The following is a 57,671-nucleotide window of genomic DNA, read 5'->3' as shown; positions in this document are numbered from 1 at the left end:
TAAATCGGTTGGTGGATCGCCAACTGCATGCTGGTAATCTTCAGGATCGTGCCCACCATAAAAGGTAAACTGTCCTTTTCCTATCTCTCCGTGTAGATAACGCACTTCAGAAGCACCTTTATTCTCGCCCAAAACAGTAACGCTGGTTTTTACCAAACTCTTTTTAAACGCAGTGGTTTGGCCCATAAAACCTTTAATCACTTTGTCGTGATTTTGGGTGAGCATGGTTGGCACAAGATCCCATTTCGCAGAAAAATCGAACAGGGTAAAATAATCATTGTTTTGATTGAGTGTTCTGTAAGTGGTTACATCAATGTCTGAAAACTCATAATTCATGGGGTTATTATCGAGTTTGAAATTTTGAAAGGCAAGCGTTTTATTAAAGTCCAATTTAGATTGTGCATTAGGGTCGGAGCCATCGCCATCAAACATGCTAGCGCAAATATCTACCCCATCGGCAGCAAGGGCAATGTCAAAACTGTCCGTTCCAGAGCACATGGCAAAGAGAAAACCGCCACCTGCACAATATTCTTTAATGTGTTTGGCTACGGCAAGTTTCATTTCAGAAACTTTTTTATAACCCATTTTTTTAGCCAAAGCTTCTTGATTTCTAACATCTTCCTGATACCAGGTGGCATATCGAAAAGCGGACCAAAACCGCCCGTATTGTCCGGTAAAATCTTCATGGTGCAGGTGCAGCCAGTCGTATTTACTCAACTTATCCTGTAAAATATCATCATCATAAATCACTTCATAGGGAATTTCGGCATAAGTTAACACCAAGGTAACCGCGTCATCCCAAGGTAATTTGCTCTTTGGCGAGTAAACCGCAATTTTTGGAGTTTTTTCAAGTTTCACCATCTCCATGTTTACAGATGGATCGCTGATTTCATTCAATAAATTGGTTACTTTTCCATCAGCCAGCACCTCGTAAGAAACGCCGCGTATCTTACACTCATCCTCCACAGTTTTATTGTATTTGATTAAAAAACTTCCTCCCCTGTAGTTTAAAAGCCAATCTACCTCAACCTGTTTACTAATTGTCCAATAGGCTATTCCGTAAGCTTTTAAGTGATTTTTTTGATCTTCATCCATGTAAATCAGGAGCGAAGATGCTTTAGCGCCTATGCTAAATAGGAGGCAGATTAGTAAGATGTAATATTTCTTTTTCAAAACTCGAATGCTTAAAACACTAAAATACCGCATTTAAACTGGTTAGAAAAATTTTATGGTGTTATAAGTTACACAATTTTGTTATTTTTGCCCTCTACTTAAAAAATGCTTTGTTTTTTAAGCTCGATAGAAACGATAATTAGTACCAAAAATTGATATGAGTAAAGCAATAATAAAAACCGAAAAAGGCGAAATGACTGTTGAATTTTATGACAACGATGCGCCAAAAGCAGTTGCAAACTTCAAAAAATTAGCTTCAGAAGGCTTTTACGATGGGGTAACTTTTCACCGCGTAATTCCTAACTTTATGGTTCAAGGCGGATGCCCGAATTCAAAAGACCCAGCTAAAGCACATTTAGCAGGTACTGGTGGTCCAGGTTATAAAATTGATTGTGAATTAGATGGCGAAAACCAATACCATGATCGTGGCGTGTTGTCGATGGCACACGCAGGTCGTAACACAGGTGGATCGCAATTTTTCATTTGCCACAGCAGAACCAACACTGCACATTTAGATCGTAACCATACTTGTTTTGGTAAAGTAATTGAAAATGTAGATTTAGTTGACGATATTCGTCAAGGCGATAAAATTGTTGGGATTGAAGTTTTAGAAGATTAATTAGACACCAGATTTGAGACGGTAGTTTGAGACGATAAATTTGAGGCGCAGGATTTGAGACGGTAGGTTTGAGACACAAGATTTGAGAGAGTAGATTTGAGACAATAGATTGAGAAGGTAGTTTGAGACAATAGATTTGAGACAATAGATTTGAGACAATAGATTTGAGAGGTAATCCCTCACATCTCATATCTCAAATCTCATACCTCACATCTCGTATCTCACATCTAATCCTTCACATATCACACCTCACATTGCAAACCCCACATCTCATCTCTCACACCGAATCTCTTCCATCTCACACCTCATATCAAATATCTCACATCAAACATCTCAGATCTCACATCTCAAAAAATATATGAATTTAAGAGGAATTGTTGCCGTTTCTGGCAGACCCGGTTTATTTAAACTGGTAGGACAAAATAAAGTTGGGTACATATTAGAAAGCCTTGATGCGCAAAAACTTAAGGTTGTTGCAAATATCACCAACACTAAACTGGCTTCGTTAGAAGACATTACAGTTTATGGCGAAGATGAAGAAATTAAATTGGTTGATATTTTCGGCAAAATTTCTGCTAAAGGAAGTACGCCAGATTTAAAGAGCGATTTGCGTCCGTATTTTTTGGAAGTTGCTCCAAACCACGATCAAGAGAAAGTGTATGCTTCTGATATGAAGAAAATCATCACGTGGTATAACATCCTGAAAGATTTACCATTGTTTACGGAAGAAACTCCTGAAACTCCAGGTACAGCAGCAGAAGTAAAATTGTCAGAAGAAAAAGCAGCTTCAGATAAAAAACAAAAAGCTACTGCATCTAAAGGATCAGCGAGTTCAAAAGCATCTACTAAAACATCAGCACCTGCTAAAAAAGCAAGCATGACTAGCAAGAAAGGCGTTTAAGCTGATTATAAAAAATGTATTACGAAGCACCTGCAATTTGCATGGTGCTTTTTTTATGGCTTAATCTAAAAAATACCAGAGTAAGGCTACGATAACCAGCGAAACAATGATGCTGATCCATAAGTATTTGTTGTTGCCGCTTTGATTGCTTTTGTAACGGTATTCTCTTTTATATTTATCTAATAACATATCTTGTTTTATTGTATGATGATTTTAAATCGCTGTTTCCATATCCATGATTAAGCATGATGATAAGGTTCTCCCTTTAAAATGCTAAAGCCCCTGTACAACTGTTCAACAAAAAATAGCCTAATCATCTGATGAGAAAAAGTCATGTCGGATAATGATATTAAACCTTTTGCTCTTTTGTAAATGGTTTCATCAAAACCATAAGGTCCACCAATTATAAAAATTAAATGTTGCACGCTCCCAACCATTTGCTTGTTTAGATAGTTAGAAAACTCAACGGATGAATATTTTTTACCCTTTTCATCCAATAAAATAACAACATCGCCATTATTAATTTGTTTGTGCAACAATTCAGCCTCTTTGCCTTTTTGCTGGGCTTCACTTAGGTTTTTAACATTCTTAACATCAGGAATGGCTAAAAAACTAAAGTTTATGTAGTGCTTTAAGCGGTTGATGTATTTTTCAATGCCTTCGATCAAATATTTATCTTCCGTTTTACCAATGGCGATCAAAGTAATCTTCATTTAATATTTCCCTATCTTTATGGTTTTAGAGAATCAAATATAATGTTAAAAACACAAGCACAAATACTAATAGAATACAATCAGAAAATTAATGCCGTTACGGAGCAGATTGCCAAAACCAAAAAGCGGATCGATCAACTATCTTTTTTGAGGATTGGATTGTTTTTAGTTGAGATTGTATTCTTTGTGTTGCTTGTTAGCTCAGCAAATGACGGTTGGCGCGTGCTGATCCAGTTTTTATTGGTGGTACCTGTGCTCGTTTTTATATTCATTGTGCACAAGCAAAGCAATTTAGATCGTGAGGTAGAGTATCAAAAACAATTGCTGTGGGTTTACCAAAACGAATCGAACATCTTAAATGGCCTAGAGAATGGATACGAGAATGGACATGAATTTGAATCTGAATTGCACCCATACACAGCAGACTTAGATATTTTTGGCAAATCTTCGCTTTTTGCGCTTTTAAATCGAAGCAGCACCAAAAATGGTAATGAGGCATTGTCTAAAGCGCTGGCAGAAAAGCGACCAAAATCCGATATTTTATCCAAACAAGAAGCAGTAAGAGAAATCGAATCTAAAATTGAAGAAACCTTCCAGTTTAGGGCGCATTTGAAAGGGGGAAACATCAGTAAAATTGAATTAATTAAAGAACAACTGAAAAGCTTACTGGGCAAGCAATTGGAATTTACACGCCAAAAATTTTTCAGAGTTTATGTAGCCATAGTCCCTTATTTATCTACTGCTTTAATCTTAGGTTCCTTAATTTTTGGAGGCATTTTCGTTAACCTTTTGATTTTAATGGCTATTGCGCATACCGCTTGGAATGTGTTGCTTAATTCAAAAGTTAATCAAGTTTTTTATTCTTTTAGTGGCGGTTCTAGCTTGCTCAACAATTATGCTTCAGCTATACGGTGGACGGAAAACCAAAGTTGGGAAAGCCATTATGTTTTAGCTTTGTTGGATTCTGAAATTCCAGTAAGTCAAGAAATAAAAAATCTGTCAAAAATCATCCAAAGCTTTGATGCCCGTTTAAATTTGCTCGTAGGTGGTGTATTAAATGGCCTTTTGCTTTGGGATTTTAAGTGCTGCATCCGTTTAGATCGTTGGCATCAAGCCTCATCAAAAGATGTAATTTCGGCGCTCAATCATTTAGGTGATTTTGAAGAATTAATTTCGTTGGCAACGCTGGTACACAATCAGCCGAGCTGGGTTTTTCCAAAGGTTGAATCTACGTTTACTTTACAGGCAAGAGAAATTGGTCATCCCCTCATTGCAAATGCGCTAAGGGTAAGCAACGATTTCTCAACCGAACACAATTCGAGAGTGGATATCATCACCGGCTCAAATATGGCGGGCAAAAGCACGTTTTTAAGAACATTGGGCATTAACATGGTTTTGGCTTATGCAGGTGCTCCAGTTTGTGCTGCAGAAATGTCGCTACCGGTTTTTTCGATCAATACCTATATGAGAATCAAAGACTCACTAAATGAAAGCACATCCACTTTTAAGGCAGAGTTGAATCGATTGAAAATGATTTTGGATAACGTAATGCAGGATAAAGATACTTTTGTGTTTATTGATGAGATGTTGCGTGGTACTAATAGCAGAGACAAATATTTGGGCTCGAAGGTTTTTTTAGAAAAGTTAATTGCCGAAAAAACACCTACGCTTTTTGCCACACACGATTTACAACTTGCAGATTTAAAGGCAGATTACCCTGAGTCGGTTCGGAACTTTCACTTTGATATTCAGATTACAGATGGGGAAATGCGATTCGATTATAAACTTAAGCAAGGGCCATGCTCTACGTTTAACGCTGCTATTTTACTCAAAGAGATTGGATTGAGCTTAGATTAGTGCTTAGCGAAGTAAGGTGACTGAGCCAGACTGTTTAACACTTTCATTTTTTAAATTAGTGCCCAAAATAAGGTAATAGTAAACGCCTGTAGGTAAATCGTTGCCTTTGAAAGTTCCTTTCCAATTGTCGAAAATGCTGTTTGCGAAGAAAACCTGATCGCCATAACGGTTATAAATTTGAATACGATATTTTTTGAGGTTGGTTATTCCAATCACAAATTCATCGTTTACGCCATCGCCATTAGGTGAAAAGGCATTTGGTGCAAATGCAGAGGCACTTCCTTTGATAATCAAATCGCCTTTTGTAACTGAAGTAGAGCAACCATTGTTGGAAGAAGCCGTTAGCGTAATTTTAAACGTTCCTTCGCTTTCATAAGTATGGATTGCATTCACATCTGTTGATGTAGAGCCGTCACCAAAATCCCATAGATAGTAATCTGCATATAAAGAAGTATTGTTGAAAACCATTGGTACAGGTGCTGAGAATTTGATGTCGAAGAGGGGCTCGGGATTAAATCCTGCAACAGGGATTTTCGCAATTGCTGGAATAATCAGCGTGGCCGGATCGCTTGCGCAAGTACCAGATGTGAGGGTTACTTGATACGTGCCGCCCTTGTTTAAGTTATTCACTGGAATCTCTACGGCACTTGTTGTGGCTGTAAAATTATCTGGTCCAGTCCAAAGGTAGCTTGTATTGGCTTGTTGTGGAACAGATAGTTTGATAACGTCGTTGAGGCAGAATGCAGGTTGATTGGTTGTAATTTCCGGCGTAGCAGGTTTCAATTCTACCAATAAAGTTTGGCTAAGGGTTGAGGTACATCCATTGTTGGTTTCTACTGTAAGTGTAATGGTTTTTAACCCCGCTGTGGTGAAAGTGAGTTCTTTGCTGTCGTTGGAAAGGGAAGTTGTTGTTTTCACATCCGTGCCGAAATCCCAGTTTAGTTTGGTGTAATTTTTTGAATTGTTGATAAATGAGAAGCTCTGATTGCTTTCACATTTATTGTTGGTTTGGATAGAAAATAGGGCTTCTGGTCTTGCTACAACTGATACCACATCAACCGAAGCCTCTGGACTGATACAATCGCCCACTTGAACAAATAGTTTGTAAGTTCCAATATTTTCTGGCCCAGTGATGGGAATAACTGGATTCTGTAACGTTGAGGTAAAGCCATTTGGCCCCGACCAGTGGTAACTGGCCAAATTGAGAAAATCGGTAGAGAGATTTAAGACGTCATCAATACAAAGGTTAACTTTTGAAGCGGTAACATTTGGTTGTGCAGGTGTTTTGGCTACAATAAAGTTTTGGGTGGTTACCACATTACAACCATTTGTTGCTTTAGCTTCGAGTACTACAACTTTTTCGCCGGGAGTGCTGTAGGTGATCGTAAATGGGCCTTCGGTAGTTGCCGAAGCAATATTGGCCCCTTCACCAAACGACCATTTTAAGGAAGCATAATTGGTAGAATTACTTTCGAAAACATAGGCTTGACTATCTGTACAAGGGTTTAGTTTATCTACTTTGATGCTAGCCGTCGGTCCCGCAAAGTCGGCTGTACCACCAAATTCTAAAGTAAAGCCATTGTTTCCGCTAGAGAAATTGTCGATTAACAGGGCATAGGTATGACCAGCAATCATATCAACATACTTTACAAAGCCATTTTGCCCCGGTACGCATCCACTTGCTTCGTTTAAATCCGTTTCGGTTAAACTCAGTCCTGTTTTGTAATAAACAGGGTTACAGGTTACACCACTTCCGCTGGCGCATCGAATAGCTGTGGTGCTGTTTACGTTGCCGCAATTTCCTCCAATGCCTAAGTCGTAAAAAACCCAATCAATATCATTTGTAGTTACGGTTGGCGTAATCACGAAGGTAAAATCGCCACTTTTTGAAGCCGTAAACATATACCAAGCAGAGTTGGATTCGGTACCTAGGCAAGTGCCTGCCGATTCGTTTCTATTTGTGCCCGTGCCGGTAACGTTAAGTTGTGTAAAGGTTTCTTTGGTGCACAATACCGAAACCGTTCCGCAGTCTTGTCCTGGCTGTATAATAGGGAAGTAATTATCTACGCACAACTTGAAGGTTCCCGTGTTGTTGTTTGTTGCGCTCACGCGTATATAATAAACCTCTCCAAGGATAAGTGCTCCCTTGTAGAAAGAGGTAACATTGTTTGATGATGTTGAAGAACCAACCATTTCACCAACGTTTCTGGTGATGGGATCATACGTGTATAGCGAAACTAAAGGAGCCACTAAGGTGTTTGTACTTGCGGCATTTACGTTCCCACTAACCGAAATGTTTACATCGTATTTTGTTGCGGTAAATTTAAACCACACATCTTTCCCCACGGCAGGCCAACCTGTTGCAGCACCATACGTGCTGGCTGTGGCCTCTAAATTGTTATAAGCAGCATCATCACTGCAATATGCACTTGTATTGGCAATGTTAATCGCATTTATCAGCTCATCGTTTATTGGTGGGGCGAAACCAGCTCGAGAAATGAAGCAGGTAAAAACAAAAATGAAAAGTGTAAAGGAGAAACGCATACATCAAAACTATAAAAATAGTTTCGATTTTTAATCGTTAAATTGTTAATGATGAGTTAATATTAAACTTGCAAATTGGGCAAAGCAATAATATGATTAAATCTACTGACTTCGGGCCAGATTTTTTATGGGGGATAGCTACTGCTGCCGCTCAAATTGAAGGGGCATCCAACCAATACGGTAAAGGCTTATCCATTTGGGACAGTTTTTCGGCCAGATCGGGCAAGATAAAAAAGGGAAGTACGCTCCATGTGGCCTGCGATTTTTATCATAAGTATAAAGAAGATATTGCTTTAGTAAAACTGCTCGGGTTTAAGGTTTTTAGATTCTCCATCGCATGGTCTAGAATATTGCCTAATGGAACAGGCGAAATCAACCCACAAGGCCTTCGGTTTTACCATGAGGTAATTGATGAATGCCTAAAAAACGACATCATTCCATACATTACACTCTATCACTGGGATTTGCCTCAAGCTTTGGAAAATGATGGGGGCTGGACGAGTTTCAGCATTAACTTCGCCTTCAACTCTTTTGTAAGAATTTGCGCCAACGAATATGGCGACAAAGTAAAAAACTGGATTGTTTTAAATGAGCCCTTTGGATTTACTTCTCTTGGGTATATGTTGGGCATCCATGCCCCTGGAAAAACTGGGCTAAGCAATTTCTTTTCGGCAGTGTTGCATACCGCATTGGCCCAAGCGGATGGAGCAAATATTTTAAGGGCTGAGGTGAGCCATGCAAATATTGGTACCACTTATTCCTGTTCGGAAATTATACCTTTTACGCAGAGCGATAACGATATTTTAGCGGCTAAACGGGTTGATTGTTTAATGAACAGACTTTTTATAGAACCTGCACAAGGTTTAGGTTTTCCCACAGCAGATTGGGACGTATTAGAGAAATTTCAAATTGAATATGGTACTTGGCGACACAAAGAGCGCTTAAAGTTCGATTTCGATTTTATCGGTTTACAAAATTACTTCCCTTTAACCATAAAATATAATGCCTTTATTCCTGTGATTCAGGCTTGGGAAGTTAAAGCAAAAAGCAGAAAAAAACCGCATACCGCCATGGGTTGGGAAATTAATGAAAACAGTTTTTATAACATCATAAAGCAATTTGCAAGCTATCCAAATGTTAAAAACATCATCATTACAGAGAATGGTGCTGCTTACCATGATAAAATTGTTGATGGAAAGATTGAAGATGTAGAGCGGATAGAATACTTTAAACTCTATTTGACGGCCTTGCTTCGAGCCAAAAATGAGGGCGTGAATATAACAGGTTATATGGCCTGGACCTTAATGGATAATTTTGAATGGGCTGAAGGTTTTACAACCCGCTTCGGTTTGGTTTATAATGATTTTAAAACTCAGCACCGCACCATTAAAGATTCTGGTTATTGGTGGCAACAATTCTTGATTAAATAATGTTGTTTATAATACATAAGTTTGAGCATGAACGACAGAACAATAGTTTATAGTACCTTTTATAACCCAATTGAGGCCAACATTATCAAAGCTAGATTAGAAGATAGCGGTTTTGCTTGCTTTCTGGCAGATGAAAATGTGTCAACTATCCAACCACTTTACAATCAGGCAATTGGTGGGGTTAAGCTAATTGTGTTTGAACGTGATATAGATCAGATTAATCGACTCTTGGCAGAAGATAATAGCAATTTGATCGATCAAAATGAAGCTACGGACAATCCTGCTGAGGAAAAAATGCTCTGCGAAGCATGTGGGTCTGACAATGTAGGTTACGGAATGGCCACTAAAAAGAAGTTTAGCTGGTGGGTTATTCTAACTTCCGTTTTGGTTGGTGTATTTATGCCTTTTAAAGGAAACAAATGTTACCATTGCTATACCTGCGGACACGAATTTAAGTAGCTAATTTTTAAACTTTATGTTCGCAATTAAAAAAGCTTTAATTGTATCGAAACAACTTGGACTATAAAAAAAATCTCGTCTTGAATTAACAAAACGAGATCTTAATGAAATATTTTAGTTTAGAAACCAAAGCCGAGTGCAATACCCGTGCGGATGCCAAAGCCTTCTATGCCACCCTTAATATCGGGTTCATTGTTTCCCTGAGTTGCTTTATATGTGCCGCTGTTATAACTTGGGCCAAAAAACAAATCAAGTACAAAGCCACTTCCATAAACCCATTGACGACCGATTAATGCGCCACCACCAAAAGAATTGTATTTGCCTTTATCTGTCCCATCTGTAACGGTATAATTTTGATACCTTAAAAACGGAGCCGCATATAAGCCACTAATTGCTTTCTGCTTTAGATAGAAACGAACTTCTGGTGTAATTGCAACTCCTGTAAACTTAACATCCTCAAGTTTAATACCTGTGTAGGCAAGCCCAAGCTGTGCTGAAATACCATCGTTGATTTTTCTTTCGTAAAAAACAGAACCAGTACTCAACAAGGCACTTAAGGGGTTAATTTTAATGGTGTTTTGAGCATCCTGAGCCTTGGCTCCAAGGAATGCCAGTGCAGTTAATGCACAAAGAAAGAGCTTTTTCATGATTAGAGCGTATTTTAATGAATGGCAAAAATAGATTTTAATTTCAATTCCACAACAAAAAAATCCCATTCTGATTTTACTCAAAATGGGATTTTATAATTATGTGCTTCAGTCAACTAGCTTTCAGCTTTAGTCTTTAAGCTCTAGTCTATTAGCTTTAGTCTTTCAACTTTGGTCTTTCCGCTTTGGTCTATTAGCTTTCAGCTTTAGTCTTTCCGCTTTAGTCATTCAGCTTTGGTCTTTCAGCTTTAGTCTCTCTAGCCTTGTGCCTTAAGCGCAGCTTCTCTTCTGATGATATTTAACGCACCACCTGCAACAAACCACTCAATTTGTTGAGCATTGTAGCTGTGGTTAACTGGGAATTGCTCTTCAGTTCCATCAGGATGGTGTAAAACTAATGTTAAAGGTTTATTTGGAGCAAACTCTGTTAAACCAATAATATCAATTACATCATTTTCTTGGATTTTATCGTAATCATCTTTATCTGCAAACGTTAATCCCAACATTCCTTGTTTTTTAAGGTTTGTTTCGTGGATACGCGCAAAAGATTTTACCAATACCGCACGTACGCCTAAATGACGAGGTTCCATAGCGGCATGTTCACGAGAAGAACCTTCACCATAGTTCTCATCACCTACAACGATAGAGCCAATTCCTTGTGCTTTGTAAGCACGTTGCGTTGCAGGAACCGGACCATATTCGCCAGTTAATTGATTTTTAACATTATCGGTTTTATCGTTGAAGTAATTGACTGCACCGATAAGCATGTTGTTTGAAATGTTATCTAAGTGACCACGGAATTTTAACCATGGACCCGCCATAGAAATATGATCTGTTGTACACTTGCCTTTAGCTTTGATTAAAAGTTTTAAACCTTTTAAATCTGTGCCTTCCCAAGGGGTAAATGGATCTAATAATTGTAAGCGGTGAGAAGTAGGGGAAACCAAAACCTCAACTGATGAACCATCAGCTGCTGGTGCTTGGAAACCTGCATCTTCAACAGCGTAACCATTTACAGGCAATTCATCGCCCACAGGTGGATCCAATTTTACTTGCTCGCCTTTATCGTTGGTTAATGTATCTGTTAATGGGTTGAAACCTAAATCACCAGCAATGGCAATTGCTGCAACCATTTCTGGCGAAGCTACAAATGCGAAGGTATTTGGATTACCATCTGCACGTTTTGCAAAGTTTCTGTTAAATGAGTGTACGATTGTATTTTTCTCTGCTTTTTCTGCACCTGTACGATCCCACATTCCAATGCAAGGGCCGCAAGCATTGGTAAAGATGGTCGCATCCAAATCTTCGAAGGTTTTTAAATAGCCATCGCGATTTGCTGTATAACGCACTTGTTCAGAACCTGGGTTAATACCAAATGCAGATTTTGTTGTTAAACCTTTTGCAATCGCTTGGTTTGCAATTGATGCTGCTCTAGATAAATCTTCATAAGAAGAGTTTGTACATGAACCAATTAAGCCCCATTCAACTTTTAAAGGCCAGCCGTTTTTCTCTGCTTCTGTTTTCATTTGAGAAACTGGAGTAGCTAAATCTGGCGTAAAAGGACCGTTTAAATATGGTTCTAACTCATCAAGATTAATTTCAATTACCTGATCGAAATAACTTTCTGGATTTGCATAAACCTCATCATCACCGGTTAAGTAAGCAGCAATTTTATTGGCTTCATCAGCAACTTCATCTCTTCCTGTAGCACGTAAATAACGTTCCATGCTTGCATCGTAACCGAAAGTAGAAGTTGTTGCCCCTATTTCAGCACCCATATTACAAATGGTACCTTTACCCGTACAGCTTAAGTTAATGGCGCCATCGCCAAAATATTCTACAATTGCACCTGTACCACCTTTTACGGTTAAAATACCAGCAACTTTTAAAATCACATCTTTAGCAGAAGTCCAACCGCTTAATTTGCCTGTTAATTTAACGCCAATTAACTTAGGGAATTTAAGTTCCCAAGGTAATCCAGCCATCACATCACAAGCATCAGCACCACCAACACCAATTGCAACCATACCTAAACCACCCGCATTTACGGTATGAGAATCGGTACCAATCATCATTCCACCTGGGAATGCATAATTTTCTAAAACAACTTGGTGAATAATGCCGGCCCCTGGTTTCCAGAAACCAATGCCATATTTATTTGATACAGAAGATAAGAAGTCAAAAACTTCAGCACTTTCTGTTTTTGCATGAGGAAGATCTATTGCAGCACCTTCTTTAGCAGTAATTAAGTGATCGCAGTGAACGGTTGAAGGTACTGCCACTTGAGGGCGACCAGCTTGCATAAACTGCAAAAGCGCCATTTGAGCAGTTGCATCTTGCATTGCTACACGATCTGGTGCGAAATCTACATAATCCGTTCCGCGAGAAAATGCTTTTTTTGGATCTCCATCCCAAAGGTGAGCATACAATATTTTTTCAGATAATGTTAAAGGTCTGCCAACTATCTTGCGAGCAGCATCTACACGGCTCCCGAAGTTTGCATAAACCTTTTTAATCATGTCTATATCAAAGGCCATCGATTTTATTGGTTAAAAGGTAATACTTCTATTCTACTAGCTGCGAATTTACAAAAAAAAAGCACCTCGGAGGGTCATCCTTAGATCATTGTATTATTTAGGATAATTCTAAATAAGTGGACTGGCGGGCGAAATTCGCATGTCGCCTAAAGCGAAGAAAACCGATACCCCTTCTTTGCAAAATATTCTAAAACACGTGGGAGCGCATATTCCAATCGATCAAATGCTTTTAAACTATCATGGAAAACGATAATTGATCCATTTTGGGTATTTCTAACCACATTACGATAACATTTTTCTGGAGCCAAATGGATGTCGAAATCGCCACTCAGAACATCCCACATTATAATTTCTAAATTTGGGATTTCAGATTTGAGGTTTGAGATTTGGGATTTTTTAATTCTGCCGTAAGGTGGTCTAAAAAGTTTTGAATGGGTAAATTGTTGACACTTAATTGTATTTTGCAGATAAGTTTCATCGTCGGTTACCCAGCCCTTTAAATGGTTGAAAGTGTGATTACCGATAGCATGACCCCCATTTTTTACGCGCTCGAAAACTTCGGGATGTTTTTGAATATTATCGCCAATGCAAAAAAAAGTGGCTTTTGCGTTAAAGGCTTCCAAAGTTTTTAACACAAAGTCTGTAACATTGGGTATAGGTCCATCGTCAAAGGTCAAATAAATAACTTTTTCGGTTCGGGATTTATTCCAAAGTAAGGATGGGTAATACCATTTAAGCAGAAGTGGCGATTTGACCAAGTACATTAAACCAAAGTTAGTAATTGCTTGTACAGATTGAAATAAATTAAAGTTGTTTGTATAGATTTGAAACAAATTATGAAAATGTTTACCAAGAATAAGTTTTTAGCCGGTTTTGCTTTAGTTGTAGGTTTTAGCGTCTCTCAAAATGCTCATGCTCAAGAAGTCATCACCATCCAACAAGCTGTTGATAATACTTTAAAGAACAACTTAACCATTAAGCAGGCCCAATTTAGCGCCGCTTTGAGTGAAGAAAACCTCAGTCAATCAAAATATGCGCTCTATCCAACTTTAAATGGAAGCATAAGTCCGAACTTAACATTTGGACGTGGTTTGGATCAAACTACTTTTCAGGTAACCAACCAAACTTCCTTATACACCAGTGGAAGTTTAAGCACTAACGTTGATGTTTTTCAGGGTTTTGCCAAGATTAATCAGATTAGACAGAACAAAACTTTGCTAGAAGCAGAGAAAAGTAATGTAGAGAAGGTTAAAAACGATTTGATTCTCCAAGTGGTAACCGCTTACTTACAAGTTTTATACAATACAGATTTGGCAAGGGCTTCAAAAGATCAACTTGATATTTCGAATAAAACGCTTGTCAGAGAGAATGCCTTGTTGGATGCTGGTAATAAAACTTTGGCTGATATTTCTCAAGCCAAATCGCAAGTGGCAACCGCTGAGTTAAACTTAACCAATGCACAAAACCAATTATCAGTTTCGTACTTAACGCTGGGCCAATTAATGGAATTGCCACCCAATCAGAAATTTGTGGTACAGGCACCAATTATCGACAACATTCAAGTTACGCCCACTACAAACAATCCGGATGAAATTTTTGATAACGCGATGAAAATTTTCCCGGATATTAAGTTAGCCAATTTACGTTCATTGGCTGCAAAACAAGCTATTGATGTGGCAAGAGGTGCCTATTCACCTAGAATAAGTTTTGGGGCTGGCTTATCCAGCTCATATTCTTATCAGTTTAATTATGCAGGTTTGTTTGCGCAACAATCTTTTATCGATCAAGTTAACCAACGTTTTGGTCAAAGCATCGGGATGAGCATACAGATTCCAATTTTTAATGGCTTTGCAGCACGCTCGGGTGTGCGCAGGGCAAAAATTACCTATAACAACACTTTAACCCAAGAGCAATTGGCAAAAAATAATTTGAATAAGGTTATTTTTCAGGCAACAACCGATTTGAAGGCGGCACAAAGTAGATATGTTTCCACTCAAAATGCCTTTAATGCACAAAAAGATGCATTCTATGTGGTTGAGCAACGCTATAATGTTGGTTTGGTAAACTCTTTAGATTATAGCACTGCCCAAACCAATAGAAACAAGGCAGAAATTGATTTTATTCAAGCTAAATACGATCTTTTGTTTAGAGCAAAAGTGATTGATTATTATTTAGGCAAACAGATTAATTTTTAAATTCAGTAATTGAAAAATTAGCTCACCCAGCAACATTACAACGCTCTAACTTTTTAAAACATTCCAACCCTAATACAAACAAACGCAATACAAAATATTATGAAACTGAAGCACATATTAATTACCATTGGAGTTATTCTGGCAATCCTAATTGGATTAAAACTAGCTGGAGTTATTGGTGGTAGTAAAACAGAAAAAGTAACTACAGAAAAAGCATCAGATAAAACTGTTGTAGAAACCGTTACTGCGAGTGGTAAAATTCAGCCAGAAACTGAAGTGAAATTAAGTTCAGAAGTATCTGGAGAGGTTGTAGAATTAAAAGTTAAAGAAGGCGATATTGTAAAAGCTGGTCAGTTACTGTGTAAAGTTAGACCAGATGTTTTGCAATCTGGATATGAAAGAACTGTGGCTACCTATAATGCTCAAAAAGCGAGTGTTGCAGGCGCACAACAACAATTGATTCAGAGTCAGGCTAATTTTGTAAATGCAGAGGCCACCTATAAAAGAAACGTAGAGCTCTTTAACAAAAAAGTAATCTCAGCTTCTGAGTTTGATGCTGCCAAAGCAGCTTACTTAACGGCTAAAGCTACATTAGCGAGCGCAAAAGAAAGCGTAACGGGTGCTAAATTTACTTTAGAGCAAACAGGTGCAAATGTTAAAGAAGCAGGTGCTAATCTAGCCAAAACAACCATTTATGCGCCGGTTGATGGTGTGGTTTCAAAATTATCTATCGAATTGGGCGATCGTATTTTAGGTACCTCGCAAATGGCAGGTACAGAAATTATGAGGATTTCAAATTTATCATCAATGGAAGTAAATGTTGATGTGAATGAAAACGACATTACACGTGTTAAAGTTGGCGATAAGGCCTCTATAGAAGTTGACGCATTTTCAGATAAGAAATTTAGAGGTACGGTAACCGAGATTGCAAGCTCATCAACAGCGGTGGGTACAACCACTTCTACTTCAGTAGATCAAGTAACCAATTTCTCGGTTAAAATTAGAATTGTAGAAGAATTAGCCGGAAAGCAACAATCTATTTTCCGTCCGGGTATGTCTGCAACCGTAGATATTGAGAGCGAATCGTTAACAGGCTTAGCCATTCCAATTCAAGCTGTATTTACAGATAACGGTGCTAAAACTGGTGATGATGCAAAAAATCAAGGCAACCAAGACAATACCGATAAACAAAAATCGAAACTGAATGATAAGTCCATTAAGCAATACGTTTACGTTTACGAAGCTGCAACCAAAAAAGTTAAAAAAGCAGAAGTAACTACAGGTATTCAGAATGATCAATTTATTATTGTAAAATCAGGTATCAAAGCTGGTCAGGAAATTGTAACCGGACCGTACTCTGCCATCCAAAACAAATTGAAAGATGGACTTGTTGTAGAGAAAACCACTAAAGACCAACTGTTTAGCAAAGACGCTAAAAAGTAGTATATAATTAATCGCAAGAAATAGTAACTTGCAAGTGTTCGAGGTGTAAGATTTAGGGTTAAGGCAAAATTGTCAAATCCCTAAACCTTACACCTTTTACCTTAAAATCCTTTTTTAAAAATGATACCTAAAATTGCAATGATTGGGGGTGGGAGCTGGGCGACTGCCATTGTGAAAATGTTATCCGATAATCTTTCTGAAAAGGAAATTTACTGGTGGATGCGCAATGAAAAGGCTATTGAGCACATTAAAAAGTTTAAACACAACCCGAATTATATCAGTTCAGTTGAGCTCAAACTCAATGAGCAGAATATATCATCAAATATTACTCATATTGTTGATACAGCAGATTACATTATCTTAAATGTACCTGCTGCCTTTTTAAAGGATACACTAGCAAATATCAACCCAGCGCATTTAAAAGGTAAAAAAATCATCTCGGCTATAAAAGGAATTGTGCCAGAAGATAATTTGATTATCGGCGAATTCCTGCATGAAACCTATGGCATCCCTTATCAAGATATTTTAGTAGTGAGCGGCCCCTGCCATGCTGAAGAAGTTGCTTTAGAAAAGCTTTCTTATTTAACCATTGCCTGTACCGATGTAGAAAAAGCGACAACATTCGCCTCTTTTTTAAATACGAGATATATCAAAACCAATGTTTCGGACGATATTTTCGGAACAGAATATGCCGCGGTTTTAAAAAATATTTATGCAATAGCCAGCGGAATTTGCCACGGAATTGGATATGGAGATAATTTCCAAGCTGTTCTAATTAGTAATGCCATCCGCGAAATTGAAGGCTTTGTAGATGCTGTTCACCCCATCAACCGTGATATTAAAGAATCAGCCTATTTGGGCGATTTGCTCGTTACAGCCTATTCTCAATTTAGCCGAAACCGTACTTTTGGCAACATGGTAGGGAAGGGTTATACTGTAAAATCGGCACAGTTAGAAATGAGTATGATTGCCGAAGGGTATTATGCAGTGAAGTGTATGCACATTAAAAATCAGGCCTATAACGTAGATATGCCGATTTGTAAAGCGGTACATAACATTTTATACGAAGGACGATCGCCATACATCGAAATGAAACTGCTAGCAGAAAAACTCAACTAATCATTGTCAAGATACAGTCTATTTTGAAAGCACTGCTCAAACAAATTCTCTTGCTATATGTTATTCCAATAAATAAAAGTATAACTCTTATGAAAAAGAAATTTGTAATTGGCTTGTTAACACTAGCATTGTTTGGTGGTTTAACTTTAAGCGTTAACGCACAAGAAAAAAAGAAAACAGAAGTTGGTAAAGCATTAGATCATACAGGCAAAGCAATTGGTAAAGGCGCTAAGTCTGTTGGTAATAAAACTGCAGAAGTTGCTGTTAAAGGTGGCTCTAAAGTGGCAGATAAAACTTGGAAAGGCAAAATGGCACCAGATGGTTCTGATGTGTACATCAATGCAAAAAACGAAAAGTATTATGTAAACTCAAAAGGCGCTAAAATTTGGTTAAAGCCTAGCCAAATCAAAACTAGAGTAGAAACAAAAAACTAATCGTTTTTAAATGATAAGAAAGCCCGATTTGATTTCGTCAAATCGGGCTTTTATATTTTTAACGTGGGTTTGCTGTGGGTCCTAAGGCAGAAACTAAAGCAAATTAAAATCCATCGATATGCTGAAATAAATTCGGCACTATTAACGGGATTTTAAAGATATTTCGGTATTCCGAGTTTACTTTATTTAACAATTTGACCATACAGGTCGAAATCTTCAGCCCTGTCAATCTTAACATGAACAAAACTGCCGTTTGCCGCATAGCCTGTTGTGGCATCAATTAAAACTTCATTGTCCACTTCTGGAGAATCGAACTCTGTACGCCCCACAAAGAAATCGCCTTCTTTTTTGTCAACCAGCACTTTAAATGTTTTGCCTACTTTTTCCTGATTAATATCAAAAGAAATTCCTTGCTGAATTTCCATGATCTCATCTACACGTTGTTGCTTCACCTCATCTGGAATGTCATCAACTAAAGTGTGCGCATGGGTTTTTTCTTCGTGAGAATAAGTAAAACAACCCAAACGATCGAATTTGGTATCCGCAACCCAAGCTTTCATTTCTTCAAAATCATGCTCAGTTTCGCCGGGATAGCCACAAATTAGTGTGGTGCGCATGGCGATGTTTGGAACCTTATCTCTGATTTGGTTTACCAGATCAATCGTTTTTTGTTTTGTAGTTCCTCTACGCATCGATTTCAACATATTGTCGGTAATGTGCTGAAGTGGCATATCTAAATACTTACAGATATTTTCACGCTCATTCATGGCATCTAAAATTTCCATTGGGAAACCAGAAGGGTATGCATACTGCAAACGAATCCATTCAATACCTGGAACGTCTGATAAACGACGCATCAATTCATCTAGCTTGCGTACACCGTAAAGATCAAGTCCGTAATAGGTTAAATCTTGTGCAATGAGGATGAGTTCTTTTGTGCCGTTTTTAGCAAGAATTTTCGCTTCGTTAACCAATTCTTCCATTGGTTTACTTAAGTGTTTTCCACGCATCAGCGGGATGGCGCAAAACGAGCAGGGGCGATTACATCCTTCGGCAATTTTAAAATAGGCAAAATGTGATGGAGTGGTAAGTAAACGTTCGCCAATAAGCTCATGCTTGTAGTTTGCACCCAACTCATGTAAAATATTGTGTAAATCGTTGGTACCAAAAAAAGCATCAACATTGGTGATTTCTGATTCTAACTCTGGCTTGTAACGTTCTGATAGGCAGCCTGTAACCACAACTTTCCCAATTTTACCCGCCTCTTTAAGTTCGCTGAACTGTAAAATGGTATCAATCGATTCTTGTTTGGCATTATCAATAAAACCGCAGGTATTAATCACCACGATATCATCCTTTCCCATCTTGTCAGACTCGTGCACAACATTTAAGTTATTGCCACGCAGCTGGCCCATAAGCACTTCAGAATCGTATATATTTTTTGAACAACCTAATGTAATTACATTAATTTTAGGTTGTTTAATTGCGCTTTTACTTTTTACTATTTTGGTATTCATATTCTAATTTTGAATGCACCGATTGGGAGATTGAATTATTCGGTGCCTGCATCAACTCGTGTTAAATGACCATCATTTACTTCCCAACGCGTATCTACGAAACGATTTTCAATCGCTTTGCGTCTATTTAAACAAACTATTCACAAATTCTTTTTTATCAAAAAGCTGTAAATCGTTTATTTTTTCTCCAACTCCAATGTATTTAACAGGAATTTTGAACTGATCTGAAATGCCAATTACCACGCCACCTTTTGCTGTACCATCAAGTTTGGTAATGGCGAGTGCATTTACATCGGTGGCTTCAGTAAACTGTTTGCATTGTTCGAAGGCATTTTGCCCAGTTGATGCATCCAAAACCAGTAAAATTTCATGTGGTGCATTAGGTACAACCTTTTGCATCACCTGTTTAATTTTACCCAATTCGTTCATTAAACCAATTTTGTTATGCAAACGTCCGGCGGTGTCAATAATCACTACGTCTTCGCCATTTGCAACGGCAGATTGTAAGGTATCGAAGGCTACGGATGCAGGGTCTGATCCCATCGGCTGTGCCACTACACGAACGCCAACACGTTCGCCCCAGAGTTTAAGTTGATCTACTGCAGCAGCCCTAAAGGTATCAGCAGCACCCAAAACCACTTTTAAATTGGCTTCTTTTAACTTATGGGCAAGTTTACCAATGGTTGTAGTTTTGCCAACCCCGTTAACACCAACAACCATGATAACGTATGGCTTATGTTCGCCATATTCAAACTGGCGGAAATCGTTGCTGTTGTTTTCAGAAAGCAATAACTGAATTTCATCACGCAGTAAGAAGTTCAGTTCGGAAGTAGAAAGATATTTGTCTTTTGCAACCCGTTCTTCAATGCGTTTAATAATTTTTAGAGTGGTGCTTACACCAACATCAGAGGTAACTAAAACTTCTTCTAAATTATCGAGAACTTCATCATCAACAGATGATTTACCAGCAACGGCTTTGGTAATCTTATTAAAGAAGCCATCTTTGGTTTTCTCTAAACCCTTATCTAAAGCCTCTTGAGCTTCGGGTGCAGTTTCTTTTTTTTTGAAAAAATCGAATAAACCCATATCTAAATTTTATATAACAAAAAAAGCCCTTCCGGATAATACGGAACGGCCTTTAATATTTTTATCAATATTAAAAAATATTAACCTTATTTAGATGCGATTGCATCTTTTACGTGGTCGTTGTGCACGATAAGCTCTTTAAATGAGTAAGCACCAGTTTTAGGTGATTTTACCATTGTAATTACTTTCGAATATTCTTTACCTGTACCTGTTTTAAGGGTTGCAACTACTTTCTTTGCCATGTTTTCTAAAAATTTTAATGATTGAATTGGTGGATGTTAGAATGAGTGAATCTGAAATTCAATCCTTCAATCAATCTATCATTCAACTATTTTATCTCTTTGTGTACGGTTACTTTTCTCAATACTGGGTTGAATTTTTTCAATTCTAAACGCTCAGTAGTGTTTTTACGGTTTTTAGTAGAAATATATCTAGACATACCTGGCATGCCACTTTCTTTGTGCTCAGTACATTCTAAAATAACCTGAACTCTGTTACCTTTTTTTGCCATTTTATTATAAATTGTAAACTGTTAATCTCAACAGTTAATGTTTTTTACAAAAATCCTTTTTTTACGAAACGGTTGATTGCTTCGCTGATACCCACTTTGTTGATGGTTTTAATCGCTGAAGTCGAAACTTTCAACGTAATCCAACGGTCTTCTTCAGGGATATAAAATTTCTGAAGTTTCAAATTAGGATAAAATTTGCGTTTGGTTTTAACGTTTGAGTGAGAAACGTTATTACCTACCATTGCCTTTTTTCCTGTTAAATCACAAACTCTTGACATGACTTGTAAATATAGTTGTTAAAATATCGTCGCTTAATTTTTTTAAGAGTGTGCAAATATCTGAATAATAATTGTAAACAGCAAGAGCGCAGCCAATTATTTTCACTTATTTTAAAAAAGCAATCTGCGTATTCATTTTGATACGATTTCAATATTTCTGCTCACTATTATTTAATTAAATTAGCCGCCACTAATCCAATATATAGAGCCCCATGCAAATTACATCTTTTAAGCAATACGAAGAAGATTATAAAAAAAGTGTAGAGAACCCTGAGCAGTTTTGGGGAGAAGTTGCCCAAAATTTCCAATGGAGAAAACCTTGGTTTAAAGTATTATCGTGGAATTTTAGCGAACCGAATATCAAATGGTTTGAAGGTGCTAAATTAAATATTACCGAAAATTGTTTAGATCGCCATTTGGCTGCCAATGGCGATAAACCCGCCATCATTTGGGAACCCAACAACCCTGAAGAAGAGAGCGTTACGCTCACGTATAAAATGTTGCACGAGCGCGTTTGCCGGTTTGCCAATATCCTAAAACGAAATGGCGCGAAGAAAGGTGATCGCATTTGTATTTACATGCCAATGGTGCCAGAACTGGCCATTGCTGTTTTGGCCTGCGCCCGAATTGGTGCCGTGCATTCTGTAGTATTTGGTGGTTTCTCGGCAAAATCCATCGCCGATCGGATTAACGACGCCCAGTGCAAGTTGGTGATTACTGCTGATGGCGCTTACCGTGGCAATAAACAGATTCCTTTAAAAGAGGTGATTGATGATGCTCTAATTGGTTGCCCAACTGTAGAAAAATGTATTGTGCTTACCCATATACGCACCCCAGTTTCGATGTTAAAAGGTCGCGATGTTTGGTGGGAAGATGAAGTTAAACACGTAAACGATATTTGCGAAGCTGAAGAAATGGATGCAGAAGACATGCTGTTCATTTTATACACATCAGGTTCTACTGGCAAACCCAAAGGAGTTGTTCATACCTGCGGTGGGTACATGGTGTATGCTGGCTATACTTTTTCAAATGTTTTCAATTATCAACCTGGCGAAGTTTATTTCTGCACAGCAGATATTGGCTGGATTACCGGTCACTCCTATATTGTTTATGGACCACTTTCTCAGGGCGCAACTTCTGTATTGTTTGAAGGGATTCCAACCTACCCAACGCCTTCGCGTTTTTGGGATATTGTAGAAAAACATAAAGTAAACACATTATATACCGCGCCAACAGCCATCCGCTCGTTAATGAGTTTTGGTGATGAGCCTTTAAATGGAAAAAATTTAAGTTCAATTCGAGTACTGGGCTCTGTTGGCGAGCCGATTAATGAGGAGGCTTGGCATTGGTTTGATGAAAAGATAGGTCATGGCAAGGCGCCGATTGTAGATACTTGGTGGCAAACGGAAACGGGTGGAATTATGATTTCCCCGATTGCCGCCGTTACCCCAACGAAACCGAGCTTTGCAACTTTGCCTTTACCAGGAATTCAGCCTATTTTGGTTGATGAGAATGGGAAAGAGATAGAGGGCAATGGCGTAATGGGTAATCTTTGTATCAAATTTCCATGGCCTGGCATGTTGCGCACCACTTATGGCGACCATGAACGCTGCAAGCAAACTTATTTTTCTACATACGAGGATTTATATTTTACTGGCGACGGTTGCTTACGCGATGAAGATGGTTATTACAGAATTACTGGGCGGGTTGATGATGTTTTAAATGTTTCGGGACATAGAATTGGAACTGCCGAGGTAGAAAATGCCATAAACATGCATGCTGGTGTTGTAGAAAGTGCTGTAGTGGGTTATCCGCATGATGTTAAAGGGCAAGGGATTTATGCTTTCGTAATTTATCCAGAAATGCATGGTGAGGCTGAATTATCTAAGAAAGATATTTTACAAACCGTAACCCGAGTGATTGGTGCGATTGCGAAGCCAGATAAAATCTTGTTTGTTTCGGGCCTACCTAAAACAAGATCGGGAAAGATTATGCGTCGCATTTTGCGTAAGATAGCGGAAGGAGAAACTTCAAATTTAGGCGACACTTCTACGTTACTAGATCCAGGTGTAGTTGAAGAAATTATAGAAGCATCTAAAAATCTGTAGTTTACAAATTAGAATTGTCTTGATGGTATGTAAGAAACCATTTTAAACAAAAAATGCCTCCCGAATTAGGAAGGCATTTTTTGTTGGTATTTACTTTTAATAACCTGGGTTTTGGACTAGGTTTTTGTTGGCATCCATTTCTCTTTGAGGAATAGGGAAAACCAAGGCATTAGCGTTCCATGCTAAAGAACCAATATTGGTTTGTGTTCTCTTGGCATCGTGTAAAGAGAAGCCTTCAAAAGCGAGCTCCAGTTTCCGCTCATTCAAAATATCTGCTAGAGTGGCAGTTGTAGTTGTTAAGCCAGCACGCGATCTAACTACTGATAAATCTTGAAGCGGAGTTTGCCCTCCAATAGGTGCAGCTGGAGCTAAGCGGGCATTGCATTCTGCTCTGATTAAATACATTTCAGCCAAACGAATGATGGATACGTTTCCATAAGGATTTGCAAATTTCGAAGTGAAAATATCACCATCATCGTAAAAAGCATTAATTCGATCATCTGTTGTGCTGTAGTTATTGTCTATCCAATCTTGAGAAATAACAGCATCACCACGTCCACCATAAGTTGATGATCCATAAAATTCGTTAAAGCCATTAAAACCAGTGAGGGTTCTAACTTGGATAGAAAATACATCTTCCGTTGTGTTTGTGCCTGGCGATGATCCCATTACTGGAAATGCATCAATAAAAGCTGATGTAAGACTATAGTTGCCTGATGTGATTACTCTGTTGGCTGCATTTGCTGCGGCAGCATAGTTGCCCTGTTGTAAATACAATCTTGCCAACATTCCAGCTGCGGCATATTTGGTTGCAAAAAAACCATTCGTGGCTGGCAGTTTGGCTTCCGCATCGGTCAAATCTGCAATTGCTTGTGTATAAACTGCTGCAACAGTAGCGCGGCTTACATAAGTTGCATCTGTAATAGCCGTTGTTGGAACCAAAATAATCGGCACACCTAAATTTGTACTGGGGCTTCCATCATTGTAAGCCTTGCCAAAAAGTCTAACCAAATCAAAATATGCAGACCCTCTGATAAATTTAGCCTCTCCTTCAACTCTGTTTTTCTTTGCTGCATCTACCTTGCTAATGGCAGCAATTACATTATTTGCATCGTTAATTGCGGTATATCCATCAGCCCAAACGTTATCAACAAAGGTGTTCGTTTTTAAAAGGGATTTGTTTATCGTTTGTGTTAATTCCTCATAAGTTCCAAACCATTCTATTGCATCTGTATTCGCTAAAAAATCGGCCATTAAGAAGGGCCTGCCTCCGTAAAAATTTCTGCTTCCTAGTGCTGAGTATGAACCCACAAGTGCAACCTCAACATCTTTCGATGTTTGTAGTGCTTTACTTTGCTCGATGGTATCAACCGGAGCAAGATCTAGGGCTTTTTTGCAGGATTGAGTTGTTGATAACAACGTCGCTGCAAGTATTAAATTATATATATATGTCTTTTTCATGATGAATCTTATTTTGGATTATAGGCCAACGTTTATACCAAATGAAATCACTCTTGGTTGCGGAGCAGAATAAAAATCTACACCTTGATTTATGTTAGTTGATTGATAATCAGCATTAACCTCTGGGTCCCAACCTTTGTAACCCGTAATGGTTGCCAAATTTTGCGCTGTTGCAAACAACCTAAGTTTACTAAGTTTAATTTTGGTTAGGATTGATGTTGGAAAGTTATATCCAAGTGTTAAGGTCTTTACACGAACATATGAACCATCAGATAGGTATCTTGTTGAATTTCCTACACCGTTAGCATAAAATAAGCGAGGTTCAGGAATTAAGGTAACATCTCCTGGTTTGTTCCAATAGCCCATCTGATCTACAGTTTGATTGTCGTAACCATTTGAAGCACTTGCGCTCATGTATTGTCCGCCCGCATTAAAAATTTTGTTTCCTTGTACACCCTGTAAGAAAATACTCAGATCAAAATTCTTGTATGAAAAGCTGTTGTTAAGCCCAAAGGTATATTTTGGGTTAGGGTTGCCAGCAAAAATCCGTTGCGCTTGGTTAATGTCGTTTGTTGTTGAACGATCCACATTTCCAGATGCATCAGTTGTGTTGCGGTAATAAATTGCATCTCCGTTTGCTGGGTTAACTCCGGCATACTCTGGCAAATAAAATACTCCAATAGGTTGATTTGAAATGGCGGCATTAATTTCGTTCGTGTTTAACACCTGCCCGCCTAAGTTTGTGATTTTATTGTTGTTGATTGCAGCCGTAATTGCGGTTGACCACTTAAATGCGCCTACAAGATTTTCTGAATTGATGCCCAGTTCGAAACCTGTATTTTTTAATGCGCCTAAATTTTGGGTGATGGTTGAGAAACCTGTAGTTTGCGGAATTGGAACATCTAGCAGAAGTTCAGTAGTATTCTTTTGGTAAAAATCAAAAACCCCTGTAATTCTATTTTTTAGGATTCCAAAATCTAAACCAATGTCTAACTGTTTCGTTTTTTCCCATGTTAAATCGGGATTTGCAATTCTTGTCGGGATTTGCCCTGCACTACCACCATAAGCGCCCGTACCACTAAATAAACCACGAGCGGAGTAGTTACCAATTTCGGCATTACCTGTTAAACCATAACTTACTCTAAACTTTAATAAACTAATGGTCTCATTTGAACTTAGGAAATCTTCTTCTGAAACAATCCATCCTAATGATCCAGCAGGGAAGTAACCATATTTCTGATTTTCTCCAAAACGAGACGAGCCATCCGCTCTAATGCTGAAGCTTGCTAAATACCGTTCGTTGTATTTATAGTTTGCTCTAAAGAAATAAGAAAGAAAGCTAAAAGCACTTTCGTTGCTTGTTGCAATTACTTTTGTTGCTGCACTACCCAGTTTGATATAGGCATCACTTGGAAAATCCTGACCTTCTATTGTACTGTATTTTGTGGTTGATTTTTGATAACTTGTACCTAAAATAGCATCGAAAGTACTTTTGCCTACGGATTTGTTGTAACTAAAGAAGTTATTTGTATTGGCATTGATTACAAATGTAGAGATGTTTTGGCCATCGCCATTTGCTGTTCCTGTATTTCTAAAAGTTAATGATCCATAATAACTCTCTTCATTTTGATTGAGGTTATCAATTGAGAAATCTGAACTAAATTTAAAGCCTTTTGCAATGTTTATATTAGCGAATGCTTTACCTATTGTACGGTAAACGGTGGCTTTGTAAAAAGCATTTTCCACGCCAATTAATGGGTTGTAATAAACCGGAAAATTAGAGGCTGCACCTGGCAATGTTCCGCTCACTAAACCTGATCTTGGATCGATAAATGGCGTAATTGGAGATAATGCAACAGCTTGTAATGGACTAGAAAATGCATTGTCATTTGATAATCTGTTATTTATACTATTCGAGAAGTTTAAATTTACCCCCACTTCTAAGAAGTCAGTTACCTTGTTTGTTAGATTTAATCTGCCGCTATATCTTTTATAGCTATTTCCAATAACAATACCTTGCTGATCTAGCGCTTGCCCACCGATATAAAATTTGGTTTTTTCATTGCCGCCATTTAAACTTAAATCATATTGTTGGGTAATTGGATTATCTTGAAAAGCCGCTTTTTCCCAATTGGAATTAACCTTATACGTTTTGTAATCGTCGTTTCCTGCTGAATATCTGTTTAAACGACTTTCTACACTTGCTGCATAATCGGCTTTAGCATCCGCTAATGTTGCATAATCTCCATTGAGGAAATCTTGATTTGCCGCGCCCTCTCCAGCTCTTCGGATGATTTGAACATATTGCTCTGCGTTTAAAAATTCCCTATGGTTTGATGGCGTACTTACCCCGCCCAAAGCATTAAACTGAATAAGTGTTTTGCCAACTTTACCCTGTTTGGTTGTGATGAGCACAACACCATTAGAAGCTCTTGCGCCATAAATTGCAGATGCAGAAGCATCTTTCAAAACTTCAATCGATTCAATATCGTTGGTGTTGATATCTGCCAAAGCACTTGTTGGCGCTGTAGTGCTCGATAAATCTGCTGTGGTAATTGGAATTCCGTCTACCACATAAAGCGGTTCGCTACCTGCTGTTACCGATGATGCACCCCTTACCCTCACGGTAATGCCTTGACCTAGTTTACCATTTTGTGCAGCAATTTGTACCCCAGCTGCTTTTCCTTGCAGGGCTTGTTCAAAGCTGGTTACAGGCAGGTTTTCTAAATCCTTAGATTTTACCGAGGCAACCGATCCGGTTACATCCTTTTTAATTTGCGTACCATAGCCTACCACAACGATGTCGCTAAGTGTGGTGTTTTCTTCTTCTAAATTTACGTTAATGTTGTTGCCCGTAATGGCAACTTCTTTTGTTTTGTATCCAAGGAAACTAAAAACAAGTGTTTTTGCATCATCTGGAACACTTAACCTATAACCTCCGGTAGCATCTGTTTGCGTGCCGTTGGTTGGAGCGCCTTTTACAAATACACTTACCCCTGGAATTGGGCCTGAAGTGCCAGAGCTTACCTTGCCGCTAATTGTTTTGCTTTGTGAGAAAGCAAACGAAATTAAACCGAAAGATAAAATGAAGCTTAGTAGTAGTCTTTTCATCTAATTTTTGTTTAGTTAATAATGAATTCATCTTTTTAGGAATGATAATTCCAATATAATAAAAAGAAAGGATATAGCTTAACGGAATGTAGGAAATTTCATTTTTTTTGATTGATTATTGTGTTAAACCAAACAAAGCCACATCTATCTTTGTTAAATAGTGGTAAAATCAATATAAAATATTAAATAACGATTGCTATGGATAAGTTAGAATTAAAAGGAAAGTGGAATGAGATAAAAGGAAAGGTTAAGCAAGCATACGCAGAATTAACCGATGATGATTTGAAGCATGAAGAAGGTCAGGATGATGAATTGTTGGGTAAGCTTCAGCAAAAAACAGGCAAAGGTAGAGACGAGCTTGTTAAATGGATCAACTCTTTATAATCTCTGTCAATAAATTAGCAAAAACAGGTAGTCAATTTTGGCCGCCTGTTTTTGTTTATGCCTATTTTTAGTGCATTTATACCAATATTTTTTTTAAATTTATACCTCCTCAAAAGTTCTATCCAAATTACCTTAATCGTTGCCCTATCCCTGAAATGTGTAAAACCTATTTTCTTTATGCCTTATTAATTGGGTTGGTTTTTTCGCAAAGCCTTTTTGCCGACGATGTTAAGCCTGGCGTATCTTTTTATTACCGTCAGTTGGATAATCGGAATGGCTTATCGAACAGTTCTATAAATGCTATTTTACAGGATAAAGACCAATTGTTATGGATAGGTACTTGGGATGGCTTAAACCGATATGATGGTGCACATTTTAACGTGTACAACCACAACATCGATAAAGCTGAGAACAGCATCGGCAGCAATGTAATTCAAAGCATTAAGGAAGATAATAGCAGTAACATTTGGATCAATACCATTGGTGGCATTTCCAGATACAATAAAATCACCGGAAACTTTAGTCGCTACTTTTATAAAAATACCTCCGCTCAAAAAATTAGAGAAAATGAATATGAGCTGGTCATCAACACCAGAGGCGATGTGTTCTGCTTTTCAGCGAATGGCGTTTTGAGCAAGTATAATTCTAGTACCGATAAGTTTAACGATTATCAGAAGTTTAAAGTGGGGGAAGGAATTACAAAAATGAGCTTCTTACGTGATCGGCTTTGGTATCTTGATGCAAAGGGGGCGTTAGTGGTTGCCCAAATCACCGATAAAGGATTGAAAACCATTAAAACTTTCAACCATCCAAAGGGTATTTCAAATTTCTTCAGTATAAATGGGCAAATTATTTATACGTTGAATAATGATAGTCATTTTAAAATTGATGGCGATTTGAATGTGCAAGCGCTAAATATTGCCGAAAAGCGAATTAAAGCGATTACTTTTTATCAATCTAACTACATAGTTGCCTGGGAAAATCAAGGGGTTTCTGTATATGATGCCCAGTTTAAACCAACTCAATTTTTAAAAAATGAAACCAAGCCACTAGAAAATTTAAAGGTTACAGCTTTAAATGTAGGTCAAGACAAGGTGCTCTGGTTAGGCACTGATGGTAATGGCCTAATTCAAATTTATCCGAAGGAGAATTACTTTGGACTCCTGACTAAAATTAATGGAACCACTATAAACAAACCAATTAGAGCCTTTGCAGAAGATAGTGGGAATTTATGGGTGGGCACTAAAGGAAATGGTGTTCTAATCTTTAATAATTTCTGGAAAGTAGGGAGCGAGACTACAAAACCTCAAAAAATCGATGTTGGTTCTGGTTTGGATAATAATTCTGTATTTGCCATAAAACGAGGATTTGACCAATTTATTTACATCGGCACGGATGGGAAGGGAATTTCAATTTACGACCAAAAATCGGCAAAAACCCTCTCCTGGAATAAAATTAAGGGGACTGAACAGGTGCCTGAATTTAGATCGGTGTACAGCATTGTACAAGATCAAGATAGTTCTGTTTGGATTGGCACCAGCGGCTATGGCTTAATTCATTTAAAGTTAAAGCGCAATATTGATCAATCCGTATCTGTTAAAAGTTTTAAGCAATATAATTCTTCATCCATCGAAAAAAATGGACCGGGCAACGATATCATTTATGCCTTAGCTAAAGGCAAAGACCACAAACTCTGGATTGCCTGTAGGTATGGCGGTTTAAGTGTGTTGAATCAAAAAACTGGAATATTTAAAACCTACAAAGCGCTTGGTTACGAAGGCAGTTTATCGCACAGTGATGTGCTTTCTTTGTTTTACGATAGCAAAAACAGGCTTTGGGTAGGCACCAGCTATGGTTTAAACTATTTGTCTTATGCCGAATCGCTTAAATCAAAGCCAAAGTTCAGTAAAATTACGATGGATAATGGCTTGCCGAACAACACCATCCATGCCATACAAGAAGATGGTTCGGGGAGCATTTGGCTCAGCACCAATAAGGGCTTGGCAAAATTGAATCCAGAAAACAATAGCATTGCAAACTATCAGGAAAGTGATGGCTTACAGAGTAATGAATTTAGTGATGGGGCTGCGCTGAAAGCTTCGAACAATAATTTGTTATTCGGGGGGATTTATGGTTTCAACTATTTTGTGCCCAAATACATTACCGAAAATACGAAGCAGCCCAATTTGCTCATTTCTGATTTACAATTGGGCGGCAAACAGTTCGAAAACAATCAATATTTAATTGTAAAGGCGCAGCAACAGCCAATACAGGCATTTGTGTTGGAAAGGAAAAGCAACTTCTTCCAGTTCTCTTTTAACGCCTTAAATTATTTTAACGCCTCTAAAAACGAATTTGCTTATAAGCTAAAGGGCTTAGATCAAAATTGGCGTTATACAGGTACTGATGGTAAAATCGCTTATTACAACATCCCACCCGGAAAATACGAGTTATTGGTGAGGTGGAGTAATGGAGAAGGCATTTGGACGAAAGATGTGGTTGCGTTAAAACTCGATGTGAAACAATATTTTTGGCTTACCTATCCAGCTTATGCGTTCTACTTTTTGCTTTTGGTTATTGGAGGTTATGCTTTCCATTTATACCGAAAAAATAAGCTCGAAATGAAATTTAAGTTGGAGCGGGAATATTTGTTCAGACAAAAGGATGAGGAAGTACATCGCCAAAGAATTAATTTCTTTACCAACATTGCCCATGAAATTCAAACGCCGCTCACCTTAATTTTAGGTTCGGTTGAACATTTTATGCAGAGAAAGGACATGCTCGATAAACCGATTGATAAAAATTACTTCTTATCGCTCGTTCATCAACATACGGCTCGTTTAACCTATTTGGTGCAGCAACTACTGGAATTTAGAAGGGCAGAGGCAGGCTACCTAACACGCAATGACGATTATTTTGACATTTCTAAACTGCTAAACAGCTTAACGCAACTGTTTATACCTGTAGCAGAAAAGAACGAACAGCATTTCGAGCGGAACATCCAAAACGGCATAGCGGGTTTTATTGACAAGGATAAGTTTGAAAAGGTACTTTTCAATTTACTATCAAATGCTTTCAAACATGCAGGAGAAAGGCAGGATATTGCATTTTCAGTAAGTTTTAATGCCGAAAATCAGGATTTGGAAATTATTGTGGCCAATTCGGGTTGTAAGCTGCGCGAAGAAGATTTAGAAAGTCTTTTCAAAGAGTTTCATATTGGAGCGGAAAACCAATTCGAAAAGTTTAGCACGGGTATTGGCTTGGCTTTTACCAAACAGCTCATCGCCATTATGAATGGTTCTATTCAAGTTTCTTTAAAAGATGAATGGATTTATTTCACCTTTAAATTGAAACTTAAACAAGCCGTAGAGGGTAAACAAGATGAGGTGATTGCCTCCGCACCATCTTATTTATTTGAATCGATTTTAAAACCTTACCAAGATGAGGTTGCAGAAACGGTAGGAGAAAACAACAAACTTGCCTTGATTGATGACTTACAGGGGGTTGCAGAATCCAGTATTTTAATTGTTGAGGATGATGCCGCCTTGCGTTTTTTAATTAAGAATATTCTTAAAGATCAGTACAATATTTATGAAGCGGAAAATGGGGTATCGGCTTTAGAATTTCTGAAAAACAATACGCCGGATATTATCATTAGCGATGTAATGATGCCGGATATGGATGGACTTGAGCTTTGCAAGTATGTTAAAACCGCTCCGGCTACTTGCCACATTCCTTTTATCATGCTTTCAGCTAAAGGTACAGAAGAAAGCAAAACCGAAGGTTATGAAACAGGGGCAGATGCCTACATACCTAAACCCTTTCACATTAACTATTTGCAAATGCGTGTGCGTAAATTGTTGGATTATCGCAATCGCATGAATCATTTGATTAAGGATCGGAATATCAACAATCAGTTTGTTGATGTGGATTTGGAACAAGGTGATAAGGAATTTTTAAATGCTTTGGTTAAAGCGGTAGAAGACAACCTCGCCGAACCCGATTTAGATGCATCGAAACTTGAAGATGCCTTATGCATTAGTAAAATGCAATTGTATCGAAAACTGAAAACGCTTGCAGGGATGACGCCTTCAGAATTTATTAAAAGGATAAGACTAAAACACGCTGCGGTTTTACTTCAAAACTCCAAGCTTACCGTTTCAGAGATTTTCTATTTAACGGGCTTTAACAATAAGTCTTATTTCTTTAGAGAGTTTAAAAAAATATACCATTTGGCACCTAATGAGTATCGGCAAAAGCAACATGAAGGTACTACAGCAGAAAGTATTTAAAAATTTATCTGAACTGAAAAAAATAGATATGCATTGCGAAAAATGTGCTTTTAGGCTGGTTTTGCAACAATAGTGAACTAAAATGTTATTATAGTGCACTCTGTTAGGTCAGCGTTTGATCGATATTTGCCTATAATCAAATATAAATCAAATGAAAAAAAACAGACGTATTTATGCATTGTTGGTTTTCTTGTTTTTAGCCGTTTCGGGTTTTACAAGTTATGCACAAACAAAGATAACGGGTAAGGTTACTGATGAAACAAATCAGCCTTTGCCAGGTGTGGTGGTTATGCAGGCCAACACACAAAACAAAACTTCTACCGATGGCAACGGAGTGTATGTACTAACGCTTCAAGCTGGCGCATCACAATCCTTAACTTTTACTTACATCGGTTATACCCCAGTAACATTAACTGCTACAGGAGGCAATTTAAATGTTGCTTTAAAGCCCAGTTCACAATCGTTAGATGAGGTAGTGGTTTTGGGTTACACCTCTCAAAAGAAAGCCTCCATTACAGGCGCCGTTGGTTCTGTAAATATGGAAGATGCTGAGAAACGTAGGGTTCCAGATGTAGCACAGGTGCTTCAAGGTCAGGTTGCGGGTGTTGCCGTAACACAAAGCACGGGTGCGCCAGGCGACCCTATTACGATTAGGATACGTGGGGAAGGTACAATTGGTAACAATAGCCCTTTATTTATTGTTGATGGTGTTCCATCTCGCGATATTTCTTTCTTAAATACGAATGATATTAAATCATTAACGGTTTTAAAGGATGCATCTGCGGCAGCAATTTATGGTTCAAGAGCATCAGCCGGTGTAATTGTAATTACCACCAAGCAAGGTTCTGCCAATAAAACCAATATCGAGGTAAATTATTTCAATGGTATTCAGCAAGTAACTAATTTGCCAACCATGCTCAATACAACCCAGTATTTAGATAAGTTGCAAGAAGCTTGGAACAATGCAGGTTACACAGGTACCAATCCGTATAACGCAGAAAAAACCAGAACCGATTTGGCCAATACAGACTGGTTGGACGAATTATTTGAAACCGGTCATTCGCAAAGTGCTCAAGTAAGTGCAAATGGCGGAAGTGAGAAGGTTCAATATTTATTATCGGGTGGTTTTTACAAACAAGATGGTATTGTAATCTTTAACAACGATCAATACAAGCGCGTAAATTTTAGGGCTAATATTAATGCCAATTTAACTGATCGTTTTAAAATCGGAACCAACCTACAAATTTCTAATGAAGCGCAAGATGCCCTATCTTCAAAAGGTGATGCACCTGGTGTTATTCGTCACGCATTTTTAAGGCCACCAGTTATTCCGGTTTATAAATCGCCAAACGATCCTACTTATTCACCAAGCAATCCATTTACAGATTTACCATTTTACAAAAACAATAATCAATCTACCGGATGGGATCAAAACTTTGAAAGATCGCAAAATCCTGTAGCATTAGCTTTTTATAGTAACGATAAGCGAAATACGTTCAGAACTTTTGGTAATGCTTATGGAGAATATTCTTTCTTGAAAGATAAGGAACTAACGTTTAGAACAAACCTCGGGGTAGATTTATTATTTAGACACAACAAAGCCTTTTTGCAAAACTTTGGCGATGATGATGGTGGCGGCTCGGCTCTTGATGCTGGCCAAGGTAGAATTAATCGCCCAAATGGCTTAAATGAAGAACGTGGCCAAGAAACCAATTTTACTTGGAACAATACCTTGAATTATGTTAAAACTTTTAATAAGCATTCGCTAAGCGCATTAATTGGCTCAGAGTACATCAGCAATAAGGCCGATGCGATTTCTGCATCAAGAAGAAGATACGATTATACTTCTGGCACTTTTCAATACATCGACTTTGGCGGAACAGCAAACGATCTCTTTAACGGTGGTTCTGGTGCAGAATGGAGCTTATTCTCGCTATTTGGTTCGGTAAATTACAATTACGATAACAAGTATTTCTTAACCGGAAACTTAAGGGGCGATGCTTCCTCTCGTTTTGCAGAAAACAACCGTTGGGGTTACTTCCCATCTGTTTCGGCAGGTTGGAAAATCTCTTCGGAAGATTTTATGAAAAACGTTACCGCAATTTCAGACTTAAAACTTAGAGCAAGTTATGGTAAACTGGGTAATCAAGAAATTGATAATTACGCCTACTTAACCTTAATTCGTAAAGATGGAGATAAATACGTAACAGATCGTTACGGCAATCCGGATTTGAAATGGGAAACCACCACACAAACCAACATTGGTTTGGATTTGGGCATGTTCAAGAACAGCTTGTATTTATCGGTAGATTATTTTATCAAAAATACATCAGGCATACTATTGCCAATTTCGCTTCCAAAATTTGTTGGAGATGTAAAACCAACTTATGTTAATGCAGGCGAGGTTCAAAATAAAGGATTAGAGGTTGCTTTAACTTACACCAATAACAACCATGCCTTTAAATACTCCATCAATGGAAACATAGCCACACTAACCAATGAGGTTAAAAAGCTTCACCCTAATTTACCAAGTATTATTGGTCAGGTTAGTCGTACGGAAGTTGGCCATTCTTTAAACGAGTTTTATGGCTATCAAATGGTTGGCATTTACCAAAACACTTCAGAAATTAATAGCTACCTGTTTGGAAGCGCCACACATGATGAAAAACCTGGCGACATTAAGTTTGCTGATTTGAATGGTGACGGTATTATTAACGATAACGACAGAACCTATATTGGGAGCAATATTCCGAAACTTACCTATGGCTTAAACCTGAATGGTTCTTACAAAGGCTTCGATTTATCTGTTTTGGTACAAGGTGTACAAGGCATAGATCGATACAATCAGCTGAAACAAATCATTGATTACGATACCCGTCCTTTCAACTACACCGATGCCGTTTTGGGCAGCTGGCATGGAGAGGGTACCTCTAATACCATTCCCCGTGTAAGTTTTACGGATAATGGAAGTAGTAAGGTATCAAGTGTTTTTATTGAAGATGCATCTTATTTGAGAATTAAAAATGTGGAGTTGGGTTACTCTTTTGGTACCATGCTTAAAAAATTAAATTTAGGTGTGCAAAATGTACGTTTCTATGTATCTGGACAAAACTTATGGACCAAAACCAAATACACTGGTTTGGATCCAGAAACAGTTGATGCGATAGATTATGGAACGTATCCTCAATCGAGAGCCTTTTTATTTGGTGTGAATGTTAAATTTTAATTAAAGATAAACTATGAAAATTATATATACATCCGCAATTGCAGCAGTGCTGATTATGGCTGCTGGTTGTAAAAAAGAATTGTATAAAGATCCTATCGGATTAATTACACCCGCTCAGGTTAATCTTGATCCAACAGCGAATACCCTAACCTCATCGGTAACTTCCTCCTATCAAATGCTTGCTAGCACCTTAAACTTATTGGGGCAGTGGGATTGGAATGCAGGTACGGTATTTAGAAATGATTTTATTGTGCAGGATATTGCTTCTGATGATATGCAGAAAAAATGGAATCCGGATGGCGATCAAGCTTGGATGGATCAGGTAGATAATTTCAGTTTCATTGCTACCAATCAGGCTTTTAATGGAATTTGGAGTTACGATTATGAAGGTGTTTCCAGAACAAATCAAGCCATTGCTTATTTATCTGATGATGCCATCGTAGCCAAAGTAGGTATTAATGCCGATTTAAGAAACCGTTCTTTAGGCGAAGCGTACTTTTTAAGAGCCTATTATTATTTTGATTTGGTAACCAATTTTGGAGATGTACCTGTAGTTTTGGCACCATTAAAAACCTTCAATGAGGCTTACGATGTAGCCAAACGTGTTCCTAAAGCACAAGTTTGGGATCAAATCAATGCAGATTTAGCTAAAGCAAAAGCAGCCTTGCCATCAGCCAAGTTTTCCAATTCAACAGAAAAATGGAGGATTTCTAAAGGTGCTGTAATTGCACTGCAAGCAAAATCTGCTTTGTACAATGAGAAATGGGCTGAGGTAATTACGCTCGTAAATGAATTGCAAACGTTAAACTTTTATGGCCTGAACGCGAACTATTTCGATAGTTTTGATCAAACCAAAGAGTTTGCAGATAGCGAAGTAATTTTTGCTTACGATCATCAATCGGGTAAAACACCACGCAATGGTAACGGTATTTGTGCACCATTAGGCTGGGGATTTTTTGCGCCAACCACTAATTTTATTTCTGCCTTTGAGGCTAATGATCCGCGTTTAGATTATACCGTAAACGTGAGTACGCAAAACATTTATAAACTTCTAGGCGATAAAACAGGCGCAAATAAAGGGAATGACGATGCCGGAAACAACCGTATTTTTATTCGCTATGCTGATGTTTTGTTGTGGAAAGCCGAAGCTTTAAATGAAACAGGTGATTATACCAACGCGATTTCGTTGATTAACCAAATTAGAAGAAGAGCCAGAACAACACCTACAATAGCAGGCGGAACCGCCCCAGCGGGTACTTTGCCAGATCGTCCGGCTTCTACCGATAAAGCACAAATTAAAGCTTGGTTGGTTCAAGAAAGACGTGTAGAGCTAGGCTTTGAGAGCCAACGCTTTAACGATTTAAAAAGATGGAAATTGGCCAAAACGGTATTAACTGCAGCAGGTAAAAACTTCCAAGATAAAAACTACTTATACCCAATACCACAAGGTGATGTAGATAAATCAGCCGGATCAATTACTCAAAATGCTGGTTACTAAACCATAAAAACCGGATGGAATAAATCCGGTTTTTATTTCAATTTCTCACTTAATAAACTGAAGCCGTTTTACAGATGGTAAAAGGATTTCTATTCCCAAATAATTATGACAGATCGCGCAAAAAGATTTTCTCAGAACCCCATTTTATCGCCAAAAGATTTAATTCCAAGTGTGCCAGGATTAGAAATAGCCTGTTTATTAAATCCAGGTGTTTTCACTTTCCAAGGTAAAACTTGGCTGCTTATCCGCGTTGCCGAAAGACCACAACAAAAAGAAGGCGTAATTTCTTTCCCAATATTAAAAGGAGATGGAATACAAATCATCGAAATAGCGGAAAATGATCCAGATTTAGTTGCGACAGATCCAAGAGTAATCAGTTACAAAGGAGCAGATTATTTAACTACCCTATCGCATTTGCGCTTGGTGTGTAGTGATGATGGCGTTAATTTTTATCAGCCAGAAGGTTATCCACTGTTGCAAGGAGAGGGGCCAGATGAGGCCTTTGGTATTGAAGATTGTCGGGTGGCATTGATTGATGGGACCTATTACCTCACTTTTACGGCGGTATCTGCACATGGTGTTGGCGTTGGTATGCGCAGTACAAAAGATTGGAAAACCTTTGAAAAACATGGAATGATTATTCCACCTCACAATAAGGATTGCGCCATTTTCGAAGAGAAAATAAACGGAAAATTTTACACGCTACACCGCCCAAGTAGTGTTGATTTGGGTGGTAATTACATTTGGTTGGCAGAATCTCCTGATGGGATTCACTGGGGAAATCACAAATGCATCATCAAAACCCGTAAAAATAGTTGGGATAGCAAACGCGTAGGAGCGGGGGCAGCACCCATCAAAACCGATAAAGGTTGGTTGGAGATTTACCATGGCGCAAACGCCGAGCATCAATACTGTTTAGGCGCTTTTTTAATGGACTTGAACGACCCATCTCAAGTAATTGCCCAAAGTGAAGAACCCATTATGAAACCAATTGCCGAGTATGAGCTTTGCGGATTTTTTGGGCAAGTTGTTTTTACCAATGGCCATACCGTAAATGGTGATGAGCTGACCATTTATTATGGAGCGGCAGACGAATTTGTTTGCGGTGCCAAATTTTCAATTCAAGATATTTTATCCACTTTAAAATATAATCATGCTGAATAAACTTAAGGCAGAAATTGCCCATTTTAAAAGTCAGTCGTATAACTTTAGGGTACTTACGTTAACCAATTTAATTTATAGCATTGTACTTCCCGTTATCGATATTTTTGTAGCCGCTTACGTGATGCGCAGCTCTAACGATCCGGTTAAAGTGGTTATTTATCAATTAACCATTTACACGGGCATCCCAATTACCTTTTTCTTGAACGGTTATCTGCTCAGCAAATTTTCAATCAAAACCCTCTATTCATTAGGCATGATGTTGAGTGGCGTTTCCATGATGGTGATGATGTCGTTAACCACACTAGACAATACCGGAATTGGTATTGCAGGTTTAATCATGGGCATGTCTTTCGGTTTTTATTGGGCCAACAGAGATTTTCTGGCACTGGCCATAACCAATGATGAGAACAGAAATTATTACTACGGATTGGAAACCTTCTTCTATACCATTATCGCTGTGGTTATTCCTTTTCTAATCGGTTGGTTTATCGAACTTTATTCAGGTACTGGCGATGCACATTTGGCCTATAAAATTGTAACCGGTTTGGTGTTTGTTGTTACCATATTGGCCTCTATTATGTGTTATAGAGGTAAATTTGAAAACCCAACCAATAAAAAATTCGTGTACTTCAAATTCGATCCCTATTGGTATAAATTATTGAGATTAGCGACTTTAAAAGGGCTTGTTCAGGGCTTTTTGGTTACAGCGCCAGCCATGCTCATTATGCTTTTGGTGGGTAAAGAAGGTGCTTTAGGTACAGCCCAATCGGTAGGTGCCATTATTGCCGCCGTAGCCATGTACATTATTGGCAGGAATACATCTCCTAAACACCGTTTATATGTGTTTGGAGCCGGACTCGCACTTTTTGCAATAGCTGCCATCATTAACGGTATTTTGTACAGTAGTTTAGGGGTAATCCTATTTATGCTTTTCCTTTTATTGGCAAAGCCGCTTTTAGATCTGGCTTATTTCCCGATACAATTTAGCGTAATCGATATTTTAACCAAAAAAGAAAAAAGAAGTGAGTTCGCTTACATCTTAAATCACGAAGCGGGTTTGTATATTGGCCGTTTAACAGGAGCAGGAACGTTTTTAATACTGGCCTATTGTTTCTCTGTTGAAGTTGCTTTGCGTTATGCAATTGTAACCGTAGCCATCCTTCAATTGGCCTCTTATTGGGTAGCAAAAGACATTATAAAGCAGGGGAAAATTGAAAACATAGAGGCTGCTCCAATTTTAAGCACTGAAGAACCTGGTGTAGTTGCGCCAATGTTAAATTAATTTTAGTAAAACATTCAATCCGTTCCTTATGAGACTTACTTTTAAAATCATTTTATCTTCTCTTTTTACCCTTGTAGCAGGTTTTTCGCAAGCTCAGATAAAGCAATTAAAACTTGATCGGGTAGAAGAAATGGCCAACTTACCTCAACCGCTCCAAATTATCGATTGGAAACTGATGGCTCAAAACTTCGACAAAACCATTTATGATTTTAATGCCAAAGGCGATTATTGGCCAATGGTGTGGATAGACAGTACAAAGAAAAATTTTGATCAGAACGTAATGGGCATTTACACCGCAGTTGGCGATGTTAGGCAAGGTAAAATGAACAATAAAGGTATGTTTCATGAAGCCTTAGCCAATATGGGTGCCGTTATGGGCGCCAGTTTAATTGGGATTGATAAGAGCAAACAGAATGGCATGAACTACACAGGCATGCTTAAAAATTATTTTAACAGTGATACCAAATGGAACATTATGATGAACAATACCGCTCCAGAAGTAGCTCTTTTGGGCGGTGGTTATGGTAGAGATTGGTGGTACGATGTATATCCAAATGTGCTGTTTTACGCCATTTGCGAACAATATCCAAACGAGAAAGATTTTGATTGGATAGCCAAAAGCATAGCGGAAAAATTCTATAAAGCAGATTCTATTTTAAATGGAGACTACAACTATTCTTATTTTGACTATGGAAAAATGAAACCCATGAAGAATCAAATCTGTGCACAGCAAGATGCTGCCGCCGGACATGCTTGGGTATTATACGCTGCTTATAAAAAATTTGGCGACAAACGCTATTTAAGAGGTGCAATCAGTGCCATGACTGCTCTGGAGGCCAACAAAATAAACCCAACTTACGAATTGTTGATGCCTTTTGGTGCCTACCTCGCCGCTCGGATGAATGTAGAACAAGGAACTAAGTTTGATGTTCAAAAGCTTTTAGGCTGGACATTCGATGGAACGGCAGTTTGCAGGGCAGGCTGGGGCGTTTTAACTGGCAAATGGAACAACTATGATATTTCTGGTGTGGTAGGCAGTACGGTAGATCATGGCGGCTATGGCTTTTTAATGAATACTTTTGATGCAGCATGGCCCTTGGTTCCTTTGGTTCGTTACGATCCAGCTTATGCAGATGCAATTGGTAAATGGATGTTGAATGCCGTTAATGCCTCGAGATTATTTTACCCACAATATGTTCCAAATGAGCATCAAACCATTATGAAATCGGCCAACGTAACAAAAGGTGTAATTGCTTACGAAGGGATTGCCAAGGCATCTACTTTTGATACGCTTTACATGGATAAAATAGCACCAGTTGCGCAAGGCGATGGTCCGAAGTGGGTGCCTGGCAAAAATCCTGATGTTTCTCAGTTTAGTGTTTACGGAAGCGGACACGTGGGAATCTTTGGAAGCATTGTAGAGAAAACCAATATCGATGGGGTTTTGAAATTGGACGTGCTGGCGACAGATTTCTATAAATCGAAAGCCTATCCAAGTTATTTGGTTTACAATCCATATAACAGAAATAAAACCATCACTTATAAAGTTAAAGGAACAAAAAAAGTAGATTTATACGATGCCATAGCACAAAAATTCGTCGCTAAAAATATTTCTTCAAAAGCAAATATTGCAGTAATGCCTACAAAATCAGTGCTGATAGTTGAGGTACCTGCATCCAGCAAAATCACCACCGGCAACCACAAACTTATGGCAAACGGCGTAGTTATCGATTACAAAAAGTAAAACTCGCCTATAATTGGTTGGTAATTGCCAACCAATTTATACACAATAAAATAAATATTTGAAGAGCAATAGCAGTAATGCTTCGGTTCGGTTCCGTCCCGCTTTACCTCCAAGCGCTATGAAAAATAGCGGCTTTCCGTCCAATCGGGTCTAGCTGGCAATTGCAGTAAAAACAACTAATGTTAAAGCATCCATTTAAGGATAGGGAAATGTAATTATAAGCCATTTTGCACCTAAGCGTACGATTACAAGTTATCTTTTCTGTGTATTCCGTGCTTCCGTGGCAAATTTTCAAGCCAGATTCGTTTTCAAATGATAGGCGTTCGTAAATACAAAAGTACCTAAGCGTACGATTACAAGTTATCTTTTCTGTGTATTCCGTGCTTCCGTGGCAAATTTTCAAGCCAAATTCGTTTTCAAATGATAGGCGTTCGTAAATACAAGAGCACCTAAGCGTACGATTACAAGTTATCTTTTCTGTGTATTCCGTGCTTCCGTGGCAAATTTTCAAGCCAGATTCGTTTTCAAATGATAGGCGTTCGTAAATACAAAAGTACCTAAGCGTACGATTACAAGTTATCTTTTCTGTGTATTCCGTGCTTCCGTGGCAAATTTTCAAGCCAAATTCGTTTTCAAATGATAGGCGTTCGTAAATACAAGAGCGCATAATCTCACTATTTCACATTTATCTTCCCTGGTGGTTAAGGCCCTCAATAGAGGAGACTAACTACCATCATTGTCCCCACCTTGGAATAGTTTTTGCCACCTGTATGCAAATCCCGAAGTCATGAAAAATGAAAGTTTGAAAAATATAGCGCGAATTACCTTAGGCGCTGGACTACTATTTGCAGGCATCAGTCATTTAACATTTGCCAGAACAGACTTTAAAGCACAGGTGCCAGATTGGGTGCCTTTAAAGAAAGATGATACGGTAGTATTATCAGGTATAGGTGAAATTGCTTTGGGTGCCGCACTTGTTATAGCGCCCAAAAGGCATGAGAAACTCGTCGGAATTGTTGCAGCAAGTTTTTTCGTTGCCGTATTTCCGGGTAACATTTCACAATATATCAATAAGAGAAGCGCTTTTGGTTTAGATACCGATTCAAAAAGATTGATGCGCTTATTTTTTCAACCCGTTTTGGTTTATTGGGCCCTAAAAAGCACAGGCAATAACCTTAAGAAAATTGGAAAGTAAAATAAAAAGCAATAAAAAAAGCGATTCCCATTTCTGAGAATCGCTTTTTCTTAAAAATTAAGTCTGCCTAATATCCGAAAATCTGCTCTAAACTTAATTTAGTAACCGGGCCGAATTTTTCTAAGTCCGCCATGTTGATTTTCTTTTCCGAAGCAACAATACAGTAATCGTATGGTTTTCCAGCCAAATTACTTTGGTGGAAAGATTTAATATCTGCAAAAGTTAAAGGTTTTAAATTCGCGTATTCATCAATTCTCGAATCGTGATCGAAACCTAATTTCTTATCTGCCAGGTAAGCATAAATAATTCCATCCTTCGTAATTCTAGCCGTTTCTAAACCATTTAATGCATTATTTTTTGATAAGTCGTAAGATTTATCCGATTCAGGCAAAGTAGTTAACAGTTCATTCATTCCAGCCACTGCCTCATTCATTTTATCGGCCTGTGTGCCCACATAAGCCACAATGGTGTTTTCTTTTTCTTTGCTGTTAGGCGAAGAATAAACTGCAAAAGTTGAATAAGCTAATGCCTTAGATTCGCGAATGGTTTGGAACACTACGGAGCCCATACCACCACCAAAGTAGTTGTTAAATAAACTAATTTTAGCAGCATTTGCAGGATCATATAAGCCACCGTTACGTACCCAACGAATTTCTGCTTGAACCATATCATAATCGGCAAAATATACTTTGTTAGCATTTGTAGCCGTGTAAGTAAACTTCTTCATTGGTTCTGCCGCTGTAAACGAGGCAGGCAAAGTATGCACCTTGGTAATATCGGCAGTAAAAGCAGGTAAAGCTTTTGGACCAAAATAGGTAATGGTATGTTTATAGCTGGTTAACGAATGCAAGATGTAAATCAAATCAGAAGATTTCATGTTTTTAATCTCATCATTGCTTAAGCCATAATTAAATGGGTTATCTGCACCAAATTGAGCATAACTCATTAAACCACCAAGAATTGAGCTTTTGTTCAATTTGGCATTGTCTCTCGATTTCAACAAACGCCCTTTCAAATCTTCTAAGGCCTTTTCGTTTGGTTTACAATTCGCCAAAACATCTTCAACAAGCGCTACCGCTTTATCGAAGTTCTCTTGTAATCCGCTAATAGAAACCGTGGTTACATCTGTACCCACATTTACATTGTAGTTACAAGCAATGTTGTAGAAAGCCTTGCTGATGTCTTCAGCAGAATATTTGTCCGTACTTAAAAAGGTAAGATACTGAGCCGCATAAGGCAACAATTTAGAGTTATAAGAGCCCATATCGAAACGGTAGCTCATACGGAAGATACTGTTTTCTGTGTTTTGTACATAAATCACATCTGCAATGCCTGCTTTACCCAAAGTTAAATCTTTGGTATAATCTAAAAATTTAGGCGTAATTGGCTTTACTGGCGATGCAATAACTTCTTTTGTAAAAGGCGAAACCTCATTAACATTGGTTTTAACAGCGGTAATGCTTGGTTTTTCTACCTTGATAATGCTCTTATCTTCACCTTTGTGTTTAAGCACAGAAACATAATTGTTGATGAAAAACTTATTCGCAAAATCTACAATTTCTTTTTTGGTAACTTTCCCCATCGCATCGGTTGATGATAAGGTTTTATCCCATTCTGTACCTCTGTTTTGGATAAAAGCATTCATGGTTGCTTCCGCACGCGCATCATTATTGTCATAAGCCTGGAGCTCGCCTAATTTTGTATTCGCAACCGTAGCCTTAATTAAGCTTTCATCAAATTCGCCCTTTTTCAATAGGTCGATCTGCTCCAATAATAATTTTTGGGCATCTTCTAAACTTTGGCCCGCTTTAGGAGAAGCAGATAAAATGAACATTCCATAATCTTTCATTTGGTTGTAACCTGCGCCCGCTCTTAAAACTTTTTGCTGTTTATTTAAGTTAATGTCAAGCAATCCTGCTTTACCATTTGATAAGATGCTTCCAATTAAATCTAACAATAAGCTTTGTTGTGTATTTTGAGCAAAACCACGATAAGCCACATACAAACTTTCAGCACTCGGGCCATTAATGTCCACTTTCTGAATGGTAGTTAAAGGTTTCTCTGGAGCCGGATTGTACAGCGCAAATGGTTTTGGCACCATGTAAGCAAAATCCTTATCAATTTTTTTAATTAAATCATCGTAATTAATATCACCAGACATAATTAGCGCCATGTTATTTGGCACATAATACTTGTTGTAATATTTTCTGATTTCCACCAAAGATGGATTTTTCAAATGTTCGATGGTACCGATGGTTGTTTGCTGGCCATAATTATGGGTTGGAAACAAAGCATAAAGCATTTTCTCATACATTTTGCGTTGATCGTTGTCCATACCGATGTTTTTTTCTTCATACACGGCCTCAAGCTCTGTATGGAAAATGCGGAAAACAGGAGCACGGAAACGTTCAGCTTGAACGGCCAAAAATTTATCGATGGCATTTGAAGGTAAATTTTCTTCGTAAACGGTTTCTTCAACTGATGTGTGTGCATTGGTTTGATCGCTACCAATCGCCTTCATCATTTTATCGTATTCATTTGCGATAGAATAGTTAGAAGCTTCGCCAGAGGTTTTATCAATCTCTTTGTAAATTTCTTTACGTTTTGCCGGATCGGTCGTTTTATTGTAGGTTTCGTAAAGCGCTTCAATTTTATCTAAAAGCGGTTTTTCTTTCGCATAGTTTAAGGTACCAAACTTATCGGTTCCTTTAAATAACAAATGTTCCAGATAGTGGGCTAAACCCGTGTTGGTTCTTGGATCGGTATTGCTACCCGCTCTAACCGCCATTTTATACACAATATTTGGTTCCTTATTGTTTTGCGATAAAATTACAGTAAGGCCGTTTTTTAGGGTGTAAAAACGGGTTTTGGTTGGGTCGTTGGTTACATACTTAAAGGTATAACCACCAGATGTTCCTGTTTTCCACTGATAACTGGTTTGCGCTTGGGCAAATGAGCCAGTGATTAGAAAGCAAGCTAAAGTAAATAGTTTTAACTTCATTTGTTTGGATTTGGTTTTATGAGCATGAATTCTATTTGGCGGGATAATGACCAACTAGAAGCTTCATTTTGAATAAGTTATTTACCCAAATATAGATGGTTTATTTTATGGAATGAAATCGATTTTAAAATTAATAACTAAATTATTAGTCGTTTAGCAATTGTAGATTTAAAATTAAGGTTTATTGTGCCTTAAATTTTATAATCTGTATTTTTACTGCCATGACAAAGCAAAGCACAAAACCCAATATTTTAGTTGTAAACGATGATGGAATTACCGCCACAGGGATTAAAAATTTGATGGAGGTAATGCAAGAAATCGGCAATGTTGTGGTGGTAGCACCAGATAGTCCGCAGAGTGGGATGGGACATGCCATTACGATTGGTAAGCCCATTCGTTTTGATCGGGTAGATCTTTATCCAGGGGTAGAAATGTACAAATGCAGTGGCACGCCAGTAGATTGTGTTAAGATTGCAGTCAACAAAATTTTTAAAGGCAAAAAGCCAGATTTATGCGTATCAGGAATTAACCACGGATTGAACAATTCCATTAATGTAATCTATTCAGGAACCATGTCTGCTGCTGTAGAAGGGGCAATAGAAAAAATTCCATCTATTGGTTTTTCCTTAGATGATTTTGCTGCTGATGCCGATTTTAGTTTCACCAAAAAATATATAAAATCCATTTGCGAGCAGGTTTTAGAACACGGCTTACCCGAAGGCACTTTGTTAAATGTAAATTTCCCGAAAGGCGATCATTTAAAAGGAATTAAAATCTGCCGACAAGCAAATGCCAAATGGGCAGAAGATTTTGAAGAAAGAATTGACCCTTACAAACGTCCATATTACTGGTTGACAGGGGTTTTCCAAAATTTTGATAAAGGCGAAGATACTGATGTGTGGGCATTGGAAAACAACTATGTTTCAATTGTGCCTGTACAGTTCGATTTAACTGCGCACCACGCCATCCAAACCTTAAACAGTTGGGATTTTGGGTCAAATGATCATACAAAGGGTGCAGAACCCAAGCACAAAATCTCGAGTCCCGATGGCTTAAACTTAGGTTAATTGAGTTATATAATGAACGAAAAACTTAGAAACATCAATAACTCTGTTTGGGTAGGCTTAGCAATTGGTTTGATAACACCTGCTATTTTATGCGCTGTAGCCTACTACATCATTACCCACGTAGCCTATTTAGCAAAGGCAGATTTATTATATATTGGTGCTATTGCAGTAAATGCTTACACCATGCAATATTTTTTTAAATACAATAAGGAAAACATTGGCAGAGGAATTTTAGCAGCCACTTTTTTATGTGCATTTGCCTTTTTCTTTTACAAAGTTTTATAAAAATAACCGCTCAACCAAAAACCCATCTCCCAACCTAATACTTAATGCTTGCTACTTTAGAACTTGATACTTTATACCTGATACTTGTTACTTTATACTTAATACTTCTTACTTGATACTTTATACCTGATACTTGTTACTTTATACCTGATACTTGTTACTTTATATCTGATACTTCTTACTTGCTACTTCATACTTGATACTTGTTACTTTATACTCTATACTTAAAACTCCATAACCCACAAAAATGAAATACTATCTCGTAGCCGGCGAAGCATCAGGCGATTTACACGGAGCCAACTTAATGAAAGCCTTAAAGGCAGAAGATGGCGATGCCGTGTTTAGATATTTCGGTGGAGATAAGATGCAGGCAGAGGGGGGCGAATTGGTAAAACATTATGCAGATATGGCGTTTATGGGTTTTACCGAAGTGGTGTTAAATCTGCGTACCATTTTTAAAAACCTGAAAGCCTGTAAAGAAGATATTTTAAGGTGGAAGCCAGATGTATTAGTATTGATTGATTTTCCTGGTTTTAACCTAAAAATAGCCGAGTTTGGCAAAAAAAATGGAATTAAAGTTTGCTATTACATTTCACCAAAAATTTGGGCATGGAACCAGAAAAGAGTATTAAAAATTAAGCGGGATGTAGATAAGATGTTCTGCATATTGCCCTTCGAGGTAGATTTTTATAAGCAGTGGGGTATGGAGGTAGATTATGTGGGCAATCCTTTGTTAGACGAAATTGCCCAGTTCACACCCGATTTAAATTTCAGAACACGTCATCAATTGGGTAATCAAAAAATAATCGCTCTATTGCCTGGAAGCAGAAAACAAGAGATTGAAAGATTATTGCCTGCGATGTTAAGTGTTACAGATCGGTACCCAGAATATGCGTTTGCCATTGCTGCAGCACCTACCTTTACCACAAGTTACTATCAGCAATTTATCGGCGATAAAAAAATCCATCTTTTATTTAACAATACCTATAATTTATTGCATCATGCCCATGCTGCAATTGTAGCTTCGGGTACAGCCACTTTAGAAACCGCCTTGTTTACCGTTCCGCAGGTTGTGGTGTATAAGGGTGGTACAGTTTCCATTGCTATTGCAAGAATGTTGGTCAAAATTAAGTTTATCTCCTTGGTTAACTTAATTGTAAATAAAAAAATTGTAACCGAGCTGATTCAGGAAGATTGTAATACCGACAAACTAAATCAAGAATTGGTTCAAATATTAGAAGGAGCAGGTAGAGCCGAAATGTTAAACCATTATAGCGAGCTTCTAAATTTGATGGGAAAGCCAGGCGCATCACAAAAAACTGCAAAATTGATTTTCCAATACCTCAACGGAAATTAATTTCATCAATGTAACTTTTTAGCATATTTTTCACTTTTTATAAAACAAAACCCCGTTTAAGGCGTTACTAAATCGTTTTGCGGAAATCCTAATCATATCTAATTAATCCTATTGCTCTCGTTAATTATGTGAATTATTGGCCGCATTGCGTAATCAATTATAAACTAAACTAGTGAGTGCCAATGAAAAACATTTTACTTAGGCTATCAGGATTCCTATGCCTGATCCTACTTTCAAGCCCCCAGTTGTTTGCAAGGTTAAAGAGCGAAAACAAAAACTACAGCCTTTATTTTCAGCAAGACACAACTAAAAGAGACACCTCCAAAAAAGACACGAGCAAAAAAGTACCAGTTGCAAAACCTGCAGATTCGGTAAAAGCGCCCGTGAACCCTTTAGGCGGTGCAAGTCCAGTTATTGCAACACCCCCACCAGCGCAACCCGCAGTACCAGCGGCTGTAGCGGCGCCTACTGGCCAAGCAGGTCAGAACACCATTACGGGAATCGTATTAGATGAAAAAAACATCGGTTTACCTGGCGTTGGAATTAAAGTACGTGGTAAAACAGGTGGAAGCGTTACCCAAGAAGATGGAAAGTTTTCCATAAAAGTATCAGCGCCTACCGATATTTTAGAATTTAGCTATATCGGTTATGCCACCCGTTCGTTACCTGCAGGGAATGGAAGTACGCCATTATCTGTAAAATTAGCACCATCCGATTCGCAAAAGCTGGATGAAGTTGTGGTGGTAGGTTATGGTACCCTGAAAACCAAAGAAGTTACCTCATCCGTTGCGCACATTGATACCGCCCAGTTTAGGCAGGGTGGATCCAGAAACGCCCTCGATTTAATTCAAGGTAAGGTCGCTGGCTTAAACATTACACGTGCAAGTGGTTCAAACCCAAACTCTAGCCCCAGCGTACAATTGCGTGGGGTGGTTTCCGTAACCGGGAGTTCAAGTCCGCTTTTTGTAATCGATGGTATTCCTGGTGGTAATCCAGATTTACTTCAACAAGACGACATTCTATCTGTTGATGTTTTGAAAGATGGATCAGGAGCAGCCATTTATGGTACCAGTGCAAATGCAGGGGTAATTTTAATTACCACCAAAAAAGGAAAACCAGGTGCGCCAACCTTTAATTATTCTGGCTACATCCGTAAAGAATTTATCCAAAACAGGTTAGATTTTTTAACAGCTGATGAGTTTAGAGCTAAAATTGCTTCAGGCCAAATTGATGCGATTGATAGAGGCGGCGACAATGATTTGTATAATCTCTTGGTTAACAAGGCTAATTTTTCTCAAAACCATAACCTTTCACTTTCTGGCGGAACGGATAAAACAAGTTACCGTGCCAGTATCAATTACCGCGATTTAGAAGGTATTGCGAAAGAAAACGGACGTAAAGAATATACGTTGAGGTTAAATGTAAACCAGAAAGGTTTGGATGATAAGCTGAACATTCAGATGAATTTGGCAACCAACTTTAACAATGCCAACTTATTAGGCGGTGGCGGTTGGGAAGAAGAACAAGCTAAAAATCCAACTACCTTAATCTTCAAACCAGATGGTAACTATTACTTCGATAATCAAAGCACCAATCAATACGCTCGATTATTTCAGGAAACAAATTATCGTAAGCAACAAACCAGCTCTGCCGATATGAAAGCAGATTTGGATATCATAACTGGATTAAAAGCATCCGTTTTCGGATCGGTGCAGAGAAACAGCTATTTAGATGGTGGTTACGCATTACTTGCAAGTGAAAATTCTGTTGAAAATAGCGACTATCCAAACGGTGGTTATGCGTTCAAAAGTAATTTCTTATCTCAAGCATTTGCATTAGAGCCAACATTATCTTACAATACCGTTATTGCCAAAAGACATTCAATTTCGGCCGTTGCAGGTTACAGTTACCGCTATTATATCGAAGAAGGACAAGATGCCAACAATCGTGGTTTCTTAAACGATCAATTCAATGAAGATAATTTAAATCAAGGTCAGGCATTGGCGGATGGTAAAGCTTCTATCGGGAGTTTTAAAAACGACAATACATTAATTGCCTTTTTTGGTCGTATTAACTATGCCTTTGATGGAAAATATCTAGCTCAATTTATTTTAAGACGAGAAGGTTCATCACGTTTCGGAGACAACAACAAATGGGGTAGTTTCCCTGCCGTATCGGTGGGTTGGAATGTTACCGAAGAAAACTTCATGAAAAACATTAAATGGGTTAACTATTTAAAATTAAGAGTGGGTTATGGGGTAACGGGTAACTCTGGTTTCGAGAACAATGCATCGAGAGTAGTTTTAGGCACAGGAGGAAAATATTTATATCCAGATGGTTCATACCGCGAAACTTACGGGCCTACCAGAAATGCCAATCCATTCTTGAAATGGGAAAGTAAACGCGAAACCAATATCGGTGCCGATTTCACTTTGTTTGATAGCAAGTTAACCGGTTCATTAGATTTATTCGATAGAACAACAAAAGATTTATTGGATACTTATACTACGCCTCAGCCACCTTACGTTCAATCCTCTATTTTTGCCAACGTAGGTACCATATCTTCAAAAGGTATTGAATTGGCCTTAAGTTATACGGCTGTGAAAAATAAAGATTTCACTTTCAGTATGGACTTTACAGGAAGCACCATTAAAAATAAGCTAGATTCTTATTCTAACGACATCTATACCGTTAAATACAAGACCTTTGGAGGAATTGGTGGCGCTGGAGATTTAGGTGATGCCATTACCACTTACGAAGGAGAAGATTTAGGTGTATTTTGGGGTAAACGTTTTGCAGGCTTTAATGCTGAAGGCAAATGGTTATTCTTCAATAGAAACGGCGAAGCGGTTACCAACGATAAGATCAACTATTCAAAAGACAAAAACCTAACCGATTTAGCACCAATTGGCAATGCGATTCCGAAGTATTACGCATCTTACACCGCCAACTTTGCATACAAAAATTGGGATTTAAGAGTGTTTTTAAGAGGTAAATTCGACTACCAAATCTTAAATACAACCGCTTTAACTTATGGCAATCCGTCTATTAAAGGGTCTAACTATTTAAGCTCGGCGTTCGATAAGTACAGCCAAATCAACGATACATTTATGTACTCTGATTACTATTTGGAAAATGGAACAAATGTGAAAATTGATGAGGTTACTTTGGGTTACAATTTCAAATTGAAAACCAAATTAATTCGTAACCTCCGCGTTTATGCAACGGGTCAGAACTTAGCTACCATTACAGGTTATACCGGTAACGACCCTGATTTCATACAAGATACTGGTTTAGGCCCAGGTGTAGATAATCGCGGTGCTTATCCAAGTACCCGTTCTTTCTTATTTGGTGTTAACGTTGGCTTTTAATTTATACGATAATGAAAAACAAATCAATAATATATACGGCATTAATAGCAGTTATGGGCATGAGCAGTGCTTGTACCAAGCTCGATGAGAATGCATACGATGTAATTCCAGCCGATAAATTTTATACAAATAAAAATGAAGTTCTATCTGCTGTTTTAAGGCCCTATACACATGCAAACGCATGGGTAACCCCATCACAACAAGATGGATGGTGGCGTTTGGCAGAACTTTCTGGCGATCAGTTGGCCTGGCCTACAAAAGGCCCTCATGGTGAGGATGGTGGAAAGTGGAAAAGACTTCACTACCACAGTTGGACAGTTGATGAAGGCGGAATAAACAATGCATGGTCGCTAATGTACGGCGGTGTAGGATATTGTAATGATCCGATCGCTAACATCAGCACCCGCGATATTTCGACTATGGGCATCACTCAAGAGGAAAAAAATGCCTATGTATCAGAATTGAAACTATTGCGAGCATTCCATTTTTTAAAATTAATGGATCTTTTTGGAGGCATTCCATTAGCAACAGAACCTGCTGACCCTTCAAATCCGATTTATCCAACCACCACAAGTAGAAAAGATGTTTTTGCTTTTGTGGAGAAAGAGATTTTGGATAACATCAACAACGTACCTAAACTTTCCAGAGCCATGCTAGGCCGTATGTCTCAAGCCAGTGGTTACGCCATGTTGGTAGAGTTATACTTAAATGCAGAAGTGTGGACAGGTACCCCACGTTGGGATGATTGTATCGCCGCTGCGGATAAATTGATTAACAATGAAGGCGGAGGACAGAATGGTGCAATGGCACTGGATCCGAACATTTCAGATCAATTCAAAAACACCAACGATTTATCGAAGGAGGTTATATTCTCTATCGCATACGATTATACAAGAGCTAAGTTCGAACCATCATGGACTGGCGAGTTTTACCACTTTGCACAAAAAGACATTTATGGCGGTGGTAGAAACGGTAACGACGGGATCGTTTTAATCCCAGGCGTGTACACAACCTACGGTACAGACGATTTACGCAAAACAAATTGGTTATTGGCTGGTCCGCAAATTAAGTTTGCCGATGGCGTATCGCCAGTGTTGGGTACAGTAGAATACGCAGATAAACCATTATCTTTTGTAGATAACATTCAGAAAAACACTAAAGGCTCTACAGTTTCGAACATGAGTGAAGGTGAAGAAAATAGCGGCGTTCGCTTTAACAAGTACAAGCTGGGCAATTCAATTGCAGGCATAGTGAATGGCGTTAAGGTAGATGTAGATCCAAACTACAATAATACCGACTGGAACGTGTACCGTTTAACTTGGATTTACTTTGCAAAGGCAGAAGCTTTAATGCGTAAAAACGGTGGCGCAGCAACTGCTGATGCAGTGGCTTTAATTAACACCTGTAAACAACGTGCTTATACAGCGGCAACATGGCCTGCAAATGCTTACACCACAGCAAGTTTAACGTTAGATGAGCTTTTAGCAGAACGAGGAAGAGAATTCATTTTTGAAGGATTTAGAAGAGATGACTTGATTCGTTTTGGTAAGTTTACCACTGGCACTTGGTGGGATCATACCGCATCATCTGCAACAAGAAACTTATATCCTATACCGCAAAGACAAAGAGACTTAAATCCGAAGTTAGTTCAAAACCCAGGATACTAATTCAAATTCAACAAAGGCGCTGCAAAGCGCCTTTGTTGTTAACAGGGCATTTTAGTTATTAAATAAACTTGCAAGGGGCGGCTTCTATTTGTGACATCGTCTAGCTACTTATGAATGTTGTAGTTTACGGAAACTAGATAGAAATCACGCTGCGGTTACAGATTTGTGTAAATCAAAAAATCTAACACGTGTTTGTGAACTAATGCTTGCATTTCAGATTAACCCTTCCAAAAATCGAATGATAGCAAAGTATTTATTTGTAAATTTGGTTAATGAGAAAACCCAGATTATACTTCGACACTTCCGTATTTGGTGGCGTTTATGATATTGAATTCCAAAAAGAAACTGAATTGCTTTTTGAGATGGTTAAAAATGGAGAGGTCATTTGTGTTTACTCTGATCTTAGTGAATATGAACTGGAAAATGCACCCGAGAAAGTTTAAAAACATTTTTTGAGTCTCAGCCCTGATCAAACGGAATTTGTTGAAATTACGGAAGAAATCAATCAGCTCGCTGAGGAATATATTGAAGAAAAAGTAGTTGGAGAAACAAGTATTGATGATTGCAGACACATTGCATGTGCCACAATAAATAAGGTTGATTATTTAGTGAGCTGGAATTTTAAACATATCGTAAATGTTTTTAGAATTAGAGGTTACAATGCCATTAATGTTAAAAATGGGCACATTCAGCTAGACATTCGTTCACCAAGAGATATTATAACAAATGAATAATAAAGCAAATACTACAGAAAAAGAATTTGACACGGTTAAATTCTTCAGAGCGGTTAAAGAGAAAATTGCAAAAGATACGAAAGGCAAAACCTTTGCAGAATTTAAAGAATATTTAAATAGAAGAACAACCAAATTGTTAAGATAATTATGCCAGAAGCAAGAAATCAGTCTTCGTTAGCGGAGCACTCAGTTTGTTATGCCAAACATTTGTCTTGGCCAAACATCTAGATATTTCAAAGTTTTCAGATTAAATTTAGGCTTACAGAATCCCTTTTTTTGTATGAAGTCCTGCCTGATATTTCCAGCTCCACAATCCTCTCCCAGTTAACCCATTATTCATTTTAGAATAATTGTCATATCCCATACCCTCAGCTTAAACAATCGCTGTAAAACGCCTTTGTTGTCTAAAAAGGATTTATTTTTTACATAAACCTCCATTAATAACTAAAAAAGCAGGTGAAATCATGTAAAACGATTAACAATGAAAAAATTAAATATTAACCATTATATTTAGCCAAAATTAAAATCAGTATTTTTACGTATTTTTGGTTAAGTATCTAACCAAACACAGAACACTTTCATAAATGAAAACGCTTTCGATTAAAGATATAGCGGTACAAGCAAATGTATCCATAACCACAGTTTCGTTCATTATTAATGGCAAAGCCAAAGAGAAATCCATAAGCGAAGCGGTAATTGAAAAAGTTGAACGCATCATTGAGGAAAGCGGTTATAAGCCCAATCAAATTGCACGAAGTTTGAGAACAGGCAATTCAAACATCATTGGGTTAATTATTGAAGACATTTCCAACTCTTTTTTCTCCAGAATAGCCCGATTAATTGAAGATAAGGCTTACAAAAGAGGATATAAAATTATTTATTCGAGTACCGAAAATAATGTAGATAAAGCAAAAGAGTTGATCAACATGTTCAAATCCAGAAAGGTTGATGCCTACATTATTTCGCCCATTAAAGGTATAGAAGAAGACATCAATATGCTTCTAACCGATAACAAGCCCGTTATTCTATTTGATAGAAACTTACCCAACGTAGATACCAATTACGTGGGCGCCGATCATTTTAACGCCTCTTACCAATCTATCGAAAGCTTTATTAAACAGGGGAAAAAGAACATCGCATTAGTAACAACAGATATTGATGTACAACAAATTACCGAACGCTATGATGGCTACAAAAAAGCTTTGGAAGATCATGGCATTACCTATGGCGATAACTTAGTAGTAAAGATTCCCTTCAACCAAGAGGAGGCAGCAACCATTAGCCAAATAAAAGCCCTGCTCCAAAGCCAAAAAATTGATGCAGTGTTATTTGCAACCAACTATTTAGCGATTAGCGGCTTAAAAGTTTTAAAACAAATCAACAAACAAATTGGTGATGACTTTGCCGTAATTGCCTATGATGACCACGAAGCTTTCGAACTTCACACCCCCAGTATTTCTACGGTACAACAACCCCTAGAAGAAATTGCAGAAACCGTTATCAAAATGATTTTAAGTCAATTATCCTCTAAAACCAAGTTGGAAAACCAACAAGTAATCATCCCCGCCAAGCTCATCATCAGAGATTAATATTTTACTGTAACATCAATATTACCAAAGCCTTTTTCTATATGGGTTAAAATTATCTAATATTGAATTTAGTAAAACGTTTTACTTTAATTCGTTGAAAATCCATATTCCAAACAAAATTGCGATACGATTATTTTTGTCAAAATTCTGAATAACAGAGGCTTATTGATTTAGTAAAACCTTTTATGAAGTTAATCAACCAAATAAATTATTTATGAGAAATCTTTGCCTATTGGCATTATGCTTACTGTTCGGTATAAAATCAAACGGACAAGACAAAGCCCCAGCCTATCCACTCATCACGCATGATGCTTATTTCAGTACTTGGTCCTTCAGCGATCAACTTAATCAATCCGTAACCAAGCATTGGACAGGCAAAGAACAATCTCTATTGGGTATAATCAAAGTTGATGATCAATTTTACCGTTTCCTAGGTTCAGAAAGTAAAGAATATAAAACCATTTTGCCCGCGACAGATGAGCAAAGCTACCAAGCCAACTATACTTTTGATAAGCCTGAAGATGGCTGGAATACGATTGCATATAACGACAGTCAATGGAAAAAAAGCGCAGCACCTTTTGGCGATGGGCAGTTGGCCAAAACGAAATGGACTACCGATGATCTTTACTTCCGTAGGAAATTTACAGTGGCAAACGTATCATCCACAAAGAAATATTTAAAGCTCAATCACGATGATAACGTTGTGGTGTTCTTAAACGGAAAAACCATTTATCAAAAAAGAGGCTACGTTTCGGATTATATCTATTTGCCCATTCCAGATGGCGCATTAAAATCTGGAGAAAACATTTTGGCCATCCATTGTAAAAATACAGCTGGAGGTCGCCATTTAGATGCCGGCATAGTAGAAGAAATACCAGGCGAATCTAACATTTTATCGGCCACGCAAACCGGGGTTACCGTAGAGGCTACAAAAACCAATTATACTTTTAGCTGCGGTAAGGTAAATTTACAGGTCACCTTCACATCGCCATTACTGCTAAACGACATTAAGTTAACCGCCAGACCAATCAGCTACATAAGCTACACCGTTAAATCTAATGATGCCAAGGCCCATAAAGTTGATGTTTATTTCAGTGCCTCATCTAATCTTGCTGTTAACACCCCAGGTCAGGAAGTTTCCGCTTGGAAAAGTTCAAAAAATAATCTTTCCATTTTAAAAGCCGGAACAGTAGAACAACCCATCTTAAAAAAACGTGGCGATGATGTGCGGATCGATTGGGGATATGTTTATGTTGCAATTCCCTCAAAGTTTAATGCAAAACAGTTCATTGGTAAGCAAAGTGCAAACTTAAAAAGCTTCACCAGTGCTCAATATCCTGCAAAGGCAGAAGTTTTAGAAAGTAGAAACTTAGATTTAGGCAGCGTAATTCCTTTTGGCTCAGTAAGTTCTACACCTGTAGAAAAGTACATTCTATTGGGTTATGATGATTTAAAATCAGTAGAGTACTTCGGCGAAAAATTGTCGCCAGTTTGGAACCAATCTGGTAAAGAAAATTTCGAAGACCTATTGGCTACAGCAAGTGCCGATTATACTAACCTAAAAGCCAAAACAACCGCCTTTGATGCTAAGCTCTATGCCGATGCAAAAAAAGCAGGTGGTAAAGAATATGCCGATTTATGTAAGTTGGCATACAGGCAAAGCGTTGCCGCC

Annotated in this window: 43 protein-coding genes (2 of these 43 only partly in view); 28 read left to right on the top strand and 15 right to left on the bottom strand. The window is 38.1% G+C overall.

What is annotated here, in order from left to right; all coding sequences use genetic code 11:
- Positions 1–1,095: the 5' portion of an asparagine synthetase B gene (locus DHW03_RS13065; RefSeq protein WP_109926290.1), read on the bottom strand. Its footprint begins 87 nt before the window's first position; only the first 1,095 of its 1,182 coding nucleotides appear in the window; it begins with the start codon at positions 1,093–1,095; the stop codon falls past the left edge of the window.
- A 235-nt stretch (positions 1,096–1,330) separates the two neighbouring features.
- Here DHW03_RS13065 and DHW03_RS13060 point away from each other — a divergent pair, with 235 nt between their 5' ends.
- Both DHW03_RS13060 and DHW03_RS13055 read left to right on the top strand, forming a co-directional pair.
- A complete protein-coding gene (locus tag DHW03_RS13060; RefSeq protein ID WP_109926289.1) occupies positions 1,331–1,792 on the top strand; it encodes a peptidylprolyl isomerase in 462 nt (153 codons plus the stop codon).
- A 358-nt stretch (positions 1,793–2,150) separates the two neighbouring features.
- Entirely contained in the window at positions 2,151–2,693 is a 543-nt protein-coding gene (locus DHW03_RS13055) for a DUF5606 family protein (protein WP_109926288.1), read from the top strand.
- Between the two features lie 60 nt (positions 2,694–2,753).
- Here DHW03_RS13055 and DHW03_RS19575 read toward each other — a convergent pair whose 3' ends face one another.
- Entirely contained in the window at positions 2,754–2,882 is a 129-nt protein-coding gene (locus DHW03_RS19575; RefSeq protein WP_262503180.1) for a hypothetical protein, read from the bottom strand.
- Between the two features lie 50 nt (positions 2,883–2,932).
- Positions 2,933–3,406 carry a 23S rRNA (pseudouridine(1915)-N(3))-methyltransferase RlmH gene (gene rlmH / locus DHW03_RS13050; RefSeq protein WP_109926287.1) on the bottom strand — a complete coding sequence of 158 codons (474 nt, stop codon included), beginning with the start codon at positions 3,404–3,406 and terminating at the stop codon, positions 2,933–2,935.
- Positions 3,407–3,448: 42 nt separating this feature from the next.
- Between rlmH and DHW03_RS13045 the strand changes: the two genes are divergently transcribed.
- A complete protein-coding gene (locus DHW03_RS13045; protein ID WP_109926286.1) occupies positions 3,449–5,263 on the top strand; it encodes a MutS-related protein in 1,815 nt (604 codons plus the stop codon).
- Positions 5,264–5,266: 3 nt separating this feature from the next.
- Here DHW03_RS13045 and DHW03_RS19635 read toward each other — a convergent pair whose 3' ends face one another.
- A complete protein-coding gene (locus DHW03_RS19635) occupies positions 5,267–7,807 on the bottom strand; it encodes a PKD domain-containing protein (RefSeq protein WP_109926285.1) in 2,541 nt (846 codons plus the stop codon).
- A gap of 92 nt (positions 7,808–7,899) precedes the next feature.
- On the opposite strand from DHW03_RS19635, the gene DHW03_RS13035 reads away from it, so the two are divergent.
- Positions 7,900–9,237 (top strand): GH1 family beta-glucosidase, encoded by a 1,338-nt coding sequence (locus tag DHW03_RS13035; protein ID WP_109926284.1) that lies wholly within the window; start codon positions 7,900–7,902, stop codon positions 9,235–9,237.
- Positions 9,238–9,264: 27 nt separating this feature from the next.
- On the top strand, positions 9,265–9,696 hold the full coding sequence (locus tag DHW03_RS13030; protein ID WP_109926283.1) for a putative signal transducing protein: 432 nt from the start codon (positions 9,265–9,267) through the stop codon (positions 9,694–9,696).
- A gap of 119 nt (positions 9,697–9,815) precedes the next feature.
- Here the strand turns inward: DHW03_RS13030 and DHW03_RS13025 are convergent, their stop codons facing one another.
- From DHW03_RS13025 to DHW03_RS13015, 3 genes are all read right to left on the bottom strand, one after another.
- Positions 9,816–10,343, bottom strand: coding sequence for a DUF3575 domain-containing protein (locus DHW03_RS13025; RefSeq protein WP_109926282.1), 528 nt, complete (start codon positions 10,341–10,343; stop codon positions 9,816–9,818).
- Positions 10,344–10,600: 257 nt separating this feature from the next.
- Complete coding sequence (locus tag DHW03_RS13020) at positions 10,601–12,880, bottom strand: aconitate hydratase (RefSeq protein WP_109926281.1); 2,280 nt, start codon at positions 12,878–12,880, stop codon at positions 10,601–10,603.
- A 146-nt stretch (positions 12,881–13,026) separates the two neighbouring features.
- On the bottom strand, positions 13,027–13,644 hold the full coding sequence (locus tag DHW03_RS13015) for a polysaccharide deacetylase family protein (RefSeq protein WP_109926626.1): 618 nt from the start codon (positions 13,642–13,644) through the stop codon (positions 13,027–13,029).
- Positions 13,645–13,722: 78 nt separating this feature from the next.
- On the opposite strand from DHW03_RS13015, the gene DHW03_RS13010 reads away from it, so the two are divergent.
- The 4 genes from DHW03_RS13010 to DHW03_RS12995 all read left to right on the top strand — a co-directional run bounded on the left by DHW03_RS13010 (position 13,723) and on the right by DHW03_RS12995 (position 18,071).
- Positions 13,723–15,075, top strand: a complete 1,353-nt coding sequence (locus DHW03_RS13010; RefSeq protein WP_240618533.1) for a TolC family protein — start codon at positions 13,723–13,725, stop codon at positions 15,073–15,075.
- A gap of 99 nt (positions 15,076–15,174) precedes the next feature.
- Positions 15,175–16,518 (top strand): efflux RND transporter periplasmic adaptor subunit, encoded by a 1,344-nt coding sequence (locus tag DHW03_RS13005; RefSeq protein ID WP_109926279.1) that lies wholly within the window; start codon positions 15,175–15,177, stop codon positions 16,516–16,518.
- 120 nt (positions 16,519–16,638) lie between these two features.
- Complete coding sequence (locus tag DHW03_RS13000; protein ID WP_240618532.1) at positions 16,639–17,637, top strand: NAD(P)H-dependent glycerol-3-phosphate dehydrogenase; 999 nt, start codon at positions 16,639–16,641, stop codon at positions 17,635–17,637.
- Between the two features lie 89 nt (positions 17,638–17,726).
- On the top strand, positions 17,727–18,071 hold the full coding sequence (locus DHW03_RS12995) for a hypothetical protein (protein ID WP_109926278.1): 345 nt from the start codon (positions 17,727–17,729) through the stop codon (positions 18,069–18,071).
- 182 nt (positions 18,072–18,253) lie between these two features.
- Here DHW03_RS12995 and rimO read toward each other — a convergent pair whose 3' ends face one another.
- The 5 genes from rimO to rpmB form a co-directional block, all read right to left on the bottom strand.
- Positions 18,254–19,588 (bottom strand): 30S ribosomal protein S12 methylthiotransferase RimO, encoded by a 1,335-nt coding sequence (gene rimO, locus DHW03_RS12990; protein WP_109926277.1) that lies wholly within the window; start codon positions 19,586–19,588, stop codon positions 18,254–18,256.
- Positions 19,589–19,711: 123 nt separating this feature from the next.
- Positions 19,712–20,674 (bottom strand): signal recognition particle-docking protein FtsY, encoded by a 963-nt coding sequence (gene ftsY, locus DHW03_RS12985; RefSeq protein ID WP_109926276.1) that lies wholly within the window; start codon positions 20,672–20,674, stop codon positions 19,712–19,714.
- Between the two features lie 86 nt (positions 20,675–20,760).
- Positions 20,761–20,916, bottom strand: a complete 156-nt coding sequence (locus DHW03_RS12980) for a DUF4295 domain-containing protein (RefSeq protein ID WP_010599808.1) — start codon at positions 20,914–20,916, stop codon at positions 20,761–20,763.
- Positions 20,917–21,002: 86 nt separating this feature from the next.
- Entirely contained in the window at positions 21,003–21,185 is a 183-nt protein-coding gene (gene rpmG, locus DHW03_RS12975) for a 50S ribosomal protein L33 (RefSeq protein ID WP_010599807.1), read from the bottom strand.
- A 44-nt stretch (positions 21,186–21,229) separates the two neighbouring features.
- Positions 21,230–21,463 (bottom strand): 50S ribosomal protein L28, encoded by a 234-nt coding sequence (gene rpmB, locus DHW03_RS12970; protein WP_109926275.1) that lies wholly within the window; start codon positions 21,461–21,463, stop codon positions 21,230–21,232.
- A 212-nt stretch (positions 21,464–21,675) separates the two neighbouring features.
- Here rpmB and acs point away from each other — a divergent pair, with 212 nt between their 5' ends.
- Positions 21,676–23,571, top strand: coding sequence for an acetate--CoA ligase (acs, locus tag DHW03_RS12965; RefSeq protein ID WP_109926274.1), 1,896 nt, complete (start codon positions 21,676–21,678; stop codon positions 23,569–23,571).
- Between the two features lie 96 nt (positions 23,572–23,667).
- Here the strand turns inward: acs and DHW03_RS12960 are convergent, their stop codons facing one another.
- Positions 23,668–25,032, bottom strand: coding sequence for a RagB/SusD family nutrient uptake outer membrane protein (locus DHW03_RS12960; protein ID WP_109926273.1), 1,365 nt, complete (start codon positions 25,030–25,032; stop codon positions 23,668–23,670).
- A gap of 18 nt (positions 25,033–25,050) precedes the next feature.
- A complete protein-coding gene (locus DHW03_RS12955; RefSeq protein ID WP_109926272.1) occupies positions 25,051–28,143 on the bottom strand; it encodes a SusC/RagA family TonB-linked outer membrane protein in 3,093 nt (1,030 codons plus the stop codon).
- A gap of 198 nt (positions 28,144–28,341) precedes the next feature.
- On the opposite strand from DHW03_RS12955, the gene DHW03_RS12950 reads away from it, so the two are divergent.
- From DHW03_RS12950 to DHW03_RS12915, 8 genes are all read left to right on the top strand, one after another.
- Positions 28,342–28,527, top strand: a complete 186-nt coding sequence (locus DHW03_RS12950) for a CsbD family protein (RefSeq protein ID WP_109926271.1) — start codon at positions 28,342–28,344, stop codon at positions 28,525–28,527.
- A 155-nt stretch (positions 28,528–28,682) separates the two neighbouring features.
- On the top strand, positions 28,683–32,819 hold the full coding sequence (locus DHW03_RS12945; protein ID WP_109926270.1) for a hybrid sensor histidine kinase/response regulator transcription factor: 4,137 nt from the start codon (positions 28,683–28,685) through the stop codon (positions 32,817–32,819).
- 151 nt (positions 32,820–32,970) lie between these two features.
- The gene (locus tag DHW03_RS12940) at positions 32,971–36,045 is read left to right on the top strand and encodes a SusC/RagA family TonB-linked outer membrane protein (protein WP_109926269.1); all 3,075 of its coding nucleotides are present in this window, start codon (positions 32,971–32,973) and stop codon (positions 36,043–36,045) included.
- A gap of 13 nt (positions 36,046–36,058) precedes the next feature.
- Positions 36,059–37,543 (top strand): RagB/SusD family nutrient uptake outer membrane protein, encoded by a 1,485-nt coding sequence (locus DHW03_RS12935; protein ID WP_109926268.1) that lies wholly within the window; start codon positions 36,059–36,061, stop codon positions 37,541–37,543.
- 105 nt (positions 37,544–37,648) lie between these two features.
- The gene (locus DHW03_RS12930; RefSeq protein ID WP_109926267.1) at positions 37,649–38,707 is read left to right on the top strand and encodes a glycoside hydrolase family 130 protein; all 1,059 of its coding nucleotides are present in this window, start codon (positions 37,649–37,651) and stop codon (positions 38,705–38,707) included.
- Entirely contained in the window at positions 38,697–39,989 is a 1,293-nt protein-coding gene (locus DHW03_RS12925) for an MFS transporter (RefSeq protein ID WP_109926266.1), read from the top strand. Before DHW03_RS12930 ends, DHW03_RS12925 begins: the two co-directional genes overlap by 11 nt.
- A gap of 28 nt (positions 39,990–40,017) precedes the next feature.
- Positions 40,018–41,733, top strand: a complete 1,716-nt coding sequence (locus DHW03_RS12920; protein WP_109926265.1) for a hypothetical protein — start codon at positions 40,018–40,020, stop codon at positions 41,731–41,733.
- A gap of 787 nt (positions 41,734–42,520) precedes the next feature.
- Entirely contained in the window at positions 42,521–42,928 is a 408-nt protein-coding gene (locus DHW03_RS12915) for a DoxX family protein (protein WP_109926264.1), read from the top strand.
- Positions 42,929–42,995: 67 nt separating this feature from the next.
- Here the strand turns inward: DHW03_RS12915 and DHW03_RS12910 are convergent, their stop codons facing one another.
- Positions 42,996–45,929: a M16 family metallopeptidase gene (locus DHW03_RS12910; RefSeq protein ID WP_109926624.1), complete on the bottom strand. Its 2,934-nt coding sequence runs from the start codon at positions 45,927–45,929 to the stop codon at positions 42,996–42,998.
- A 221-nt stretch (positions 45,930–46,150) separates the two neighbouring features.
- Here DHW03_RS12910 and surE point away from each other — a divergent pair, with 221 nt between their 5' ends.
- The 10 genes from surE to DHW03_RS12870 form a co-directional block, all read left to right on the top strand.
- Complete coding sequence (gene surE, locus DHW03_RS12905) at positions 46,151–46,996, top strand: 5'/3'-nucleotidase SurE (RefSeq protein ID WP_109926263.1); 846 nt, start codon at positions 46,151–46,153, stop codon at positions 46,994–46,996.
- Positions 46,997–47,008: 12 nt separating this feature from the next.
- Positions 47,009–47,281 carry a stationary phase survival protein SurE gene (locus tag DHW03_RS12900; protein WP_109926262.1) on the top strand — a complete coding sequence of 91 codons (273 nt, stop codon included), beginning with the start codon at positions 47,009–47,011 and terminating at the stop codon, positions 47,279–47,281.
- A gap of 247 nt (positions 47,282–47,528) precedes the next feature.
- Positions 47,529–48,638, top strand: a complete 1,110-nt coding sequence (gene lpxB, locus DHW03_RS12895; RefSeq protein ID WP_109926261.1) for a lipid-A-disaccharide synthase — start codon at positions 47,529–47,531, stop codon at positions 48,636–48,638.
- 182 nt (positions 48,639–48,820) lie between these two features.
- Positions 48,821–52,009 carry a SusC/RagA family TonB-linked outer membrane protein gene (locus DHW03_RS12890; RefSeq protein ID WP_109926260.1) on the top strand — a complete coding sequence of 1,063 codons (3,189 nt, stop codon included), beginning with the start codon at positions 48,821–48,823 and terminating at the stop codon, positions 52,007–52,009.
- A gap of 11 nt (positions 52,010–52,020) precedes the next feature.
- Positions 52,021–53,676, top strand: a complete 1,656-nt coding sequence (locus DHW03_RS12885) for a RagB/SusD family nutrient uptake outer membrane protein (RefSeq protein WP_109926259.1) — start codon at positions 52,021–52,023, stop codon at positions 53,674–53,676.
- Between the two features lie 272 nt (positions 53,677–53,948).
- Positions 53,949–54,119, top strand: a complete 171-nt coding sequence (locus DHW03_RS19440) for a hypothetical protein (RefSeq protein WP_205941008.1) — start codon at positions 53,949–53,951, stop codon at positions 54,117–54,119.
- A gap of 9 nt (positions 54,120–54,128) precedes the next feature.
- Positions 54,129–54,410, top strand: coding sequence for a PIN domain-containing protein (locus DHW03_RS19435; protein WP_205941007.1), 282 nt, complete (start codon positions 54,129–54,131; stop codon positions 54,408–54,410).
- Entirely contained in the window at positions 54,403–54,555 is a 153-nt protein-coding gene (locus tag DHW03_RS19335; RefSeq protein WP_165825419.1) for a hypothetical protein, read from the top strand. Before DHW03_RS19435 ends, DHW03_RS19335 begins: the two co-directional genes overlap by 8 nt.
- A 439-nt stretch (positions 54,556–54,994) precedes the next feature.
- Complete coding sequence (locus DHW03_RS12875; RefSeq protein ID WP_109926258.1) at positions 54,995–55,999, top strand: LacI family DNA-binding transcriptional regulator; 1,005 nt, start codon at positions 54,995–54,997, stop codon at positions 55,997–55,999.
- A 214-nt stretch (positions 56,000–56,213) separates the two neighbouring features.
- Positions 56,214–57,671, top strand: the 5' portion of a protein-coding gene (locus DHW03_RS12870; RefSeq protein WP_109926257.1) for a glutaminase family protein. 987 nt of this gene lie beyond the right edge of the window; 1,458 of the gene's 2,445 nt are visible here — the first part of the coding sequence; the start codon lies at positions 56,214–56,216; its stop codon lies beyond the right edge, outside the window.

Origin of the sequence: Pedobacter yonginensis (assembly GCF_003173595.1) — a bacterium.
Taxonomy (GTDB): domain Bacteria; phylum Bacteroidota; class Bacteroidia; order Sphingobacteriales; family Sphingobacteriaceae; genus Pedobacter; species Pedobacter yonginense.
This window is presented reverse-complemented; position numbering and strand designations above follow the sequence as displayed.

What these genes read in the sequence shown, in the direction of transcription:
- DHW03_RS13060 (WP_109926289.1), top strand. Translation starts at nt 1,331, where the DNA reads ATGAGTAAAGCAATAATAAAAACCGAAAAAGGCGAAATGACTGTTGAA.
- DHW03_RS13055 (WP_109926288.1), top strand. Translation starts at nt 2,151, where the DNA reads ATGAATTTAAGAGGAATTGTTGCCGTTTCTGGCAGACCCGGTTTATTT.
- DHW03_RS19575 (WP_262503180.1), bottom strand. Translation starts at nt 2,882, where the DNA reads ATGTTATTAGATAAATATAAAAGAGAATACCGTTACAAAAGCAATCAA.
- rlmH (WP_109926287.1), bottom strand. Translation starts at nt 3,406, where the DNA reads ATGAAGATTACTTTGATCGCCATTGGTAAAACGGAAGATAAATATTTG.
- DHW03_RS13045 (WP_109926286.1), top strand. Translation starts at nt 3,449, where the DNA reads ATGTTAAAAACACAAGCACAAATACTAATAGAATACAATCAGAAAATT.
- DHW03_RS19635 (WP_109926285.1), bottom strand. Translation starts at nt 7,807, where the DNA reads ATGCGTTTCTCCTTTACACTTTTCATTTTTGTTTTTACCTGCTTCATT.
- DHW03_RS13035 (WP_109926284.1), top strand. Translation starts at nt 7,900, where the DNA reads ATGATTAAATCTACTGACTTCGGGCCAGATTTTTTATGGGGGATAGCT.
- DHW03_RS13030 (WP_109926283.1), top strand. Translation starts at nt 9,265, where the DNA reads ATGAACGACAGAACAATAGTTTATAGTACCTTTTATAACCCAATTGAG.
- DHW03_RS13025 (WP_109926282.1), bottom strand. Translation starts at nt 10,343, where the DNA reads ATGAAAAAGCTCTTTCTTTGTGCATTAACTGCACTGGCATTCCTTGGA.
- DHW03_RS13020 (WP_109926281.1), bottom strand. Translation starts at nt 12,880, where the DNA reads ATGGCCTTTGATATAGACATGATTAAAAAGGTTTATGCAAACTTCGGG.
- DHW03_RS13015 (WP_109926626.1), bottom strand. Translation starts at nt 13,644, where the DNA reads ATGTACTTGGTCAAATCGCCACTTCTGCTTAAATGGTATTACCCATCC.
- DHW03_RS13010 (WP_240618533.1), top strand. Translation starts at nt 13,723, where the DNA reads ATGTTTACCAAGAATAAGTTTTTAGCCGGTTTTGCTTTAGTTGTAGGT.
- DHW03_RS13005 (WP_109926279.1), top strand. Translation starts at nt 15,175, where the DNA reads ATGAAACTGAAGCACATATTAATTACCATTGGAGTTATTCTGGCAATC.
- DHW03_RS13000 (WP_240618532.1), top strand. Translation starts at nt 16,639, where the DNA reads ATGATACCTAAAATTGCAATGATTGGGGGTGGGAGCTGGGCGACTGCC.
- DHW03_RS12995 (WP_109926278.1), top strand. Translation starts at nt 17,727, where the DNA reads ATGAAAAAGAAATTTGTAATTGGCTTGTTAACACTAGCATTGTTTGGT.
- rimO (WP_109926277.1), bottom strand. Translation starts at nt 19,588, where the DNA reads ATGAATACCAAAATAGTAAAAAGTAAAAGCGCAATTAAACAACCTAAA.
- ftsY (WP_109926276.1), bottom strand. Translation starts at nt 20,674, where the DNA reads ATGGGTTTATTCGATTTTTTCAAAAAAAAAGAAACTGCACCCGAAGCT.
- DHW03_RS12980 (WP_010599808.1), bottom strand. Translation starts at nt 20,916, where the DNA reads ATGGCAAAGAAAGTAGTTGCAACCCTTAAAACAGGTACAGGTAAAGAA.
- rpmG (WP_010599807.1), bottom strand. Translation starts at nt 21,185, where the DNA reads ATGGCAAAAAAAGGTAACAGAGTTCAGGTTATTTTAGAATGTACTGAG.
- rpmB (WP_109926275.1), bottom strand. Translation starts at nt 21,463, where the DNA reads ATGTCAAGAGTTTGTGATTTAACAGGAAAAAAGGCAATGGTAGGTAAT.
- acs (WP_109926274.1), top strand. Translation starts at nt 21,676, where the DNA reads ATGCAAATTACATCTTTTAAGCAATACGAAGAAGATTATAAAAAAAGT.
- DHW03_RS12960 (WP_109926273.1), bottom strand. Translation starts at nt 25,032, where the DNA reads ATGAAAAAGACATATATATATAATTTAATACTTGCAGCGACGTTGTTA.
- DHW03_RS12955 (WP_109926272.1), bottom strand. Translation starts at nt 28,143, where the DNA reads ATGAAAAGACTACTACTAAGCTTCATTTTATCTTTCGGTTTAATTTCG.
- DHW03_RS12950 (WP_109926271.1), top strand. Translation starts at nt 28,342, where the DNA reads ATGGATAAGTTAGAATTAAAAGGAAAGTGGAATGAGATAAAAGGAAAG.
- DHW03_RS12945 (WP_109926270.1), top strand. Translation starts at nt 28,683, where the DNA reads ATGTGTAAAACCTATTTTCTTTATGCCTTATTAATTGGGTTGGTTTTT.
- DHW03_RS12940 (WP_109926269.1), top strand. Translation starts at nt 32,971, where the DNA reads ATGAAAAAAAACAGACGTATTTATGCATTGTTGGTTTTCTTGTTTTTA.
- DHW03_RS12935 (WP_109926268.1), top strand. Translation starts at nt 36,059, where the DNA reads ATGAAAATTATATATACATCCGCAATTGCAGCAGTGCTGATTATGGCT.
- DHW03_RS12930 (WP_109926267.1), top strand. Translation starts at nt 37,649, where the DNA reads ATGACAGATCGCGCAAAAAGATTTTCTCAGAACCCCATTTTATCGCCA.
- DHW03_RS12925 (WP_109926266.1), top strand. Translation starts at nt 38,697, where the DNA reads ATGCTGAATAAACTTAAGGCAGAAATTGCCCATTTTAAAAGTCAGTCG.
- DHW03_RS12920 (WP_109926265.1), top strand. Translation starts at nt 40,018, where the DNA reads ATGAGACTTACTTTTAAAATCATTTTATCTTCTCTTTTTACCCTTGTA.
- DHW03_RS12915 (WP_109926264.1), top strand. Translation starts at nt 42,521, where the DNA reads ATGAAAAATGAAAGTTTGAAAAATATAGCGCGAATTACCTTAGGCGCT.
- DHW03_RS12910 (WP_109926624.1), bottom strand. Translation starts at nt 45,929, where the DNA reads ATGAAGTTAAAACTATTTACTTTAGCTTGCTTTCTAATCACTGGCTCA.
- surE (WP_109926263.1), top strand. Translation starts at nt 46,151, where the DNA reads ATGACAAAGCAAAGCACAAAACCCAATATTTTAGTTGTAAACGATGAT.
- DHW03_RS12900 (WP_109926262.1), top strand. Translation starts at nt 47,009, where the DNA reads ATGAACGAAAAACTTAGAAACATCAATAACTCTGTTTGGGTAGGCTTA.
- lpxB (WP_109926261.1), top strand. Translation starts at nt 47,529, where the DNA reads ATGAAATACTATCTCGTAGCCGGCGAAGCATCAGGCGATTTACACGGA.
- DHW03_RS12890 (WP_109926260.1), top strand. Translation starts at nt 48,821, where the DNA reads ATGAAAAACATTTTACTTAGGCTATCAGGATTCCTATGCCTGATCCTA.
- DHW03_RS12885 (WP_109926259.1), top strand. Translation starts at nt 52,021, where the DNA reads ATGAAAAACAAATCAATAATATATACGGCATTAATAGCAGTTATGGGC.
- DHW03_RS19440 (WP_205941008.1), top strand. Translation starts at nt 53,949, where the DNA reads ATGAGAAAACCCAGATTATACTTCGACACTTCCGTATTTGGTGGCGTT.
- DHW03_RS19335 (WP_165825419.1), top strand. Translation starts at nt 54,403, where the DNA reads ATGAATAATAAAGCAAATACTACAGAAAAAGAATTTGACACGGTTAAA.
- DHW03_RS12875 (WP_109926258.1), top strand. Translation starts at nt 54,995, where the DNA reads ATGAAAACGCTTTCGATTAAAGATATAGCGGTACAAGCAAATGTATCC.